Source organism: Kitasatospora sp. NPDC089509, assembly GCF_044749365.1.
In the GTDB taxonomy this organism is placed as follows: domain Bacteria; phylum Actinomycetota; class Actinomycetes; order Streptomycetales; family Streptomycetaceae; genus Kitasatospora.
Map to the genome: position 1 here is coordinate 658,092 of NZ_JBIVHS010000003.1, position 55,974 is coordinate 714,065.

Consider the following 55,974-nt stretch of genomic DNA (forward strand, 5'->3'; position numbering starts at 1 on the left):
CAGGATGTAGTCCTCCTCCAGCTCATCGACCCAGGCGAAGCGCTTCTCGGCGTCTTCCGCAACCGTCAACCCGTCCATGCCGGCCTCCGGTCTGAGGCCCGCTCCATAGCTCGGACAGCTCGGCCCAGCTCGGCAGGTGCCAGCCGCAAGTACTCCCCGATCATGCTCATGCGCGGCAGAATACGCGGGGACCCTGACAGGTCCCCCGTCGCTTTGCAGGCCCGCTTGTCGTCCCCGGGTGGCAGAGTGCCACGTCATGGAAATGGACGAGTTCTGGCACCTCATCGAGACCGCGCGCTCGCAGGCTGAGGAGAGCGGCACTTTCGACCAGGCGCTGGTCGGCCTGCTGGCCGCCCGCTCGAAGAGGGAAATCCTGGAGTACCAGGAGCGATTCGACGAACTCCACGGCGCCCTCTACCGCTGGGACGTCTGGGCAGCGGCATACCTCATCGGCGGCGGCTGCTCGGACGACAGCTTCATCGACTTCCGCGCAGGCGTGATCGCCCAGGGACGAGACTGGTACCAGCGGGTTGCCATCAACCCCGATGACCTCGCGGAACACCCCCTCGTCGCCGCGGCTGCAGCGGAACACGACGACGTCCTCTTCTGCGAGGCGGTCAACTACTCGGCCACCTACGGGTTCAAGCAGCTCGCCCGCGATGACGAGGACTTCTACGAGGCGTGGAACGAGTACTGGAACGCCCACCCCCGTGACCGGGTGGAGGTGGACATGGGCGAGGACTTCGACTTCGACGACGCCGAGCAGATGCACCGTCGACTGCCGCGACTCTCCGCCCTCCACCTTCCAGAGCACCCCGCGTGACCCTGGGAACGATCAAGATCGGTAGGGGAATGACCTCTTGCATGGGTCACCTATCCGCTGATCAGCGAGTTTCGGCTGTGCCCTGCCCTTGCTCTGCCTTGTCCTCGGCGCGCGCCGCGAGGGCGGAGTTGCGGGCGGCACGGACCGAGATCCCGTGCGTCGCTCTGTCCGTCGCCCGCGACCGGCTCGTGCCGGCCGCGGGCGTCATCGTCGGCCGGTGGCGGCGCGGTCTCCGCGGCCACCTACGCGGGTGACGTGAGGAACGGGGCGGCGCCGGCCGGCTCGGGCACGGGAGCGCTCACGGCCTGCGCCCCGCCGTCAGCGGGTACCGCCGAGGACGTCCGCGGTCTTCTTCAGGATCGCGTCCAGTTCCTTGCGTTCGGCCTGGAGGGCCGGTGCCTGCTTGTCGAACGCGTCCTTCTGCAGGCGCACTTCGGCGTCGTACCAGATCTTCGCGACGTCGGTGCGGGTGCGGCAGGCGATGTCGGCGAGGGCGGTGTCGATCTCCGCCTTCGAGACCTCACGGCCGGTCATGCGGGGGTCGTCGTTCGCGTCGAAGGGCTCCTTGTAGGAGTAGCCGCGCTCCTTCATGCAGGAGGACCAGGCCTTGAAGGCGGCGACGACCTCGGGCTCCCGCTTGGCGCGCAGGAAGGCGTCGTTGCCCAGTTCCTGGGCGAGCGCGCCCAGGGTCCTGTCGCCTCCGCCGAACCAGTGCTTGCTCCGGGTGCCGCACTCGAACTCGGCCCGGTTGCCCTCGGGGCCGAGCTTGGACACCGCGGACTCCTGCATCGCCGCGTCGTAGGCGGCCTGCTGCTGGGCATCGACGTGGTAGCCGCGCTTGGCCGACAGGGTCTCGTCGTGGATGCCGTAGCGCCGGTCGGTCAGCGTGCTCCCTCCGATCGGGGGGACGTCGACGAGGGGCTGTGGGGTGTAGCCGGCCTTGCGCATGCACTCCGAGACGCGGGCGTGCATCGCCTTGCCGTAGCGCCGGTACTCCTCGTCCGTCGGCAGGTAGGCCTCCATCGGCAGCCGCCAGGTGGCCGGGTCCGCCGGGTCCGTGGCGGCCTGCGCCGTCGTGCCGGTGGCGGCTTCGGCCGACGTGGCCGCCGGGGCGGGGGCAGGGCTCGAAGCCCGGCCTTGTGAACACCCGGCGGCGAGGCTCGCCACGGTGGTGGCGATCACGGCGACGGATATCCGCCGGGCGATGGGAGAAATCCTCGGATCCATCATTGTCGAACTCCTGTGACGTCGTTGGTGGCGGTCGGCGGTGGACCACCGCTTCCGCTGGTCCGGCTCATGGCTTGCCGGGCGCCGGGGTGCCCGGCAGGCCAGGACGGATCACAGGGCCCAGGAGAATCTGATGATGTCGCGGGCACTCGGTGCCCCATGGCACCGGATCCCCTGCAGTAGCCGACCTCTGGTCAGCCGTGCACGAATTGACGTATCTCAATGCTTTGCTCTGATTTGGTTAAGTCTTTACTATTACAGCATTAACATATCCGGCATATCGGACATCTGATATAACGTTTACATCTCGGGGGTCCGCCCGGGCGAGCAGGCGGTTGACCCCGTGCGATCAGGTCGGGCGGCTTCGCGCAGCCGGGCCGTCACGGGGTCGTCGGTGTGTCAGCGGGTGGGCCACGTGGCGATGGTGTGATGGCCGGGTGGTATGAGTGTGCGGTGCATCCGATGATCACCCGGTTCTCCCGCCACACCCTGTCCGCCCTCGTCGCCACCGTCCTGCTGGCCGGTTGCACCAGCGCCGGGGCAGGGGACCCGACGGCCGACGGCGCCGCCTGGGCACCCGCCGGTGCCGACCCGGCACTCCGCCACTTCTACGGCCAGCGGATCGACTGGACGGCCTGTGCGGACAACCCCCGGACACCGGACGGCTACCGGTCCCCGGTGCAGTGCGCCAAGCTCAGGGTGCCGCTCGACTACGCCCGCCCCGGCGACGACGCCCTCGACGTGGCACTCGTGCGCTACGCCGCCGCCCGGCCGGAGAAGCGGATCGGCGCGCTCCTCGTCAACGCCGGAGGCCCCGGGGGCTCCGGCGCCGTCATGCTCGCGCGCAACCCCGGCGCGTTCGACGGGCCCTGCACGACCGCTTCGACATCATCGGCTTCGATCCGCGGGGTGCCGCCGGCACCACCCCCGTCAACTGCCTCGACGACCGGGCCCGCGACGACCGGCTCGCCACCGACCGGCCCGCCGCCGACCACGCCGCCGTGCTCGCCGAGGCCTGCCGGGCGGCGTACGGCAAGGTGCTGCCCCACGTCGGGACCCGCGACACCGCCCGCGACATGGACGTCCTGCGCGGCGCCCTGCGGGACGACAAGCTCAACTACCTCGGGCTCTCCTACGGCACCTACCTCGGCGGTCTCTACGCCGAGCAGTTCCCGGACCGCGTCGGCCGCCTGGTCCTCGACGGCCCGCTCCCCTCCTCCGCGACGGTGACCGAGAACAACGTCGAACTGCAGGCCGGCCTCGAAAGCGCCCTCAAGGCGTTCGCCGCCGACTGCACCAACCAGGCCTCGTGCCCGCTCGGCACCGACCGCGGACAGGCCGCGCAGAAGCTCGCCGACTTCCTCGACGGGCTCGCCGATCACCCGCTGCCCGCCAGCCGCGGACGTACCCTCACCGCGGCCCTCGCCTGGGCCGCCGTGCTGAGGGAGCTCTCGGGCGGCAGCCAGACCTGGGCGGAACTGTACGAACCGCTGAACCGGGCCATGACGCGCGGCGACGGCGACGACTTGCTCAAGCTCGCCGACGTGGCCAACGGCCGCGGCGACCAGGGCCGTTACGGCGTCTCCGCCGACGCCCCGACCGCGATCGCCTGCGCCGACAGCGCCACGAGCTCCCCGACCCCCGACCGGCTGAGCACCGCGCTCGCGGACCTCGCCGCCAAGGCCCCGCTGGTCAGCAAGCACGGGCCCGAGGCGGCCGCGCTCGATCCGGACTGCCGCGCGTGGCCGTTCCGCAGCCCCGAGCAGCCGCACGCGATCCGCGCGGCGAGCGGATCCACCCCCGTCCTGGTCGTCGGCTCCACCGCCGACCCGCTGACGCCCTACGCCGGAGCGCAGCGGTTCACGGCCGAACTCGGCAACGCCGTCCTGCTCACGCGCGACGGCGACGGCCACACCGCCTACGTGCACAGCAACTGCATCCGTGCCGCGGTCCAGGCCTACCTGACCGAAGGCCTGGTACCGGCTGCGGGAACGCACTGCTCAAGCATCTGACGGGCTCGGGCGGGGGCCGGCCAGCTCCGCACGGCTCGCCGGTCAACTCCGGCGACCGGATCCCCCGGTGCCCGGGTCGGGGCGTTCCCGCAGGCCGCGGAAGAAGGTGCGGATGTCGGCGACCAGCAGGTCCGGGTGGTGAACTGCGGGAAGGTGTTGAGAAGCCGGCGACCTGCTGCTGCCCGTCCAGGGCGACGCCGCGCCCGTCGGGGTCGATCCCTGAACCGCGCGCCGCCTGCGGCGCGATCCCGCCGGAGCGGGGGTGGGGCTAACCCCACCCCCGGTCCGCCAGCGGCCACCATGGTCCGCCGCGGCCCGCCTTCCTAACGTGGAACCCGTCGATGACCACTGACGATTCCCGAAGGAAGGCCCCTTCATGGCACGCCGGCCCGACCGCCCGACCCCCGATCCGTACGCCGCACCGCACGCCGCCCCGCGGGCCGTTCCGCAGGCCGTCGCGCAGATCGGCCCCGCGATCGAACTGTGCGGGGTGCGGCGCAGTTACGGCCGCGGCGGCGAGGCCGTGCACGCGCTGCGCGGGATCGACCTGGCGCTCGCGCGCGGCAGCTTCACCGCCGTGATGGGGCCCTCCGGATCCGGCAAGTCCACCTTCCTGCAGTGCGCGGCGGGCCTGGACCGCCCGGACGCGGGCCAGGTCCGGCTCGGCGGCGAGGAGCTCACCGGGCTGAGCGAGAACCGGCTCACCATGCTGCGCCGCAGTCGGATCGGCTTCGTCTTCCAGTCCTTCAACCTGCTGCCCTCGCTGAGCGTCGAACAGAACGTCCTGCTCCCGCAGCGCCTGGCGGGCGAGCGCCAGGACCGCGCCCGGGCCCGGGAGTTGCTGCAGCAGGTGGGCCTCGGTGAGCACGCCCGGCGGCGGCCCGGGCAGCTGTCCGGCGGACAGCAGCAGCGGGTGGCGATCGCCCGGGCACTGATCACCCGCCCGGACGTGGTGTTCGCCGACGAGCCGACCGGCGCGCTGGACACCCGTACCGCGCACGAGGTGCTCGCCCTGCTGCGCCGGGCGGTGGACGACCTGGGTGCGACCGTGGTGATGGTGACCCACGACCCGGTGGCGGCCTCCTTCGCCGACCGGGTGCTGTTCCTGGCCGGTGGTGCGATCGTGGACGACCTGCCGTACCCGACCACGCAGGCCGTGGCGGACCGGATGGTCGCGCTCACCGCCCGTCCGGTGGGGGCGGCGGCATGACGAACGGACTCGCCCGCGCCTCCGTCCGCTTCCGCCCCGCCTCCTTCGTGGGCACCATGGTCGCCCTGCTGGTGGGCGCCGCGGTGGTGGTGGCCTGCGGCACCCTGCTGCAGACCGGGCTGACCGCGAGCCTGCCGCCGGTCCGCTACGCCGCCGCTCCCGTGGTGGTCGCGGCGGAGCAGCGGGTGGCGATCAAGACCACGTTCGGCAAGGACGACACCGAGACGGTCGAGCAGGCCACCCCGGAGCGGGCAAGGATGGACGCCGCGCTGGTGAGCCGGATCGCCGCCCTGCCCGGGGTCGCGGCCGCCCGTCCGGACACCGCCTTCCCCCTGCCCGCGACGGCCGCCGCCCCCGCGACCCCCGCGACGTCCGCCACCCCCGCCCTGACTGGCCGGTCCTACGCCGCGCTCGGCATCGCCGGGCCGCAGGACGTCCTAGTCGAGGGCCGTGCCCCCGGCGTGAACGAGGTCGTGCTGGACGCCGACACGGCGCGCGCCGCCCACCTTGCGCCCGGCGCGAGCCTCACTCTGACCGCCCCCGGCGGCACCGCGGGCTACCGCGTCTCCGGCCTCGCCGCCGCCCAGGCCGCCGGCCCCACCGCCTGGTTCGCCGACGCCACCGCCGACCGCCTCTCCGGCCACCCCGGCCGGATCGACGCCGTCGCCGTCCAGCCCCGCGAGGGCGTCACCGCAGCCGCCCTGGCCTCGCAGGTCCGCCAGGCGGTCGGCGCCGACGCCGACGTCCTCACCGGCGACGAGCGCGCCACCGTGGAACAGCCCGCCCTGCGCGAGGCCCGCTCCATGCTCAGCATGCTCGGCGGCATCTTCGGCGGCTACACCACCATGACCGCGATCTTCGTGGTGATGAGCACCGTCGCCCTCGCCACCGGCCAGCGCGCCCGCGAGTTCGCCCTGCTGCGCGCCATCGGCGCCACCCCGCGTCAGATCCGCCGCACCATCGCCACCGAGGCGATGCTGGTCGCGCCCGTCGCCGGGGCGCTCGGCATCCTGCCCGGAGTCGCCCTCGCGCACTGGTGGTTCGACCAGCTGGTCGAACGCGGCGCCGTCCCCGCCGGGATCCGCCTCGACGTCGGCCCGCTGCCGATGCTGGTCGCCGTCGCGACGTGCACCCTCGCCGCGCTCACCGCCGGCTTCCTGGCCGCACGCCGCCCGTCCAAGCTGCGCCCCGGACAGGCGCTCGGCGAGGCCGCCGTCGAGCCGCCCCGCCCGGGGAAGGTGCGCACCGCCATCGGGCTGCTGTTCGCCGCGGTCGGGGTGGTGGCCGCCGTCTTCGCGTCCGCACTGGACGGCGCCGCGGCCGCCCAGACCGCGCAGGGCGTGGTGATGGCCTTCATGCTGGCCGTCGCCCTGCTCGGCCCCCACCTGGCCCGGCTCGCCGCCGCCGTGCTCGGCGCCCCGCTGCGGGTCTGTGGTGCCACCGGTTCGCTGGCCGCGGACAACTCCCGCGCCAACGCCCGCCGGATGGCCTCCGCGTTCACTCCGATCGTGCTGGTCACCGCCTTCTGCGGGACCCTGCTGGTGATCCAGAGCACCCTGAGCCACGCCACCGGCGAGAACGTCCGCACCGGCATCACCGCCGACCACGTCCTCACGGCCACCGGCCCCGGTCTGCCCACCGGCACCACCGAGCGGACGGCCAAGGTGCCCGGCGTGGACACCGCGGTCGGCGTGCTGCGTACCGCCGTCGTCCACCGGCAGAACGGGCAGCTCGGCTCCGCCCCGGCCCTCGGCGTGGACGGCGACCCGGCCCGGCTGCCCAAGGTGCTCGACCTGGGCGTGCGCAGCGGCTCGCTCGCCGACCTCGGCCGCGCCCCCGACACCGTCGCTCTGGACGCCGCCCTGGCCGACGTCCTGGACGTCAAGGTCGGCGACCGCGTCCCGCTCTGGCTCGGCGACGGCACCGCCGTGCGGCCCGTCCTGGTCGCCGTGTACGACCGCGGACTCGGCTTCGGCCGGGCCCTGCTGCCCCGGGCGGCCGTCGCCGCCCACGTCACCGCCGGATACGACAGCCAGGTGCTGGTCGCCGACGGGCCGGGCGCCGACCGTACGGCGGTGGCCGCCGCACTCGGCCGCCTGGGCGGCGTCGAGGTGGGCGACCGGGCCGGGTTCGTCGCCCGCTCCGACAAGGACATGGAACTCAACGGCTGGGCCAACACCGTGATGGCCGCCGTCCTCGGCGGGTTCGCCGCCGTCGCCGCCGTCAACACCCTGGCGATGACGGTACTGGACCGGCGCCGCGAGGTCGCGCTGCTGCGGCTGGCCGGCACCACCCGGCGACAGGTGCGCGGCATGATCCGCTGGGAGGCGCTGCTGGTCGCGGCCGCCGGGCTGGCGCTCGGCGCGGCGATCGCCTGGATCACCCTGGTCCCGGTCGCCCGGGGGATCGCCGGCACCGCCCCGTACGTCCCCGCGACCCTCGTCCTGCCACTGGCCGGCGCAGCCGTACTGCTCTGCCTCGGCGCGATGGGACTGCCCACCCGGGCACTGCTGCGGACCCGACCGGTGGCGGCGGGCGCGGCTCGGCAGTGAAGGCGCGGCTGCACGTATGACAGGCGGTTAGCCGCGCTCTCGCACGGGGCCGGGCCCGTGGGACGCGGACCGGAAGGACACCGCCGACCCGCGCCCGGCCCGTATGCCGCTACCGCTCCACGAACCGCCACGGCCGCCGCCCGCACGGCCGCGAACCCGGGGCCGCCCCCGATACCGGTCGTCGACAGCAGGTGGCTGGTCCGCCCCCGGACCGGGCCAGCCACCGCGCTGCGCCCGCACCCACCGCCCGAGCTGCTCGCCCTCGGACACGGTCCCCCTGGGCAGCGTGGCCCACTCGACCAGGCCGTCGTACCCCAGCCACCACTGCCGCGCGGTGGCACAGGTGCACTGCCAGGTGATCGGCCATCAGGGGCCCCGCCGCGGGTCGATCTCCTCCTACACGGCCCGGCGCTCCGGCGCGAGCGCCCACCGGTCGTCGTCCGGCCCGCCGTCGTGCGGGCCGGGGGCGGGGGCTACCGGATCAGCTGCGGGATGAGCGTCAGGAGCTCCTCCCGACCCCGGCCTGATGGGTAAGGGGCCGGACCGCGGCCCGCTCACGCTACGTCGGCGAGAATCAGTTCGGCCATGGCGAGCAAGCCCCTGAAAGCCCTGAGCCCCTCCCGGTACTCCGTCGAACGTGCGAGCAGTGCCACAGCCGCACGCAGCTCCGGGAGGCAGCCCCGAAGAACCCCGGCGTCATCCGGGCCGGTAACGCCATCGTTCCTGAGGTAGGCCATGACGCAGCCGGCCATGGTGAAATCCAGGTAGGCCAGATCGTGTCTGCGGTCGAACGGCACGTCGGGGAACGGCCCGGGATGGTGCGCGGCCCACAGGAGGGCCACCTCGCTGACGATCGCCCGGTGCCGGTCGGGCCCGGGAGGCGGGATGAGGGTGATCACGAAGTGATCCTCCCGCACTCATCGGGCTTCACCCGCCGCCAACTCGTCAACCGGCTCGTCGGCATCCTGCACGACTGCCTCAAGACCGGTACACCGTACGACGAGGCGACAGCCCGGTCCCAGCAAGCCCACGCACCCGCCGCGTGACGCTACAGCTGGGGCAACCGGTCACCGGGTGTGGGGGACCGCCGCTCTTCCAGCCAGTAGAGGTAGATCCGCAGGTCACTTGCCAGGCCACCGGCGATGTAGAGCTCGAAATCGCGGACGGCGGCGGCTATGCCCTGGTCTGCCCAGGCATCGCCCTCATCCCATCTGCTCCGCTGGTCGGACAGGTACTGCACGACCTGGCCGCGACTACGCCACCACTCCCGGACCGTTTCCGGCGTCCATCGGGAGTCGCCGTCACAGCCGTACCCGAGGAACGGGTCGTTGTCCGCCGCCTCGATCAGCAGGGCCGTGTCCGCAGGCGTCCTGGGCTGGCGGTAGACGTACTCGCTGAGGTACTCGCCCCCGTAGAGGACGTGGGCGGGTGCCGAGAGCCGCCCCGTCCAGCAGGTGTCGGTCTCCCCGCCGTAGAAGGGCCCGGGGACGTTGAGCCACAGTCGGTCCTCCCACCGGCCCCGAAAGGCATCGCGGTCGTGGCCGAGGACGGCCATCGGGTCGAAGTAGAGCGTCATCCGCCGAGAGTAGGGCATCCGTTCGAGCTGATCGACGGCCTGCCGATGGGCTGGTCCCCTGGCTCACACACTCGCCGTTTGACTCTCCAGCTCATGGGATGCCTGTCAACTCCGCGTGTTGACAGCGAGCACCACCTGAACCATGCCACCGCTCCGGTGCAAGTCTGCGACGGGCCCGAGTTCCAAGTCCTCACGTGCAGAGGAGGTTTGAGTCGTAGGTTGTGTTCATGATCGAGCAGGCGCCGTCCGAGCAGACAGAACGACCAAGCGCGAAACGCAGGAAGCATGCTGCGCCCAAGCGAGTTGAGGCCGGCGGGGTCCTTCGGTCGTCCGTACTGATGGCCGCCGGGACGGTCGTCTCGCGCGTCACCGGACTGATCCGGCAAGTGTTGCAAGCCGCGGCACTGGGTACCGGGCTGCTGGCCACCACCTACAACCAGGCCAATACGGTGCCCACCAGCTTGTACTTCCTGTTGATAGGCGGCGCGCTGAACTCCGTTCTGGTCCCGCAGCTGGTCCGGGCCCGGACGGAGGACCCCGACGGCGGGACGGCCTTCGAGCAGCGCCTGGTGACCCTTGTGCTGTGCGTACTCGGAGTCGGCGCCGCGCTGGCGACCTGGGCTGCTCCGGAGATCATCAGCATCTACCAGCGGGACACGCCGGCCACGCACGACGCGTTCGAGTTGACCGTGGTCTTCGCCCGCTTCCTGCTTCCCCAGATCTTCTTCTACGGCGTGTTCAGCATCTTCGGGCAGGTCCTCAACGCCCGGAACCGGTTCGGGGCGATGATGTGGACGCCGGTCCTGAACAACGTGGTCCTGATCACGATGTTCGGCCTCTACCTCGGCATGATGACCACTCCGGAGAACGTCTCGGACATCACCGGCGCCCAGGTCAGGCTGCTCGGTGTCGGAACGACCCTGGCCCTCGCCCTCCAAGCCATGGCGCTGGTTCCGTACGCCCGCGCGGCCGGATTCCGGCTGCGACCGAGCTTCCGCTGGCGGGGCGTCGGCCTGCGCAAGAGCATGAACGCGGCCCGCTGGACCCTGCTGTTCGTCCTGGCCAACCTCGTCGCGAGCACCGTGGTCACCCGCCTGGCCTCCGCCGCCGACGCCGCCCTGCCCAACGACGGCGTCGGCTACACCGCCTACAGCTACGCCCAGCAGATCTGGATGCTGCCCCAGTCGATCGTCACCGTGTCCCTGGTCACCGCTCTCCTCCCACGCATGAGCCGGGCGGCGGCCGAGCACCGTCTCGACGACCTCCGCGCCGACCTGTCCCGCGTGCTTCGGGTGAGCGGCGTCGTCATCGTCCCGGCAGCGTTCTTCTTCGTCGCCTTCGGCCCGCAGATCGCCCAACTGCTGTTCGCCCACGGTGCCGCCGACGCCGCGACAACCATTCCGCTGGGCCACATGCTTCAGGCCTTCGGTCTCGGGCTGGTCCCGTTCTCCGCCCAGTACCTCCTGCTGCGCGGCTTCTACGCGTTCGAGGACACCCGCACGCCGTTCCGCATGGCGTTGTGGATCAGTGCCATGAACATCGTTCTGGCTGTGGCCTGTCAGCTTCTGCTGCCCCCACGATGGGCGGTCACCGGGATGGCCGCCGCCTATGCCCTGTCGTACGCGGCCGGCCTCGTTCTGACGGCTCTGCGGCTGAGGAAGCGCACCGAGGGCCTGCTGGACGGCCGCCGGATCTGTCGCACCTACGCCAAGCTGACCGCATCCGCCATCGGCGCCGCATCCACCGGCTGGCTCGTCGCCCGTTTCTGCAGCCACAACCTGACATCGGTCGCCTCCCTGGCCGCGGGCGGCATCGTGATGGCGTTGCTGTTCGTTCTCCTCGCGCGACTTCTGCGAGTCGGTGAACTGCGTAGCCTGCCGCGGATGGGCTGACCCGGGAGTGAACGTTCTTCGGCTTGACGTTCAACCACAGGCATGCTGATTCAACCGGTCGCGGTGGCCGTCACCTCCGTGGAACGATCCGGGGCATGCGCCTGGCTACGGGCGGAGTCACCCCGGTCCTGCGGCTCGTGATGGTCAACGACCTTGGAGAGCACGATGGCTACGTCTGCGAGCCGACCAGCCCGCTGTTCCTTGCGCCAGGTGACCGGATCCTGTTCGACGGCATGAAGATGAACCTCACGGTGACTCGGGCAAGCGGTGAGACCTTCTCTCCGACCGGCAGGTGGGGCGTTCGCTGCAGCTACGGCCGCCCGCGACCTTGAGGCGCGGGCGTGTCACCCGGACGGGGATTTCCCGGACGGCGGAGTGGCCTTCGCGTGATCCTGAACTCGACCGAGATGGAAGGACTTGACGCGAAGGCCGCAGTGGTGGGTCAAACCGGGTTATCCGTTGCTCTCCGAAGCTGTCCAGCCACGGTCTTCGATCACTGGGAAGGCTTGCCGCGTGGCGACGATCCATGCATCGATCGCGCCATGGGAGGACCTGATCGCCTCGATCAAATCCTCGATGACGTCGAGCTTCGACCTGCCGACGTGCAGGATGAGGTCGTCCATTGACACCTCTGTGTACGACATGACCAGCTGCCACCAGAACCGCATGAGGTAGCGGCACTCCTGTGGCTCACGGTCGTCTGCCAGGCGATCATGTATGACCGCCTGGACGCGCCGCCGCTGGTCATCATCACGAAAGCCACTTCGAAGGTCGGTCAAGGTCACGACCGGACACTAGCAATCGTGTTCAGCCCAGGTAGAGCATCGAAGGCTGAGCTCGTGCGGCCAACCAGTAGTCCGGACAATCGTCGGCCATCGCCCGGGCCGCGACGTCCGGGCGCCGCAGCAGACCGGTGGTCACCTGGGCCGCGACATGGTCGTCGCGGGTCGGCTCCTCGACGACGCGGACCTTGCCCTCCGGCTCGACCTGGGCGACGACCGCAGGGCGGCGCAGGAAGTCGCCGGTCACCGTCGCGGCGACCTCCTCGTCCTTGGCGAGCGAGTGGATCGAGCTGACCTTCTCCTGCGGGGCGACCGGCTTCGCGACCTGTCGCTTGGCCTCGTCCGGCGTCCAGCGGGCCGTGCCCTCCGGCGGGCGCGTGCAGGGGGACCGCGGCGGGCAGGGTGTTGGGCAGGGTCCAGGCGCGGTCACGGCGCGCGGGCGGTCCCGGCGAAAGGAAGGGCTCGATCGTTTCGGGCCGGTGAAGCCACCACAGGGATCACCCCCCCCCGATCAGCTGACCCGAACCGATAATACGGAGGCCAAGGGTCGCCCCGTCATCGGGTGCAGGGTGGGACACCTGGTGCGGCTTGGTACGGTTGTCCGCATTTGAGTGGCCTAGAGGTGCGCTGGGCCTCAGACCTTGTGGAGGCTGGGCGGTGCAGTTCGTCTGTCGGAACTTTGGACTGTCGGATCTGCCGCGGCGCGGTCTCAGTTCACAGGAAGCCCCCTTGGAGGTGCTGCTCCTCGACATCGAGGCAGAACTCTCCATCAGGGACCAAGGGCGGGTGGTGTGGTCCGAGGAGGCGTTCCCCGTGGCCGAGCTGGCGTACCACCTGGCGCTCTGGCTTCAGAGTCCGGCTGCCGGCCAGGAGGACTTCGAGCTCGATTCGATGCAGGCAGATCCGGGGCTCATCCGCATCGCGCACGCCGATGACGGCTGGCGGATCGGCTCCATCCTCACGCCGGACTTCTGGACCTCACCCGTCGCCTGGGAAGCTCTCCTGGCAGAGATCAAGCAGTTCGACCGCTCCGTACGCGAGGGCATTGCCGCGATGGGCATCGAACCTGCCTTCATCCCAGAGCCCTGACGACTGTTCGGGCGGCGGGGTGCGGTGATCATGAAGTGCCTGGTGTGATCACGGCGTCACAGCCTTCCTGGATAGCGCCATTTGCCGGGCTGAGCCCGCGCCGTTTCCGCAGGCTCGTGGCCACGCCGCGCCGCGAGGGAGCGGACACGGTCCGGCGCGGGCGGCCATGGAGCCTGCCGCCGGAGGACCGAGTACTGCTGGTTGCGGCATATTGGCGCACCGACTTGACGCTGCGCCAGCTGGCTCCGCTCCCTCGGCGTCTCGAAGTCCGCGGCCAACCGCATCATCAACCACTTCGGCCCGTTGCTCGCGCTCCAGCCCCGCAAGCGGTTCCGCAAGGACACCGTGCTCATCGTGGACGGCACCCTGGTGCCCACCCGCGACCACACGGTGGCCGAACAGTCCAAGAACTACCGCTACTCCACCAACCACCAGGTGCTCATCGACGTTAACAGCCGCCTGGTCGTGGTGGTCGGCCGGCCCCTTCCGGGCAACCACAACGACTGCAAGGCATGGGCCGAGTCCGGGGCCAAAGCCGCAGTCGGCGACACTGTGACGACCGCCGACGGCGGCTACCCGGGAACCGGTCTGGTGATGCCTCACCGGCGCCGCAAGGGCGAGGAACTGCCCGAGTGGAAACAGGCACACAACAGGTCCCACAAACAGGTTCGCGCCCGCGTGGAGCAGGCCTTCGCCCGCATGAAGAGCTGGAAGATCCTTCGCGACTGCCGACTCAAGGGCGACGGCGTACACCACGCTATGAGTGGCATCGCCCGCCTTCACAGCCTCGCCCTCGCCGGATGGACGAGCGCGCCGCACGGCGATCGGCTTCGCTGAAACCCAACCGAAGATCAGTTACGGGACAAGTCTTGGTGGATGCTCATACTGTGGAATCCGGCCTATCGTTTCGGATCAATAGGTCGTTTCGAGGGAGAGATCATCACCGCAGCCACGAACAGGCTAGCGCTGTATGCCAGGACACCGATGAGCCAGGAAACCCACTGGGGTATATCGGTGCACCAGTCAACTGCCATTTTGACGGTCACCCCGCAGATCAGGCACGCCACCCAGGTCCTGACCGAGATGGTTGACGAGGCCGTCTTGTCTGAGCCCAGGCCCAAAAGCTCCTTGACGGACATCATCACAGCTGACTTGCCACGCACCCGGCAGCAGCACTGCCGACGTAGGTCCATGGTCCCCCAGCCAATTTGATGGCGGTCTTGCCAGCGATTTGCTTCACCGCCACGTTGGTCGTCGCCGTACCCACCCCGAGTGGCACGGTCCACTTGACAGCCCCGAGCCCGCATTCCTTGAGCTTGTCCCAGGTAACACTCCCGATCTTGTTCCAGTCCCAGGACAAGGGGTTGTACCAGGGGTCGGCGACAACGGGGTAGGCGGTGTCGGGGCGGGTGTCGATGTGCTGGACGAGGGCATTGCCGTCGAGGCGGTAGCCGGTCGGGACCGGGGCCCCGTTGGCGTCCTTGGCCCAGGGGGCGGCGAAGGCCCCCAGCGCTTCCCCGTTCTTGACCACGTTCACGCTGCCGTCCGCCTGCTGTTCGAGGATGGCGCCGTCGGGCAGGCCGAGGTCGAAGCGGTAGTCGCGGGCGGCGTCGGCGGTGCCGATGGTGACCAGGGTGCGTATGCCACCGTCGCGGGTGGGCTGGACAGCGAGGTCGGCCTTGCCGTCGGCGCCGGCGTCTGGGTACACCACCGTCCCGGCACCGGCGCGCACGCCGGTCACCGCGGAGGTCGCGGGAAGCATCAGGGTGACCCGCTCGCCGCCGGCGGCCGCCGTGACGGGCCCGGCGGAAGTCGTCGGCACGCTCAAGTCGTCGGGGGAGGCCGCGAGGTCGGTGGTCCCGGTGGCGCGTTCGACGACTGCCGCCGCCGTCGCGGCACGCTGCTTACTGCTGTCGGCCGAGGCCGCCGGAGCCGCCCCCAGGAGTAGGGAGGAAGCGGTGACCGTGACCACGGACCCGCACAACAAGCGCTGACGATGCTTCATGACGGCTCCCATCGTGAGGCTCTGACCGGCCGCCTGCCCGAGCGGCCGCCGTGTACAGAAAACTTTCATCGCAGAACGCCACAGAGGAAGAGACAGAAGGAAAATCGGGCAAATATGAGTCTTTGGTCCCGCATCGGGTGAGACGGTCAGAACTCCAGAGGCGCGGAGGGGTGGGACGGCGGGCACCGAGGTACCCGCTGTCCCGCTGGCGCACGGTCACCGGATCGGGCAGGTCACTTGCTCGTCGTGCCGTCGCCCTGTCGGGTCGAGAGTGCGACGGCGCACTTCACCGACGAGGCGGACCGCCGGCTGCGCCTGGACTCGGGTCGCACTCCTGGAGTCCTTCCCGCGTCGGCGTTGACCGGAGCGCCCGGTCGGCAGCCGCAAGCGCGGCGACGCGGCCTCGGCCGAAGGTCTCCCGATGGCTGGGGGCAATCACCACTGACGCGCAGGCGAGCCAGGGCAGCTGCGGCGAGGGCGGCTTCGAGTGGTCGGTTCCAGCCGGAGGCGGCTTCGAGCAGGGCGAGGATGCCCTTCTCCGCTCCGGGGCAGGCGGACTCGTACGGCCCCGTGCGGCGCAGAGGCTCGCGGCGGGACGGGAGCCGAGGCAGGCACGAGCGCGTCGGGAGTGAACGGGACGGTGTCAGATATACCAAGTGGCGATGGCCGTCCACTGCGACTCCAAGCGCCCCGAGCGTTGCCGAACGGCTGACCTCTTGAGGGGGCAGATCAGCTGAGCCTACCGAAGGAGACGCGGAAGAACTCCGTCGGTCGGTCCCGCGGCGGAACTACTCAAGCCTGTCGAGAGCAGGTGGGCGGAGGCCTTCGACTGCCGCGAGCGCGGCGCCCCACGGGTATGCCTCCGGTCGTCCCTGCCCGGGGGCGTTGGGGACGAAGCCGCCTTCGCCGAGCAGCACCTGGACACCGGCGTCGCGCAGGGTGGCGACGCTCCGGGGGAACTGGGGGTGCCCGGTGAGCGCGGTGTTCGTGCAGGGCATCACGGTCAGGGGGATCCCCTTGCCGATCGCCTCGGCCGCGAACCCTATGACCCAGGAGGTCGTGAGCCCGAGGGCCAGGCTGTTGATGCTGTTCATCGTGGCGGGCGCGAGCAGGACGGCGTTGGCGGGCGGCAGGACGTCAGGGTCGCCCGGTCGCCGGTAGGCGGACTTCACCGGGTAGCCGGTAAGGCGCTCCAGCTCCGGCAACTCGTCCTGGAGCCAGCTCGCCGCCGTCGGGGTGAGCCCGACGGCCACCTCCCACCCCCTGTCCTGGGCTTGGCGGACGACCTGCGCGAGGTTCAGGACCGGCGGGGCGGCGGAGCCGAAGAGGTACAGGACCCGGGTGCTGGACATAGTAGCCATCGAACCCTGTCGGCGCGGGCTGCGGCAACCCGGTCGAACCGCTGATGGGCGCGGCTACTTGGCGCTACCGTCGGATCACCGGGTTCGGACTCGCAAGGGGCACACCGTGAACGACTTCACGCCCGACACCGTGGGCAAGCGGATTCAGCAGACGCGCAAGCTCCGGCACATGACCCAGACGCAGCTCGCGCTGGACGCACAGATCTCGGTGTCGCACATGGCCCAGATCGAGCAGGGCAAGCGTCAGGCCGGCCCCGCCGTCCTCGCGTCCATCGCCCGGGCACTGTCCGTACCCGTGGCCGATCTCCAAGGGCGCCCGTACATCGAGGAGTTGCGGAAGGACCAGCTGGACGGGCTGATCCAGCCGATCCGGGAGTCGCTGGACATCTTCGACCTGGGAGCCGACCCGGAGGTCGCCCCGCGCGGGATCGAGGAACTGGTCGCGCACACGGACCGGGTGTGCGGTTTGATCCGCGCCTCGGACCTGCGGAGCGCGGCGGCCGAGCTGCCGGGCCTGATCACCGAGACGACGACCGCGGCGCACAGTACCCGCGACCGCCGCGCCTGGCAGGCCCTCGCCATGCAGTACCGCTCCAGCTACGACCTCGCGAGCAAGCTCGGCTTCCTGGACCTCGCGTCGATCTCCCTCGACCGCATGGGGTGGGCAGCGGAGCAGGCATCGGACGCCGTGACCGGCGCGATCAGGCAGTACAACCGGGCCCTGGCCTACCTGCGCGCCGGCCAGTACCACACCGGCATACGGATCGCCGAGTTGGCGCGGCAGACGGCCGAACAGGCCGACCCGGGTGTCGAGCGGGACGCCGTGACCGGACAGGTTCACCTCGGCATCGCGGTGCTCGCCGCGCGGAACAAGGACACGGAGGCGGCCGACGGCAACCTCGCGGCGGCCGAACGGATTGCCGGGCGCACGGGGGAGGTGCCGAGTCTCCTGTGGCTGTCCTTCGGGCCGACCAACGTCGCCGTTCACCGGGCGAGTTGCCTGATCGACCAAGCGCTCTACCACGACGCCCTGGCGGTCGCGCGTCGCGTGGAGATTCCCGCGGACTGGCCGGCCAGCCGCGCCGCGCACCACCATGCCGAGATCGCCCGCGCGTACCTGTGGACCGGCAGAAGCGAAGCGTCCTTCAACCGTCTCCTCCAGGCGCGCCGACTCGCCCCGCAGCAGTCCCGGCACAGCCCGACCGTCCGGGAGACGGTGGCCGGCCTGCTGCGCGCGCAGCGCCGACTTCCGGAGTCGATGACGAACTACGCCTCGTGGATCGGAATGTGACGGTCGACCAACACAGGGTTGTGATAGTTCCGGACGTGCAGAGGTCCGACCTTGTTCATGACGGATTCACCGACATGACAGGAGTCGCTGCATGCCCCGCTCGTTCGGCACCGCCAGTCCATGGCCTCCGCCCGGGGAGACGGTCGTCGCCGTCGAGGGCGGCACTATCTGGGACGCGGTGGCCACCGGTCAGAAGCTCGGTCTGGAGGCGCTCTCGATCCTCGAAGGAGAGACCGCCCGTCGGCCGGGTCCGGTGATCTGGGACGCCCGCCGGAAGCCGCGGATCTACTTCCTGGTGCCCCCTGGGAGCACCATCGCGGTCGAACCGTTCGGATGTCGACTCCTGAGCCTCGGCGACTACGTCGCCGTTCCCGGCGCCCTGGCCATCCAGCCGCTGGGCCCGCACTGGCTCGTGCCGCCGGACCCCGCCGATCCGGAGCGACTTGTCGACCCGCTGCTGCTCGCCTCCGCGATCGAGCGAGCCGCCAACGCCCGCTGGGCCACCGTCTTCTACGCGGGCAGCCATCACCTCCAGGTACTCGCCGGCGCTAAGCAGCTCGACGGCAGGGCTTGTCTGCGCTGTAACACCACCGAGCCGCCTCTCCACCCGGTCGGCAGCGGTGCCGCCCAGGACGACGCGGGAGTCGCGCGCCCCTTCGACCCGGTGTTCTGCACATCCCACCTGGAACCCGAGCTGATGCCGAAGGAGGCCTCGGAGTGACTCTTCCCGTCACTACCACGGCCGAGCGGCAGCGCGCCGCCGCGCACTGGCTCGCCTCCGCGGCCTCGGCGCCCGCCCTCGCCCACACCGACTGGCAGAAGAAGGGACTCGCCCTGGTGCCCGCCGGCACGGCGCGGGCCTGGAACCTCGCGGACGTGCCGTGCCTGGGCAGCGGTCGGACCGTCACCGTGCCGAAACCGGGCCTGACCCGGGACGACGGCGCCCCCGCCTTCTGGATTCTGCCGATGGACTCGCTCGGCGTGCTCTGCTCGCCCAGCCTCGTCGCCCACCTCATCCTCGCGGGCCGACGCCGGGGAGCGACCCGTGGCTAGGACCCCGATCGACGTCGACGCGGCCGCGGTCTTGCGCACGGTGGACCAGGCGGACGCCCTCGCGGCCCGGGCCCTCGCCGGCGAGGAACTCGCCGCCGCGGACCTGGACGCCCTCTACACGCTGTACGAGGAACTGACCGGTCACCTCATGCTCCTGCTCGCCGGGACCGAGGACAGGTACCGACACCTGCCGCCCGGCACGCGGATGCGGAACTTCGTGGCCGACGCCCTGCGCGTCGGCGGCAACCTGGTCGCCCGGCCGCTGCGCCTCGGTGTCATCGACATCGTCGTCATGGCGCCGATCTGCCGGCTGCTCCTGGTGCTGCACCAGGGAAAGGACACGTTCGCCCGCTACGTGGGCAACCGGCCGTTGGTCTGGGCGGACCAGGACGCCCAGGACGACCGGGTGAACTGAGCCGCTGGGGGGTGCCGCAGAGGCCCCAACTGCCGCTACGGCAGCGGTCCGTAGCGTGCTGACGACGAGCACCGGAGGGAACGGTGACCGAGGGCATCACGTTCGGCAGGTTCGTCTCGCTGCGCCGCACGGAGATGGGCTGGACGCAGCTGCGCCTGGCGGTGGAGCTCGACCACGGGGAGGACTGGATGTCGCAGGTCGAGCGCGACGTCCAGCAGGTCCAGGACGTACAGCTGCTACGGCGGATGGCCACGGCCCTGGGCGCCGAGTTCGACATGCTGACGGCGTTGCCGCAGCCCGCGTCGAAGAAGCCGAGATCACCGCGACGGCAGGGTAGCTCGGCTACGCTGACCACGACTTCCGGTGCCGAGGAGGACGATGTGCGACGCCGCCAGGTGATGTCTGCGGCGGCCGCCGCGCTCTTCGTCCCGCTTCTGAACGCGTCGCCGGCCGGGGCCGTGACTGATCCGCTCGCCGGCCTGGAGGACCTGTTGCTGTACGGGCCGGAGCGGATCCCGGCTCCCCGGCGCGAGCCGACCCTGACGACCGTCGCTGCCTCGCTGGTGGCCTCACGTCAGGAGTTCAAAGCGGCTCGGTACGACGTCCTCGCCGAGGCACTGCCCGGTCGGATCGCGGCGGCCGAGGTGGTCGGTACGGCGGAGGAACGCGCCCGGCACACCGCCCAGCTGTACAACATCGCCGCCCGGTTGTGCATCAAGATCGGCGACAACAACCTGGTGGCAGTGACCTCGGACCGTGCACTGACAGCGGCACGACTTGGCGGTGACCCGCTGATCACCGCTGAGGCCCGGCGGATGGTCTCCAGCTCCTGGCGTCGGCAGGGCAGCTTGGCCCGGGCGACCGACATCGTGGTGGTCGCTGCCGAAGACCTTGTTGCCGACACCTCCGTGTCCGAGGCGGCGCGCCTGGCCACGCGCGGGGACCTGTACGCCACCGCCGCGTACACCGCGGCCAAGTCCGGCGACCGGACCTACGCAGACGCCCTCATCAAGGAGGCCTCCGAGAGCGCTGCTGTCGCGAGTCGGGCCTCCGGGCTGGTGGACGGCGTCCAGAGCGTCAGGCTCCACGAGGTGAGCGTGCACTTCGAACTCGGCGACGCCGGACAGGCGATCGAGAAGGCCCGCACGATCGACCCGTCCGCGCTGCCGACCGCCGAGCGGCAGGCCCGCTTCTTCACCGACGTGGCCAGGGCGTTCGACCAGTGGGGCAAGCCGGACCAGACCTACCGCGCACTGCTGGCGGCCGAGGCGGCGGCCCCGCAGGAGGTCCGCCGGGGTGCCGTCCGAGACCTCGCGGTCGGCCTGCTGCGGTACGACCGCCAGCTTCCGGGCGTTCGGGACTTCGCCGCCCGCGCCGGCGCGCAGCTCGTCTGACCCGTAGCCGGACTACGGCCCGTAGCCCGACTACGGATCGCGTCAATCGGCCGACGGTTCACTGGGACAGGACAACCCGTCCCCCGCTGGAGATGCTCCTCGCGAAGCCGACGTTCAGCGTCTCCTTCTCTCCGGCAGCCCCAACGCGCCAACCCCATACCCGGCCCGAAACAAGGGCGGCCACCACCCCGGACCTGCCCCCGCAAGGGCCGGGCTCCTCGGCTCCATCTTCCTTCTTCCACTCGCTCGTCCGAGAGGAGAACCAGCCATGCGCCGAATGCCCGAAATCCCCACCATGAGCGCTGAGTTGGCACGCATCGACTACCGGACCACCCCCGACTACTACATCGACACCGAGCAGGTCACCGACCCGGTCATGTTGTACCTGCTGAGCTGCTGCCCGACCGTGTTCGGTCTCAAGAAGGCCGTCGTCGACCTGCTGGCCGGACGCTGCGACATCACCTTGCCGGCGTCCGCCGGGGTCATCGAGCCCGGCGCCACCGTCCGGGGCCCGGTGATCGCCGCGGCCGGGGCCGTCATCGCCGAGGGAGCGTTCGTCACCGGCCCGGTGCTGGTCTGCCCCGGCGCGGTGATCGAGGCCGGCGCCCGGGTCCGCGACAACACCGTCATCGGCCCTGACTGCCGGATCGGCTTCGGCGCCGAGGTCACTCGCTCCCTGCTGACCGGCGGGGTCTTCATGAAGCACGCCAGCTTCGTCGGCGACTCCTTGCTCGGCCTCGGCGTCAACATCGGCGCGTTCGTGTCCACCACCGGCCTGCGGGTCACCTCGGGGCCGGTCGCCGAACCGGCCACCGAACAGGTCTGTGCCCACCTCGACGGCCACCGAGTCGCCACCGGCCAGACCAAGTTCGGCGCGGTCATCGGCGACGGCGTGATCGTCCCCGCCGGCACCGTGCTCCAGCCCGCCACGCTGATCGGCGCGCACACGATGCTCTACCCGAGGACCCAGGTCGGGGGCTTCTTCCCCGCCGGAAGCCAAGGAAGGTAGCCATGACCGACACCGCGACCACCAGCCGGCTCGTCCTGCGGATCACCGGCGGCCACCCGCTGCACGGCAGCACGACGGTCCAGGGCAGCAAGAACATCGCCCTGCACCTGTACGCCGCCGCGATCCTCGCCGACCAGCCGCTCACCCTCACCGGCGCCCCGGCGATCCTCGACACCGGGGTCTGCGCCGAGATCCTGCACCGCACCGGCACCCGGGCCACCGTGACCGACGGAGAATTCGAGACCCGGCCGGCCGACTCCTACTTCCCGGTGATCCCGGACGACCTCGGGCGGCGCATCCGCACCACCGCCGTCATGGGCGGCGCCCTGCTGGCCCGCTCCGGCAAGGTCACCTTCCCGACGCCGGGAGGTGACGCCTTCTGCGCGCGCCACATCGATCGGCACCTCGCCGCGATGGAGGCCGCGGGCGCCGCCGTCGAAGTCAGCCGAGGCCGCGTCCGCGCCCGCCTGACCAGTTCGAAGCGCCTGCCGTTCATCACCACCGCCACCACCAACTGGGGGCCGAGCCTGGGAGCGACGGTCACCGCCATGCTGCTGGCCGCCCGTACCCCCGGTACCTCGTCGATCCTCGGGCCGAGCATCGAGCCCGAAGTGACCGTGACGGCCGCCCTGTTGGCCCGGTCCGGTGTCGGAATCGAGTGGCAGGGAACGGAGGCCCTGCACGTCACCGGTACCGACCGGATCGCGGGCGGTACCTTCCCGGTCCCCTCGGACCGGCTGGAAGCCGCCACCCTGGCGCTCGCCGCCGCGATCACCGGTGGCACCGTCCGCCTCGACCGGTTCCTGCCCGGCGACTTCCCGGCGGGCTTGGTGGCGGTCTTCGCCGACGCCGGGATCCTGCTTACCGCCGAGCACGGAGGCACGACCGTCACCGTTCCGGTGGGGCCTCGGGCGGTGGAGATGGCCACCGGCCCGCACCCGGGCTACCCGACGGACGTCCAGCCCCAGTTGACGGCGTTCCTGACCCAAGCGGCCGGAACGTCCCGGATCGACGAGCGGATCTACAGCCAGCGCGACAGCCACCTCGCCGCGCTCCGGCGGTTCGGCGCGGTCGTCAACGCGGAGGCATCGGTGATCACCGTCGAGGGTGCCTCCCGGCTCGCCGCCGCTGACGTCGAAGGCGAGGACATCCGGGCCGCGACCGCGCTCGTCCTGGCTGCTCTGGCGGCCGACGGCACCTCTACCATCCGGGGCATGTACCACCTCCGGCGCGGCTACGGCGACCTGCTGCCCAAACTCACCGCGCTCGGAGCCAACCTGACGATCACCCAGGAGACACCGTGAGCAGCACCCAGCAGTGGAACCCCGATACTGTCGCCGAACTGCGCCAGTGCTTCGACCTGCTGGTCGACGACGGATCCCTGCCCGGCGGCGTCATCGCCTTCGGAACGCGCGACGGTCGGCCCGCGTTCGTGGCCTCCGGCGTCGTCGCTCCCGAGTGCGGCGACGCCCGGCCCGGTCCGGACACGCTCTACGACGCCGCGTCGCTGACGAAGGTGCTCGCCACCTGGCCGCTGATCGGCCTCACCGACGCCATCGGCCTGGACACCCCGGTACGGGACCTGCTCGCCGACGTACCGAAGCAGGCGCCCGGGGGAGGGGTGACGGTCGGGCAGATCCTCGCGCACACCTCCGGCCTGCGCGCCGAGACCCGCCTCGACCAGTACCGGAACCGCACCGAGAGCCTCGCGGCGCTGATCTGCAGCGAGCCCCTGATCGCCGAGCCCGGAGCCGCCCACCGGTACATCAACCGCGGCTTCATCCTCCTCGGCCTCGCGCTCACCCACGTCCACGGCCGCCGCCTGGACGAGCTCGCCACCGACCTCTGGCAGTCCCTCGGGATGAGCTGCACCACGTACGGGCCCGTCGGCCGCTCCGCCCAGGTCGCACCGACCGAACAGCGACTTCCCGGTGGCCCGCGCCTGTGGGGCATCCCGCACGACGACAACGCGACGCTGCTCGGCGGCGCCGCCGGGCACGCCGGGGTGTTCACCACCCCGGCCGACCTGGCGACCTTCGGGGTCCGCCTCCTCACTGAGTACGTGGGCAGGCGGGACCTGGGGAACTGGCTCCGCACCAGCATGGAACCGAAGGCCGAGATCGAACCCGGTCTGCACCGCGGGCTGGCCTGGATCCTCGCCGACGGCGGCCGCGTCGCCTACCACCACGGCTTCACCGGCACCAGCCTCTACCTCGCTCCGGGCACCGGCCGCTACCTGGCCATCTGCACCAACGCCGTCTACCACCACCAGGACAACCGCACCCGCCTCGCCCCGCTCCGCACCCTCGCACTCAAGGCCATCACCGCCGCCTGAGAGGACCCCTGCCGTGCCCCAGGACACGCTCGCGTCGCTGACCACCCTCCGGCTCGGCGGCCCCGCCGGGACCGTCCTGAACATCTCCGACCCCGCCGACTGGCAGGACACCGTCCGTGCGATCGGCACCCAGGAGCACGGCCCCGTCATCCTGGGGCACGGCAGCAACGCGATTGGAGCGGACGCCGGCCACCCCGGTGCCGTTCTGGTCATGAACACCCGCGGCATCGCCGTGAAGACGCTGGATGACATGACGGTGGCCGTCACCGTCCAGGCCGGCCACCCGCTCGCCGATCTCGTCCAGTGGGCCGCCGACGGGCGCCTGGCCGGGATCGAATGCCTGGCCGGAATACCGGGCACCGTGGGTGCTACCCCGGTGCAGAACGCCGGGGCGTACGGCCAGCAGATCGCCGATACGCTCGACAGCGTCACGGTCTGGGACTGGGACATGGGCCGCCCGAGGACCTTCCCGGCGCCGGCGTGCCGCCTGCGGTACCGCAGCAGCCGGTTCAAGGAGGCCCCCGGCCGCTGGACCATCCTCACCATCACACTCCGCCTGACTCGCTCTCAGGCCGCCCCGATCTCCTACCGGCCGCTCGCGAAAGAACTCGACGTTCCCGTCGGCGCGCGTCCGTCCGTCCAGGAGGTCACCGAGGCCGTGCTCGCCAATCGCCGCCGTCGCGGCCTCCTCCTCGACCCGGACGGCCCGGATGCCCGCCAGGCCGGATCCGTCTTCCTTAACCCGCTAGTCACCGCTGCCCAGGCCGCGCGCTGGTCTGCAGAAGCCTGCCCGGTCCACCGGGACAGCGACGGCGAACTGCGAGCCAGCGCCGGGTGGCTCCTGGAGTTGGTCGGCTGCCGGCCGGGAGAGGCGATCGCGGACGGTGTGCGGTGCTCTGAACACCGGACCCTCTCGGTGGTCGCGTACGGCGAGGCGACGGCCGTCGGCTTCGGCCAGGCCCTTACCGACCTGGCTGCCCGGGTCAGGACCACGACGGGGATCACCCTCCAGCCCGAGCCGGTACGCGTCGGCCAGTGGGCTGTCGAGACGGTCCGGTACTGAGGCTTCCGTCTGGCGGTGACCGTGCGTAACGCGGAGTCGTGTCGGGGAGTAGTGGGGCCAAGGGGCCGGCGGACCTTGTGTGGGGTCGTCGGGGAAGGGGTGCCCTCGGGGGTGCCTTGTTGCGTGGTGGCGCTTGGGGGACGTGCCTAGGATGGGAGTGGTGACGGATCCGAGTGTCCTCGTCACGTTCCGATGGTTCCGAGGCAGTGCCGTGTCCAACCCGTTGATGATGCTGCGTGCGGGGATGGGCCTTTCGCAGCCCGAGTACGCCCGCCTGGTGGCGGAGCGGCACGTCGAGCTCGGCTTCGGGCAGATGGCTGCCCGCCGGGAGAAGGTGTCGCGGTGGGAGTCCGGGCGGATCGCGCCGGAGCACACCGCTCAGCTGGCCATGGCACACATCCACGGCGTCGCGGACGGCGATGTCGTCCGGCTCGGCTGGCCGCACTGGCTGTACATGGCTGTCGGTGACGGGCTGCTGAGCGGTGAGCGGCACGACTTCGAGAGCGCGGTCGCTGCGCTGCGTGGATCCGTGCAGCTGGCCGGGGCTCCCGGTCCGCCGGGCCTCGTCGTGCGGGGAGCCGCGCTCGCCCGGCAGCTGAGAGCCGTGGGCGCGCGGGTCGCCGCGCCGGAGCACGGCCGTGGCCGGGAGGGCCCGCCGGCGGCACGAGACCTGGTGGAGTGGCTGGACGGTCGTATCTCGGCGCTGGAGCGCCAGCACAACCGCTCGTCCCTGGCGCCGACGGCCCTGTACACCGCGGCCCTGGCCGAACACCGGATCGCGGTGCGGCTGCTCACCACGGCGGGTTACGACGCGCGGACGGGTGGGCGGTTGATCGCGCTCGCGGCCCGGACCGGGCTGCGGTGCGGCTGGTTCAGCCACATGCTCGGTGAGTACGCACGGGCCGAGCGGCAGGCCCTGGCCGCGATGCGGGCCGCCGCCGCGGCGGGGGAGCCTGCTCTGGTGTCCGAGGCCATGATGCTCTTGGCCATCCGGCACCTGGAAGCCGGGGCCCCGGCCGATGCCCGCCTGCTGGTGCGGGCCGCACGCACCATCGATCCGCGTCTGCCGCCCGACTCCCAGGTCGTGCTGCACGCCGAGGACGCGATGGCCCGCGCTCGTGGAGGCGAAGAGAGCGGTGCTGTGCGGGAGTTGGACAAGGCGCTGGAGAAGACGACCGGTCTTGGTGGTGATCCGGAGGTTGAAGCGGGGCTCGATGTCATGGCTCAGCGCTTCGCCCTCTCCCTCGTGCAGGCCCGGGTCGCGCTCGGCTTCGGGTACCTGCACGAGGCCGGCCGGTACATCGACGCGGCCGTACCGTACTTGATCACACCGCAGGCCGGTCCGAGGTGCCCGCACACCGGGGTCTTCCTGCTCCAGGCGCTCGACGCCCGGATCGCCCTCGGCGAGCTGGACCGAGCGGTGACCGTCGTCCACCAGGCCCTCGCGGCCGTCGGGGCGTTGCCGCCCGCGCTCACGGTCCGGTACCGGAAGCGGCTCGTGCCCTTCCAGGGCGAGCCGCTCGTCCGCCATGCGTTGGACGAGCTGACCGAAGCGGGTTCAGCCTGACGCTCGGGGGACCCGGTTCAGAGTGCTGAGGCTCTCGGCCGCCTTGCGGGTGTGGTAGATCAGCGGCCGCAAGTCGGTCGGCATGTCGGCGGCGGGCTTGAGAAGCGCGAGCCCTCCAGGATCCTGTTGGTCGAGGCTGCGCCGGGGGAGTGGGCCATGGCCTGGACACCGGCGCGGGCGGTGCCGGTGCCGAGTCCGTAGCGGCCCCGGCCGACCTGTTCGAAGACGCCGTCGTCGACGCCGGTCTGCAGGATCCGGTGGGTGGTGGCGTCGTCGAGGCCGGCGGTCTTGGCGATGACGCGCAGCGCGTGCACGTCGCCGGGGAGGCGGGTGAAGGCCTGTTGGACGGCGAACGCGCGGGCCGCGAGCGAGGAGGGCGGTTTGCGGGGTGCGTCGTCGCGGCGCTGCCCTGACGCGGCGCCGGTTGTGGGTGTGGTGGTGATCTTCAATGAGGGTTCCGGTGGATGGTGCGGTGCACCGTTCTGCGGTGCGGTGAGGGTTTGCGGAGGCTGCCCGTCGGGCGGCTGGAGGCCGACGAATAGGAGGAGCCGTCCGTTGGAGGCTGAGGTCGAGGACGGCCTTGCCGCTGGTGAGGCGGGCGGCGAGGTCGTGATGGGCCAGGCGGGCCCGGCCGAGCTTGTACGCCCGGCCGTTGAGGGGCTTGAGCCAGCCTTCGGCGACCGCGGTGAACAGGGCGGACATCGAGTCGTTGAGGTGTGTGCGGGAGGGGGTTCGGGAGCCATATGCCGCTGACGGACTTGGACCCGGCCAGCAGGCTGGTGAGCGGCAGGACGCCGTCGGCCCCGGTGACGGCGCCGAAGACGGCGAGGCGCCCGCGGGGGGGGTGAGGGCGGCGAGGCGAGCGTCGCCCGCGGTTGCTGATGGTCCGTCACTAGCCCTCGACCAACTTGAGGGTCCTATGGTCAGCGGCCATGGCATCACTTGGCACGACGGAACCCGTTGTCTCCCGTCCCTCGCGAACGGTTCTTCCCCGGTCGTATCTGTTCTGGCTCGCGGGGACCCGGGCCTCGCTGGTCGGTGACGCGGCCCTCTACTTCGCTCTCGGCTGGGCGGCCAGTGCCCACGGCGGTCAGATGGCCGCGCTGGTGTTGACCGCGATCACGCTGCCGCGGACCGTGCTCCTGTTGCTGGGCGGGGCGGTAGGTGACCGCTTCGGCGCCCGTCGCGTGATGATCGCCGGTGATGTGGTGATGCTCGCGGCTGTACTCGCCCTGGCCGTCGCGGCCCGGACCTGGGGGACGCCGCCATGGATGCTGCTGGGGTTCGCCGCTGTGGTCGGGACCGTCGATGCGTTCTATCTCCCGGCGACGGGATCCATGCCGCGCCGTCTGGTGAGCAAGGAACAACTGCCCCGGGCGATGGCCCTGCGGCAGGCCGGTGGCCAGGTGGCCTCCCTGCTCGGGGCCCCGCTGGGGGCGGCGCTGGTGGCGATGGCAGGCCTGAGCGGGACGGCCCTGGTCGACGCGGGCAGCTTCGCCGCCGTCCTGGCCGTCATGGTGTGGGTGCGCCCGGCGGCCGAGGCGGAGCGGCCCCCGCGCGCGGAGAGCCTGCTCGCCGGGATCGCCGGCGGGGTGAAGCTCGCGGCGACGGATCCTGTCCTTCGCCCCGCACTGCTGCTGACGGCAGCGGCTGCGGCGGGGCTGCTGCCGGCGGTTGCCCTGCTCAGCCCGTTGCTGGCCCGTTCCGGCGGCTGGGGCCCGGGAGCGGCGGGTTCGGTCGCCGCAGGGCAGGGTGCCGGAATTCTCCTGGCCGCGCTGCTGGCTGCCCGTCTGGGTCCTATGCGCCGGATCGGCATGGGCACGAGCCTGGGCCTGGTGCTAGCCGCGGTGGGACTCGTCGGACTCGCGGCGGCTCCAGCCCCTGCCGCGGCCATCGCCGCGGCAGGGGTCGTCGGCGCGGGATCGGGCATGTTCGCGTGCCACATAGGCCCGCTGGTCCTGGCCGGCGCGCCGGACACGCACCTGTCGCGGGTCCAGTCGCTGCTGACGCTCGTGCAGAGCTTGGCGCTGGTGGTGGCGAACAACGTACTGGGCTGGCTCGCGAACGCGGCCGGTGCCAGGAGGGCGATCGTGCTGTGCGCTGTCCTCGGCTGTGCGGCCGGAGCCACCGGTTTGGCCTCGACGTCACTGCGTCGCCTGCGTCAGGCCGGGGCATAGATCGGGCGTCGAGGACGACCCGGCCGGCGATTCCCTCCCCAGTGCCTGGGAGGGGAACGCGGGGACTCGCCGTTGGTGGCACCGAGGTTGTCGGCGGGAGTGCGGTGATCAGCGGAACGTGGTCGGGTGCGGGGTCCGGGCTGCGTGATCTGGGCTTCGAGGTCGGACCCGGCCGGTGGCCGGGCCGTGCCGGGTCGGCGACGCGGCGGTCCTGGAAGCGCAGGTTGGAGCGGGCGGTCTTGAGGCGTTCGTCGAGGGTGCGGTTGTCGGTGGTGAGTTGGCGGACGCGTTGCTTGAGGGTGGTGTTCTCGGCGGTGATCCGCTGGATGGCTTCCCGGGTCCATTCGGCTTCCAAGTCGCGGATCTGGCCGATGATTTCGCTGATGCGAGGGCGCTGGGTGAGGGTCTCGGTGTAGCCGGCATTGAGGGCCTCCTCGGCATTGAGGGCTCGGTCTCGTGGCCACCGGCGGGTTCGGCCGGGCTATGTGAGTACGGGTACTCAGGACAGCGCGCCGATGCTCTGGAACGCTGGCCCGATGATTGCCGGGGGAGCGACAGACGTACAGCTGGAAGGCGCCCGCTACGCGGCCTCCCGGGCGGCGCGTGCCGCGGTGGTGGGGGCGGGGTTCGGCGGCCTGTTGGCCTGGACGCTGCTGGGCACCACGCGGTGCGAGGCGGCCCAGCGGGCACATGGTGTCGACAGCTTTGCCTGCCTGGGCGGGGCCCTGGTGGGCACCTACGTGCTGCCCGTACTCGCGATCCCGGTGGGCTGGTTGCTCCTGCGCCTGTTGGGGGTGCGTCCGGCGTGGGGTGTGGCTCTGCTCGGTGTGCCGTTCTTCCGCGCGGCCTCCTTCCTGGCGTGGTCGCTGACCGGGAATCGGGGCACCCTCCCGCTCGCCGGGGCCGCGGCCGTGATCGTGGGTATGGCCGGCGGCTACGCGGCGAGCGCCCTGCTGGTGGCTCCGCTCCTGCGCGTCCGCTATCACGTCGCGGCGGGGGCGGTGGTCCTGGGCACCGCCGCCCTGGCCTTCTCCACATTTGGATAGGAGCTGTCCGGCCGGTCGTCCATAGGGCGTGACCGGAGTTTCGACAGTCGCGTCCTGACCCTCCTGCGTCAGGCAAGCGCCCGAATCGGGATCCTGGCAGGGCGACCGGGGGTCCGACCGGGACGGACGGGCGGCGGGCTGGAGTTCCATGGGGTGAGCGGCGCGCGACCTCCGGCGGAGGCACGGGAATTCGGTTGCCGCGGGCCGCCGTCTCGATCATGATCACCCGCATGGACTTTTGATCGGGTAACTCTTCGCCGCAAACCTCGGCCTTCGGGCCGGGGTAAGGCGATCCTTTGCGCGGAGCCGCGAAGCGGCGCAGGTCGCTGCGGTGATGCTCCTATGGGCTGTCAAGCGGCGGTGAGCCATTCGCGGTAGGCGTTGGCGAGGTCGTCGTCTCGGCGGATTCCGCGTTCGAGGGTGGAGATGGTGGCGGGCCAGACCTCGAAGTGCCCGGCCACGGCGGTGAGGGTGATGTTCTTGGCCTGTCGCAGAGGCCGTAGGTCGGCGATGCCCGGGACGGCGACGGTCGTGGTCAGGCAGCGGAAGACGTCCCGGGCGATGGCCCGTTTCAGGAGCCGGATGATCTCCTTCTTCGTCCGCCCGGCCTCGGTCTGGCGGACGATGTAGTCGCGGGTGCGTCGGTCGCTGGACATCCGGCAGAGGGCTATCCGGTAGAGGGCGGCGTTGGCCGCGCGGTCGCCGCCTCGTGAGAGGCGGTGCCGGTTGGTCCTGCCGCTGGAGGCGGGGACCGGTGCGGCTCCGCAGAGCGCGGCGAAGGCGGCCTCGGTGCGCATGCGTTCGGGGTTGCCTCCGGCGGTGACCAGCAGCTGGGCGGCGGTGTCGGGGCCGACGCCGTAGGCGGCCCGCAGGCCGGGGTTGTGGGCGGTGGCCTCGGTGTCGAGGGTTTTCGTGAGGGCCTCGTGCTCGGTGGTGAGTTCCTTGACGCGCCGGGCGAGGCTCTTGAGTGCGGTCAGGACCGCGGTGTGGACGGCGTCCCCGGCCGGCCGCACCCGGGCCAGGGCGTCGGTTCGCTCTTTTGCTGTGAGCTGCCCGTACTTGGCGCGGATCGTCTCGGGTGCGGTGATCAGGATCTGCGCGATCTGGTTGAGGGCGGCGGTGCGGGCCTTGACGGCGGAGCGGGCGGCGTTGTGTAGGGCGCGTATGCCGGCGACGGTGTCGTCCTTGGGGGCGCTGGAGGCGCGTCCGGATAGGGCGGCGGCGTAGGCGTCGATGGGGTCGGACTTGCCGATGCGGCGGTGCTCCGCCCGGTCGGGGCGGTTGACCTCGACGACCCGGTGCCCGTGTGCGCGGGCTTCCCGGGTGAAGCCGGTCCCGTAGGAGGTGGTGCCCTCCACGCCGATGGCGAGCACGTGGCCGTGGGCGTTCAGGAAGGCCAGGGCTGCGGCGTATCCGGCCGCGGTGGTGGGGAACTCGGCGTCCGCGAGGTGGCCGCCGTTGTCGCTGACGGCCGCGACGTGGATGGTGTCGGCGTGGGAGTCGACCCCGGCGAACACGTCCCGGCCCGCTGTGTCTTCGGTGGCCGCTGATGTCATGCTGATGATGCCTTCCCTAGCCGGAGGTTGGCGCCGGCCGGGTGGCGCAGACAGGACATTGAGGGGGCTTCTGGACCAAGCTCCTATCAGGTCATGTTCCGCCCGGCCGGAGCCATGAGAACAGGTCCCGGCAGCCGGACAGAACAACCCGAAGACAGCCCAGCAGGGCGTCAGTCAGTGGCAGAGCCACGACCACCGGAACCTGAGTATCAGCATCAATGTCAGTGGCGTGTACTAGGTTGATCACAGCAACCGAAGGGGGGTGTTCCACGTGCTGTCCGGCCGCAGGTACCGGCTTGAACTGACGGACGTTCAGGCCGAGTTGTGCGAGACGTTCGGCGACATCTGCCGTTCGGTGTGGAACACCGCTTTGGAGCAGCGTCGGGCGTATCGGCGGCGCGGGGCGTGGATGAACTACGTGCCGCAGGCCGCCGAGTTGGCCGACGCGAAGCGGGAGTTCCCGTGGCTGGCCGATGCACCGTCGCATGTGTTGCAGCAGACGTTGCGGGACCTGGACCGGGCGTGTCGCGAGCACGGGACGTTCCGGGTGCGGTGGCGGTCGAAGGCCCGCTGGTCGCCGTCGTTCCGGTTCCCGGCGGGGAACCTGATCACGGTCGAGCGGATCGGCCGCACGTGGGGCCGGGCAAAGTTGCCGAAGCTCGGATGGGTCCGGTTCCGCTGGTCGCGGCCCCTCGGTGGCGAGGTCCGGTCGGCGACGCTCACCCGGCAGGGCCGGCACTGGTTCGTCTCCTTCCTGGTGGAGGACGGACGGCAGACGCCGCAACGGCACGCGCTGCCGAACACGGCCGTGGGTGTGGACCGGGGCGTCAAGGTCGCCGCGACGACCAGCGACGGCGTGTTCCACGACCGGCCCTACGTGACGGCCGGTGAGACGGCGCGGCTGCGCCGCCTGCAACAGCGGCTCGCCCGGTGCGAGCGCGGAAGCAACCGACGCCGCTCGGTGCTGGCGAAGATCAACGCCGTCACCGGCCGCGTCCGCGACCGGCGCGCGGACTTCTGCGCGCAGACCGCCGACACGCTGGCCACCCGCAACGCGGTGGTGGCGCTGGAAGACCTCCGCACCAGGAACATGACCGCCTCCGCGTCGGGGACGGTCGAGCAGCCGGGCCGCAACGTCCGCGCCAAGACCGGCCTGAACCGGGCCATTCTGGACAAGGGATGGCACATGCTCGAACTCGCGCTCCGCAACGCGGCGCGCACCACCGGGACCAGTGTGGTCCTGGTGAATCCCGCGTACACGTCGCAGACCTGCCACGCCTGCAAGCACGTGGACCCGAAGAACCGCGAGAGCCAAGCGGACTTCGAGTGCACCGCCTGCGGGCACCGGGACCATGCCGATGTGAACGCCGCGAAGAACATCCTCAACGCCGCAGGGCATGCGGCGTCAGGGCGTGGAGACCTCGGCGATGGCCGGTCCGTGAAGCGCCAACCACCGGCGACGCGCACACGCACGGGGCGAAGCCCCCGCGCGGCACGCACGACCGGAATCCCCGTGCATTAGCGCGGGGAGGAAGTCAAGACTGCCACGTAGTACGTACCTGTCGCGCGATCGACCTCGGAGCCTGAAGACCCGGCCCCGGGGTGATGGGTCGCGCCTCTCGTGAGCATCCGTCGGAGAGCGGGAGCTGCCGAGTGAGTTCGGCATGCCCTCCTGCTGAGTCCTGAAAGCATCCACCACACATGAATACCGACCGCACGGCCCTGTGGGCCGTGCGTCAGTCCGCCCTGCCCGCCGTCGTCCGGTCCTGCCCGGACTGCCCCGGTATGCGGCACCGCGCCTCGGGGAAGATCCGCGCCAACGCGAACGGCAAGCTGCTCGACGTCTGGCTGCTGCTGAGCTGCGCGACGTGCGACCGGACCTCGAAGGTGCCCGTCCACGAGCGCGTCCACGTCTCGACGCTGGAGCCGGCCCGGCTGGTGGCGTACGAGATCAACGACCCGGAAGCGGTACGGGAGTTGGTGATGAGCGCGTCGCTCGCGGCGAGGAACAGGTACCGGCTCGACTGGACCGGGACGTGGGAGCTGGAGACCCGCACGCCGCTGTACGCGCTCGACGACCCGAACCCGCTCTCGGTGCGGGTGTGCTTCGAGCTGCCCGCGCCGGTCCGGGTGGAACGGCTGCTCCAGCTCGGCCTCGGCCTGAGCCGGGCCGAGGTGCGCAGTCTGGTCGCGGACGGGCGGATCCGTCTGCCGTTCGCGCCGGACGTCAAGGCGCACCAGGACTTCGAACTCGCCATCCACGGAGCAGGTTTCGTCGATGCGGCCAAGCACGCGAAGTCCCTCGACGCACCCGACGTACCCGACACACCCGACGCCGAACACCCCGGCCTGGCTCGGATCGGGTTGCCGCCCGCACCCGTCCGGGAGCTCGCACGCCGGGCCACCGCGCACGCCTAATGCTGTGACCGCGAAGGTTCACTCACCGGGTTGACGTCACAGGGCCCTGGGCCGGTTGAATGTCGCGGGACGTTCAACTACTCCGCTGTGACCCCCGCCAACTGGCACTGGGTCAACTCGGTGACCCGGCGGACTGGCTCGGAAATCCTCACGAGGAGGTCCTGTAGTTCGGCAGACTCGTCCCGCCAGCAACCCTGATGCTGGCGGGACGTTCCCGTTTCCGCAGGCATCAGCTGGGAATTTTATCCGGGGTCACAGTCTCACTGCTCACTGCTCTACTACTGGACTTGCCGCACCGATGGCTCGCATGACCTGGTTGAAATCCTCAGAGTCGCCTCAGGACGACCTCACAGGGTCCTGGCCGGCGGCGTGCACCTGGAGCACCACGGACTCGTCGGCCTTCAGGTTCTCCGGCTGGGCCCGGTCCAGCTCGAAGAGCACGACGATCCCTGCCATCGTCCGATAGTGCAGGACTGCACGGGCAGCCGCATTTTGATCTTTACTTGGTTCCGCCGTTGTCTGGTCCGGTCATGTACACACTGCGTACGCTCGTACTTGACTGCTAGCCATCACTAGGGCCGCGGGGGAGACGATGGCTCAAGAGGCAAGCCCTGGCCAGCTCATCGGGGGGAAGTACCGGCTGGTCTCCAGCCTGGGGTCAGGTGGTTTCGGACGGGTCTGGAAGGCCCACGACGAGCACCTTGACGTAGACATAGCGATCAAGGAGATCTGGCTCCCACCTGCGCAGTTCGAGGAGGACTACAACGAGCGCCTGAAGCGGGCCGCACGTGAGGCCCGAAACGCCGCCAAGCTCCGCGATCACCCCAACATCGTGACCGTTCACGAAGTCGTCGTGGACGCTGGCCGCCCGTGGATCGTGATGCAACTGGTCAACGGCTGCTCGTTGAACGAATACGTCAGGAAGCGTGGCCCGTTGCCCCGCGACCTGGCGCTCAAGGTTGCCAGGGCACTCCTGGAAGCCCTCGACGCCGCTCACCAGGCCGGTATCCTCCACCGCGACGTCAAGCCGGCCAACGTCATGATGGCTTCCGACGGAAGGATCCTGCTCACCGACTTCGGGATCGCCCGTCACGAGGACGACACGGTGTTGACTGCGTCGGGGACAGTCATCGGATCCCCGGAGTACATGGCGCCCGAGCGAATCCGGGGACGAGCCGACATGCCGGTCAGTGACCTCTTCTCCCTCGGAGCCACGCTCTTCCAAGCCATTGAAGGAGTCTCCCCGTTCAGGAGGGAGACGTCGATGGCATCCATGTCCGCGGTGTTGATGGATGAGCCTCCACCGCTCGTGAAGGCCCGCGACCCGCTTAAAACGGTCGTCCGTCTGCTGCTTGAGAAGAAGCCCGAACACCGGCTCGGCATTTCGACAGCTTCGGTCTTCCTTACTGAACCGCCTCGCCCGCAGAACCTCGGTGGACCGCAGACCGAGCACAAGGTCTTGCCGCCAACGAAGGATCACCAAGCTCTCTTGAGAGCGGCCATAGAACTTGAGCGGCAACGACAGGTTGAGAGCTTGCTGCTCAATAGACCATCACCTGTCACGCCGATGCCCGCTGTCAGCCCGCGGAGAACACTGGAACAGGAGCAGAGCAAATCCGAAGGCCAAGCTGGTGCAAGCAATGCAACCAGGAGATCGGGCGGTCTTCCAGCAAAGGAGGTCTGGAAGATAGTGGCCGTAGCGATACCAATGATAGTTCTGTTTGGAGGGTTCTCGTGGGGCCTTTCAAAAGTGACGAATAATTCAGCCTGCGGTTGGATGAAGAGCGCACTTACCAAGTATGAGCCGAATGGCTATACTACATATCAAAATCGACAGCAGGTCATCAATCAGACGAGAGATGCCCTAGATCTCCCGGGACTTGACCATGACATAAACGCCAGCCTTGAGGTTTATCTGGACAGCCTGTTGAGGAATTGGTCTGCCCAAGACGCCAGGGATAGTCAGGCGAGTCGAGCAAGGGCGGAGGTTTTGCGCGCATGCGGAGATGATGGGGACTAGCGCCCCAAGAAGACCTCCTGCAGGGGGTATATGCCCCCCATAAAAAAGATGCATGTGTCGCGAGGCCTAACGCCGTCGACCAGCGAATTTGTCTGGCCGAGTAGTTCCTCACATCGCCCCTCCGGCTCGTTCGCCCTCGCTGTGGCCGGGGTGCTCCACCGGACCGGTGGCGTCGCCGACGGCAACGGCGCGCAACCGTCGGTCGGCGGGCCGTCAGGGGGCGGGTGGTGGTGTGTCGTCCAGGTGTGTGAGGCGGGCGATGACGTCGTCGGCCAGCTGCGCGAGGAGGCGGCCCAGTTCGGCGCGGTCGTGGTCGGGCCAGTGCGCTATGGCGTCGGTGAACCAGCCGATCATGGAGGCCTTGTAGGCGTTCGCCGCCCGCCGGCCTTCCGCGGTCGGTTCGATGAGGCTGGCACGGCGGTCCAGCGGGTCGCCGACGCGGCGGACGAGGCCGCGCCGCTCCAGCGCCTGGACCTGCCGGGTGACGTGCGGGCCGACGACCTGCATCCGCTCGGCGATCTCCCCGATCCGCAGCGGCCGGTCGGCCGCGTCCACGCTCAGGAGCACGCCGAGTGCGGGGCGGTCCAGGGCGAGTCCGGCCGCCTCGGCGGCCCGCTCGGCCAGGCGGCCGCGGGTCATGGCGTTGCTCAGCTGTGCCAGCCGGGGCAGGGCCGCCCAGACGGCCGCGGCCTGTTCGTCCGTACCGGGGTTCTGCGGCGGGTCCACGGTCATCGGACCACCTCCTCCACTTGCATACCTACTTTAGGTATCTATATTCTGGAGCCGCACCCGCTCTCCAGTGGGGTGCGGCACGCCGTCCATAAAGATACCTAAGGTACGCATCTTCGGGGGCGCCAGAAGGACGCCCGAAAGGGAGGAGAGCACCTCATGAACCACTCCGTGAACCAGTCCATGAACCGCTCCGCGAACCGCAGCATCCTCATCTCCGGTGCGAGCATCGCCGGCCCGGCCCTCGCCTACTGGCTCGACCACTACGGCTTCGACGTCACCGTCGTCGAGCGGGCCCCGCAGATCCGCGGCGGCGGGTACGCCATCGACATCCGCGGCACCGCCCGCGAGGTCGTCGACCGCATGGGCCTGCTCCCGCAACTGCGCAGGGCCCACGTCAACACGCGCACGCTCTCCTTCCTCGACGCCGACGGCGCGCTCATCGGCTCCGTCACCCCCGAAGCCCTCGCCGGCGGCTCCGCCGGCCTGGACCTCGAAGTACGCCGCGGCGACCTCGCCGACGCCCTCCACGCCCCGATCCGCGACCGGGTCGAGTTTCTCTTCGAGGACTCCATCGCCGCCCTGGACGACCGGGGCGGACACGTCGACGTCACCTTCGACAGCGGCGCCCACCGCACCTTCGACCTGGTCATCGGCGCGGATGGCCTGCACTCCAATACCCGCAGGCTCGCCTTCGGCCCCGAGGACGCCTACCACCGCTACCTCGGCCACGTCTTCGCCGGCTTCACCGTCGCCGACGACCTCGGCCTCTCCCACGAAGCTGTCATCTGGAACACCCCCGGCCGCGCTGCCGTCCTCTACGCCCACGAACCCGGCGAGCGCGTCCACGGCTTCCTCGTCCTCAAGCGCGAGGACGCCCCCTACGACGCCTTCCGCAACCCGCAGGCGCAACGCGACCTCGTCGCCGCCGCCTTCCCCGAGCGGACCTGGCACATCCCGCGCCTGGTGGACGCGATGTGCGGCGCCGACGACCTGTTCTTCGACGTCGTCAGCCAGATCCACATGCCCACCTGGTCCCGTGGACGCGTCGCCCTCGCCGGCGACGCCGCCCACGCGACCTCGTTCCTGTCCGGCCAGGGCTCCAGCGTCGCCCTCGTCGGTGCCTACATCCTGGCCGGCGAACTCGCCCGCCACACCGACCACACGGCCGCCTTCACCGCCTACGAACGCACCGCCCGCCCCTTCGCCGAACGCAACCAGGCCCTGGCCACCACCGGCGGCACGGGCCTCATCCCCAGCACCCAGGCCAAACTCGACGCCCGCAACACGGCCCTGCGCGCCCCCACCTACCCGACGAACACCGAGGCCAGTGCCGCCCACAACGGCCTCACCCTGCCGAACTACGACCGCACCCCCTGAACCACGGCACCCGCCGTGCCGAGCACACCCACCGCGTGACCGAAGTCGCGAGGTGGTCAGAGTGGATTCCCCGGGTACCTGGCGTTCCAGGAGCCGATGATCGCTGCTCGCTGGTCGTCGAGATTCATGATGTCCTCGGGGGGTGCCGGGGCGAAGATGTCGACCGTCTCAGGGGCCGCCTCACTCGAAGGTTCCGAGGAGCGAACGTACGCCTGTCGTCCGTTGGTGAACTGTCGTAGCTGGCCGGAAGGGTGGACATTGGGCCGAGCCCCCTGGCAGCACAGCAGGCGGCCGTCACGTTCCAGCTGTCGCCGGACCTGAGTGAGGCAGTCGAGATAGTCGGCCCCGCTGAACTCCGTACGTGAGCCGGCATCGAGAAGTGCGATGAGAGCTGTGGAAGGATCACCGAGGTAGATGCTGACGTGACGAACCAGGCCTGCCGTGTCGACGGTCTGCAGGCCTATCTCCTCGGTCCACTTCGGCTGAGGAGAGCTGCTGGTGTCGGTCATGTCCTGCCCGGGCCGGCTATTCATGTCAACCATGATCCCTACCGTTCGCAGGTCGGGGAAGCACTCACCCCGCCAACGTGCCTGCTCGCTGACCGACGAGGACTGCGCGGCTGGCCGGTCGACCACCGTGATCGCCGAGCGGCCGGTCGAGCACGTGCGCGCCGTCCGCCACGCCCGGGCCCGCTTCGACGCCCGCGCCGAGCAGCCGCGCGTCCCGCAGCCGCTCGCGTGAGGGCCGCAGTGCCCGTACCAGTTGTCGCCGGGGCGGCAGCAGTCTGCCGAGCGAGGCCGCGGCCATCACGAGCGTGCTCGCCGCGACCACGGTGGCCAGCGCCTGGAAACCCGAACCGGGGCGCGTCAGACCCTTCAGTGAGAGCACCGACGCCCCGCCCGCACCCAGCGCCCCGGCCGGCGGTAGTCCTCCGTACACGCGATCCGTTCCCTTCCGGCGTCAGGTGGCGCGCCACTGCTGCTCGCCGCGGCGCAGGGTGTCCCACAGCGCGCGCAGGTAGACGGCGTGCTGGAACGCGTCGTAGGCCAGCTCGATGCCGAGGGTGGCGGCCAGCAGTTGGGACCGCCAGCCGGCGCGGCGCGCGGTGACGACCTTCTCCAGTACGAAGAGCAGGCCGACGGCCAGCCAGAACCGGGAGAACCGGGGCCTGCCGCGGGCCAGCATCCAGCCGGTGAAGACCAGGTAGAGCGCCAGGAAGAGCACCGACAGGCCCATGAACGCCTGCCGGCGCAGGTAGGGCGCGGTCACCGGTGTCCAGCCGTAGTCGCGCAGGTTCTCCAGGGCGCCGCGCTGCCAGCGCAACCGCTGGTGCCACAGCGCGGGCAGATCGGTCATCACCTCGGTCACCACGCCGCAGCCGGGCGGGGAGAGCGTGCGGTAGCCCAGGGTGCGCACCGCCTTGGTGATCTCGTCGTCCTCGGTGAGCGAGGCGAGCGAGTAGTAGGAGCTGCCGCCGCCGATCAGTCCGTCCAGCCGGGCCTGGCGGACTTCCCGCAGGGTGGCCGCCCGGAACAGCGTGGCGGTGCCGGTCAGCACGTCGGCGCGGTGGTTTCGGCGGGCGATCTCGCGGGCGTAGCGGTGGAACTCGATCCGCTGCAGCGCGCCGAGCAGGCCGCCGCCCGGCTCGCCGTAGAAGATGCCGCCGACGGCGCCGATCGGGCCGTCCACCGGGCCTTCCAGCGGGCCGTCCATCGTGCCGTCCATCGTGCCGTCCATCGCGGCGACGGCGCTGGCCAGGAAGCCCGGCCACAGGGTGGTGTCGGCGTCCTGGACCAGGACCAGGTCCTCCGCGTCCAGCCCGGCCAGCAGCGGATCGAGCGCCTGGTTGAGGGCGCCGGCCTTGCGGTGCCGGTTGTCCCGGGACTCCAGCACGGTGGCGCCGGCCGCCCGGGCGGCCTCGGCGGTCCCGTCGGTGCAGTTGTCGGCCACCACCACGATCCGCTCCGGCGGCCGCAGTTGGCCCCGCAGCGCGGCGATCGCGGCGGCGATCCGGTCGGCCTCGTCATGGGCGGGGATCAGCGCCACCACCCGGGCGGCCGGGTTGCCGGTGCGTTGTCGCGGGCGGGGGACGGCACGGGGCCGGCGCATGCGGGGGGCTCCTCGGGGCTGAGCGCGGTGAGCGGGTGCCGGGCGGCACCCGCTCGTGGGTCCGGACCCGGGTAAGGTCCGGGCCTGGAAAAGGGCCCGGGTAAGGGCCCGGGTAAGGGGCCGGGTCAGGCGTGGGGCTGGATCGCGATGACGTCCCGCGCGGCGGCGAAGGCCGGCTCGCCCAGCTGGATGCCGACCGGCGCCGGTCCGGCCGGGGCCGTCGCCTCGATCGCCAGGGCGGGGTAGAGCGACACCCACGCGTCGGGGGCGGGCAGCAGGTCCAACCGTACGGCGGGGCAGGTCAGGGTGCGCCGGTCGGCCGACCGTACGCCGGCGGCGGTCCGTTCGTGCTGCTCGTCGGCCCAGCGGGTGAAGGCCACCCGGTCCTCGGTGAAGACCAGTCCCGTGGGCGCGGTGAGGACCACCTCGATCGTGCCGATGGTGAGCGTCCCGGTGTTGCGGATGACGAACGGCGGGTAGATCCAGGCTTCCTGGCCCGCGACGGCGGGCCCCGACAGGGGTTTCGGGTCGATCGTGGCCCGCAGCGTGCCGTCGGCGACCCGGCCGCAGAGCTGGACCGGCGTGTGGTGGCCGATGCTCGCCGATCCGTCGCAGTACCGGCCCGGCCGGGCGTCCGCGCCGGCGCGCACCGGGATCGTGTAGACCAGCGAGCCGGTGTCGCTGCTGGTGGTGTTGAGGTGCGGGTCGGAGCTGATCAGCAGGGTGCGGCCGGCGTCCACGATGGTGTGGTCGAGCTCGCCGCCGAGCACGCCGTGGATGGTGTCGTAGTAGGCGTAGCCGGGCTGTCCGCTGAAGAGGAAGCCGTCGGGGGCGGTGAAGCGCTGGGAGATCACCCCGGGGTTCACCGGCTGGCCGGTGGCGGAGGTGAACTTGACGGTGAGGACGCTCGGTTGGCCCGGTGCGGCGAGCGGCACGGTGTCCTGGATGACGGTGAGCGCCGTCTCGTCCCCGACCGGCGCCGGGACGACCACCGTCACCGGGAGCTTGACCACGGCGTCTTTCTGGTCGATCTCGCCGCTGTACTGGATCTCCAGGGTGGACTCGTAGAGCCCGGCCGGCGTGTCACCGGCCGTGGTGACCCGGAAGACACCGTCCAACGACCCCTGGTCGGGCAGCAGTTGCTGGCCGGCGAAGGTGCGGCTCAGTCGCCGGCCGGTGCTGCCGGGCCCGCCCTCCAGTCCCTCGTGCAGGGTCAGCACGACGGTGACGTACTGCCCGTCCACCGGGTTGGGCCCGCGGTTCTTGATCCGGGCGCCGAGGTCGAACTGCTGTCCGCGCTGGACCGCGTGCGGGTGGACGGCCTCGCCGTACAGGTCGGCGGCGGGCTGCGCGGGCGGGGTCATGTCGGCCACCGCGCTCACCCCGCGGACCCGGTTGTTGTAGGCGTCGCCGATGTAGAGGTTGCCCGTCGCGTCCACTGCGACCCCGGACGGGTTGTAGAGCTGGGTGGCGGTGGCGGGTCCGCCGTCGGAGCCGTAGCCCGCGATGCCGTTGCCGGCCACCGTCGTGATGTTGCCCTTGGCGTCGACCTTGCGGATCCGCTGGTTGTTGTAGTCGGCGATGTACAGGTTCCCGGCCGTGTCCAGCGCCACGTCCGCGGGGTTGTAGAGCTGGGTGGCGGTGGCGGGTCCGCCGTCGGAGCCGTAGCCCGCGATGCCGTTGCCCGCGACCGTGGTGATGATGCCCTTGGCGTCGACCCTGCGGATCCGCTGGTTGCCGTAGTCGGCGATGTACAGGTTCCCGGCCGCGTCCAGCGCGATCCCGGACGGGTAGGAAAGAGTGGTGGCGGTGGCGGGCCCGCCGTCGGAGCGGTAGCCGGCGGTGCCGTTGCCCGCGATCGTGGTGATGATCCCTCGGGGATCCACCTTGCGGACCCGTTGGCCGTACCACTCGCTGAAGTAGAGACTGCCGTCGGCCGCGACCAGCACACTGTGCGGGTAGTAGATCGGAGTGGCGGTGGCGGGTCCGCCGTCCGAGACGTACCCGGCGGTGCCGTTGCCCGCCACGGTGGTGATGATGCCCTTGGTGTCGACCTTGCGGATCCGCTGGTTGTTGTAGTCGGCGATGTAGACGTTGCCCGCCCCGTCGACGGCCACACCGTTGGGACCGTAGAGCTGGGTGGCGGTGGCCGGTCCACCGTCGGAGCCGTAGCCCGCGACGCCGTTGCCGGCGACCGTGGTGATGATCCCGCCGGGGGTCACCTTGCGGATCCGCTGGTTGTTGTAGTCGGCGATGTAGAGGTTGCCCACGCCGTCGACGGCCACGCCGTAGGGGGTGTAGAGCTGGGTGGCGGTGGCGGGTCCGCCGTCGGAGCCGTAGCCCGCGACGCCGGTGCCCGCCACCGTGGCGATGGCGCCCTGCTGCAGGCCGTCGGGCTGCGGTCCGCGTCCGGAACTCGAATCGTCTGCCATCTGTGCTTCTCCCGTCGTCGGGCACGGCACACCGCGCGCGGACGGGCCGCACGGGTGGAATGGGGCGGGTCCAGAGCCCCCCGAGCCTAACCAGCGCACTCCCAGGGCCTTCCAGCCCAGTACCGGACAGGAGGACGAGTGTCCGGATCGCCGCCCCGGACCGCGACAGCAGGCACGCACGGGGACTGCGACCACCAGTGGTACGACCGACACCCCGTCCTCCGGACGGAACCCGCCAGCGGCGTCCACCAGGTGGGACGGCCCCGGCGCACCGGCTGGCCGGAACCCGGCACCGCCGTCCCGGCAGTCGAACACGCGGGCCCACCAGTCCAGTTGACTTGCCGCATGGCCGGAAGTGGCCGTGCCCGCGGAGCCGGACGGACCGCTATCATCCGGTGGAGTGAGCACGCCACACGCGATCACGCCCCCGGCGCCGCAGATCCGCGAGGTCCCCGACGCGCACCTCAACCGCGCCCTCGACCTCGCCTCCGTGGTCTTCCACGAGACCTACGACAAGGAGGAGCGCGAGCGGTACCGAAAGGCACTGAGACGCTGCGACCGGCTCGGCGCCTACACGCAGGACCAGCTGGTGGGCCTGCTCGCCGCCCACCGCCTGCACCTCTCCGTCCCCGGCGGCCAACTGCCCTGCGCGGGACTGACCTTCGTCTGCGTGGCGCCCACCCATCGACGCCGCGGCGTCCTCTCCACGCTGATGGCGCAGCTGTGGCGCGACTGCGCCACCCAGGGTCGCCCGCTCGCCGCACTGTGGGCCTCCGAGGCCGCCATCTACGGCCGCTACGGCTTCGGCGCGGCCACGCACCTGTCCACCGTGGAGATCGACTCCACCCGGCCACTGGCCCTGCGCATCACGCCCGACCCCGGGCCGCTGCGCCTGCTGGACGCCGCGCAGGCACCCGCACTGCTCGGCCCCCGCTACGAGGCGAGCCGCTCCCGGCGGGCCGGGCGCCCGGCCCGCGACCGTCTCTGGTGGCGCGAAGTGGTCCTGGCGGAGGAGGACGAGGACGACGACGAGCTCAGCCCCCCGCGCATCGTGGTGTCGGGGTCGGGAGGGGATCCGTGCGCCGGCTACGCGATGTACCGCACCCGCGGCGGCGACGACGACGGCACCCCCGGGCTCGTCCAGGTCTACGAACTGGAGGCCGACACCGCCCCCGTGACGGCGGCCCTGTGGAGCTACCTCGCCTCCATCGACCTCACCGGCAGGGTACGGGCCTGGGGCCGACCGGCCGACGACCCGCTGCCGCTCATCGCCGCCGACCCCGACCAGGTCCGGGTCACCCGGCAGTTCCCGGCACTGTGGCTGCGCCTGGTCGACCTGCGGGCGGCCCTGACCGCCCGGGCCTGGGCCCGACCCGTCGACCTCGTCCTGGAGGTGCGCGACGGGATGATCCCCGCCAACCACGGCCGGTTCCGGCTGACCGCCGACCCGGCCGGCCCACCGAACGGCAGCCGGTGCGAACCGACCACCGACCCGGCGGACCTCGCACTCGACATCCGCGACCTGGCCGCCTGCTACCTCGGCGGCACCCGGCTGCGGCACCTCGCCCACGCCGGACTCGTCACCGAGCACACGCCAGGGGCACTCCGGCAGCTCGACGCCGCGCTGCGCACCGAGTTCCTGCCGTTCACCCACGACGAGTTCTGACCGGGGCGCCGCCTCGCCGCCCCGTACAGCCGGTCGTCGTGCTGGCTGATCATCTCGGAGTCGGCCTCGGCCGACCCGACCTGCGGCGTCGGGCGCTCGATCACGATCCACCAGCCCTACGACAACATGCAGGCGTGCCAAGCCTCCAAGGTCCCCACCGGCTGGGTCCTCACCTCGGTGTCGCCCTCGGTCGACCCCTTCTGCGGCACCTGGCACGACATCTCGATCCACCGGCCGTACAACGGGATGACCGCCTGCATCCAGACCCCGATGCCCCAGGGCTACTTCCCCACCGCGATCACCACCACCACGTCCTACCCGTGCTCCGGCCAGCAGTCGGTGACCCTCAACACGGCCTACCAGGGCATGTACGCGTGCAGCAACTCCGTGCTGTGGAGCCCGTGGGTGATCACCGCGGAGGCGGCCGGCACGAACTGCGCGGGATGGGGCGTCATCCAGCTGAGCACCCCGTACGACGGCATCACAATCTGCACCAACCAGCCGGTCCCGCCGGGCTACGTCGCCGGGGCGCACTTCTCGACCTCCATGTGCCAGGGCTGGGACGCGGAGGTGCTCCACAAGGCCTGACCCCCGTCGACCCGCGCCCGCGCCCGCGCCCCGCCGGGCGCCGGGCAGGGCGCGGGCCGCCTGGCGTCGTCGTCGGTCAAGAGGCGTGTCAGTGCCGGATGGCAGGATCCCGCCATGACCGCCCCCTTCGCCTGGATGCCGTACGACCCCGAATACGACACCGACCCGTCCGCTCGCCCCGGCATGCCGATGCCGTACGGGCTGTACGCGGCGCTGTGGGACCGGGTGGGACCCGAGCACACCGCCCGGATCGCCGAACTGCTGCGCCCCTCCCTGGAGCTGCGCCCGGACGTCGCCGACGGCGAGCCCGGGTGGACGCCGGTGGGGCGGACCGGCGGGGCCGCCGCCGCGCTGCCCCCGGGCGTCGACTGGCCCCAGGGCGACGGGCACCCGATGGAGCTGCTCGCCCAACTCGACTGCGCCGGCCTGGCGGAGGCCTTCCGCGCGGGGCTCGTCGGCCGGCCCTGGCCGCTGCCCGCCGACGGGGTGCTGCTGTTCTTCCACGACTCCTTCCCCGCCGACTCCCGCGACGTGAGCTGCCTGGTGCTGCACACGGCATCCGAACTCCCGGAGCGTCCGGCCCCGTTGGACCCGGACGGCGTCGAGCCGCTGCCCGCGCGGCCGGTCCGGGCGCGCTGGGCGCTGTCGGCACCGTCGTACCTGGACGACGAACTGGTGGACGTCCTCGCGGGCGACCACCTGGCCGCCATGGCCGTCTCGGACATCTGCCACGAGCACCTGGGCGGCGCCGGCATCCGCCTCCTGGGGTGGTGCGACAGCCACAACACCACACGGCCCGACGGGCACCGGCCGCTGCTGCAGGTCGAGGCCTCGGCGGTGGACGCGAGCTGGGGCGAACTCGTCAACGTCTCGGTCTGGATCACCGGGGAGGACCTGACCGCAGGGCGTCCCGGCCGGACGCGCTACGGATGCGAGGTCGCCTGAGCGGCCGACCGATGGGACTCTCCTGGCTGCGACGATGCGAGCGGTTCGGTCGGTCCTTCCCCGCTGGGCGGTTGCGAGCGACGACGACCAGGTCAGGTCGTCACCGCCCGGGCCGATGTCGGTTGCGCGATCGGCCAGCGTGGCCCGTCCGGGCCGGCGTGCCACGCCCACTGGGCTTCGGGGGTGACCGTGATGCCGTAGTCGTGGACGGTGGGCCGGCCGAGTCCCTCCCACTGCGCCCAGGCGGCCAGCACCTCGTCGCCGATCCGCCGCGGCCCGCCCTGCAGCAGCACCGGCCGGCTGACCCCGCCCGGCCCCGGACGGGCCTCGGCCCAGGACTGCGCGCCGTCGTGGACCAGGACGACGGGGCCGTCCGGGCCGTCCTCGGTGACCAGCACGGCGTCGGGCACGGCCACCCGCAGCGCGAACCGTACACCCCAGTCGTCCACACCCGCCGGGTCCCGGTCCAGCACCCGCCGGACCTCGGCGTCGTTGTCCGCGCGCACCAGCGCGAAGGCGGCGGGCCCTGTGCTCGGTTGCGCGGGGCCGCAGCGATCGCCCATGAATCGCGCGAGGCCGTGCACCCACCCGTGCGCGCCGGCACCGTCCTCGGCGACGGTCAGGGCGGCGTACCCGAGCCTGCCCCACGGGTAGACGATCCTCCCGCCCGGGCGGACCGCCCGCACCCAGGACCACGGCACCGACTCCACCGCGTAGGTGGCATGCAGGCGGTCGACGGGCCCGTCGGCGGGCAGCCCGTCGCGGGTGCCGTCGCCGGTCACCACCTCGACGTCCAGCCCGGCCGAGGCCAGGCGGCCGCGCGCGAGATCGGCCAGGCCCCCGTCCACCTCCGTGGAGACCACCCGGCCCGCACCGGTGCGCCAGGCGGCCAGCGCCGCCGTCCAGCCCTGCCCGGTGCCGATGTCCCACACCCGGTGCCCGGGCTCCAGCCGCAGACTGTCCAGCATGTCCGCCACAACCCCGGGCGCGGACAGCGACGACGACGGAAGGCCGCCGGTGACCTGGGTGATCGCGGGCGAGGTCACGTCGCCGTACACCTCGCCGGCCCAGCCGTCCCGGTCGAGTGCGCGGTCCACGGGCACGTACGCCCAGCCGTCCCAGCGCCACAGCCGGTCCGGCGCGAACCGGTCACGGGGCAACGCGGCGACGGCCTCGCGCACCCACGGCGCATCGGCCGGCCACTGCCCGCGCCGCTCCATCTCCGCGTCCAGGGCCGCGCGTTGGACAGCCAGAGCACCGTCGATCCCGCCGCCCATCACTACTTCCTGCGCGTGCCGCTGGGCGGCGGCGGAGTCTCCACCTTGCCGTCGGCGTTGTCCGGGGGCGGATTCCCCTGACCCGGATCCGGCGCTGGCTTCGAGTGGTCACCCATGAGCGGCCCCTTCGGTCGTATGCAAGCACGGACCACCCATTCTTCCGGCCCCGGCACCGGCCGGTAGAGGGCGCACGGGAGCCTCCAGGGAGCACGCGCAGCACCGGACACACCCCTGGTCACGCACGTGCCCGCCCCAGGCCGCGCACCCGGCGGGACGGGTTCCTCGGTGGGCGTGGGCCATTGTTGTCGGTGGTGGCTGGCACTGTGGCTCGGGTGATCAACGATCTTGAAAGTGTCGACTGGTCGTCGATGCGTCATGCGTACGGGCCGGCCGACGAGGTTCCGGTGTGGCTGCGGGCGATGGCATCACCCGACGCAGGGGCCCGGAAGAAGGCGTTCGACGACTACTACGGCGCGGCCCACCACCAGGGGGACGTGTACCCGTGCACCGCGGCGAGCCTGCCCTTCCTGTTCGCCCTGGCCGACGACGAGGCGACCCCCGACCGCGGCGCGGTCGTCCGACTGCTGCTCAGCATCGGGCGTGAGGCCGTCGACTGCGGCGAGCACGTCTACCTCGCACCGGAGGGCGGTGAGTCGACGGCGGCCGCCGACAGCGTGGCCATGATGCGCGAGCGCTCCCACACCTTCCTCGCCTACGCACAGGACCCGGACCCGGTGGTGCGCCGGGCGGGCATCGAGGGCCTGGGCCTGTTCATCGACGACGCCGACCGGGCATTCGGGGCGCTGCGCGAGCGGCTTCCCGAAGAGGGCGGGAGCGTGGAACGGCTGCTCGTCGTCAGCACGGTGGCCACCCTGGCCCTGCGGCTCCCCGCGGCGCACACCGCCGCGACGGCCTGGCTCGCCGACCTGGCCGACGACCCCAGGACGGAGCCCGACATCCGGCTCGCCGCGCTCGTCCACCACGCCCGCTGCGGGACGGAGCACGACGACGCCGTGCCGGCCGCGATCGCCCTGCTGCGCCGGCTCGCTCCCGCACCGGAGCACGGCAGCGGGCCGACCGAAGGCCGGGCGGGGACCGGTTCCGGAGCCTGCGCATGCGGTGGCGGGAACGGGCAGGAGACCGAGGGCGATGGCGAGACCGAGACCGAAGGCGAGGACGACGCGGAGGGGGCCACCCGGAACGGCGTTCCGCCACAGGTCACCGCCGCGTTCGAGGACCTCGACCGGCACGGCCGACTGCACGCCCCCACCACGTCCCTGCTACGCACCTTCCACACCGTCCTGGGCGCCCGGGTGCCCGAGCGCACGGCCCTGCTCACCGAACAACTGCGCAGCCGGGACCGGGGCATCCGCTACGACGCGATCCGCATGGCCCAGGACCTCATCACGTCCTGGCGGGGCGAGCACACCGGCCTCGTCCTGCTCCTGGCCGACTGCCTGCTGCCCCAGGACCCGTACACCGCCGCCGCGGCCGCCGAGAGCCTGAGCGTCCTCGGACCGGTCGGCGAGCCCGCCCGCGAGGCGCTCGCCGCCCACGTCGCCGCGTACCGCGCCACCCACGGGCCGAACGCCTGGGCCGCCCCGAAGGCACTGCCGCGACGTGCGCACCAGGAGGCCGTCATGGCCCTGGCCGCCCTCGGCGACCCCCGCGCCCTGCCCTGCCTGCTGACAGCATTGGACGGCGCCGTCGACGCCTGGCGCGCGGTGCAGGTCGCCGGCCGGCTGCGCCCGGGAGCCGGTGAGCTGGTGCCGCGGCTGTCCCGGCACCTGGCGGTCGCCGACATGTCGAATCCGTGGGTCGGCATGGGCGCCGCCGGCGCCCTGATGTACGCCTTGGCCGAGCTGGGGGACGCGGCCGCCGTTCCCGCGCTCACCGACGCCCTCACCACGGCCGTCCGCCACGAGCGGCCGGCCATCGCGGCCTCCGCGCTGAAGGCCCTCACGACGTTCGGCACCGAGGCCGTGTCCGCCCTGGAGGTGATCCGACCGCTGGCCGAAGCCGCGGACGTGAACCTGCGCGCGGCTGCCCTGGCAGCGCTCCGGGCGCTCGAACACGACCCGGCCGACCTCGTACCCCGGCTGTGCGACCTGCTCGACACCCACGCGCACCACGACGCGGCCGACATCCTCGGCCTGATCGGCCCGCCCGCCGCGGCCGCACTGCCGCGTCTGCGCACGATGCTGACCGCCGGTTACGAGTGGACCCGCGTCCATGCCGCAACCGCCCTGTGGGACATCGCCGGCGAGGCCGAGGCCGACACCGTGCTCGCAACGCTGCTGGCGGCCTGGGAGAAGAACGGAGCGACCTCCAACAACGTGCTGGCCTGCCTGGAGCGGATGGGCCCGGCCGCCGCACCCGCCTTGCCCCGCCTCCGGACGGAACTGGCACAGGCCCGCCGCAGCGGGCGCTTCGGGAGCGTCACCAACGACGAGGAACTGCAGCACACCTGCCGCACCGTCCTGACCCGCCTGTCCTGACCGAACCGAGGACACGTTGGTCCAGGACCTCATCCCTCGTCACGTCCTGGCGGGGCGAGCACACCGGCCCCCGTCGGGAGGTCGTCGTCCTCACGCTTCAGGACGCTCCGCGTCCCGGTCGAGGTGGCGGGCGGTGTCCTGGACGAGGGTGCGGAGCCAGCGGTGGCCGGCGTCGTGGGTGTGGACGGGGTGCCACCAGAGGGCTTCGTTGATGGGGCCGGCGTCGAAGGGGCAGGGGATCACGCGCAGGCTCGGGGGCAGGGGCATGGCCTCGGTCAGGCGGCGTTGGATGACGGCGATGCGGTCGGTTCCGGTGATGTAGAGGGGGAGGGCGAGGAAGCTGTCGGTGACTGCGTGGGGGCGTAGGTGTCGGCCGGTCTCGGTGAGGCGCTGGAGCATGAACGGGACCTTGTGCGGGTCGAATTGGCCCAGGACCCAGGTGAGGTCGGCGAGGTCCTCGGTTCTCGGCGGGTTGTCGGCGGCGGGGTTGCCGCGGTCGACGAGTGCGACCCATTCGTCGGTGAACAGGGGCAGGTTGGGCATCCCGTGGAAGAGGCTGCCGTGGGGTGCGATCAGCCCGTCGACGGTCGGTTCGGCGTCCTCGCCGGGGTGGGTCTCGGGCATGCCGAGGCGTCGGAAACGCAGGGTGGCGCGGGGAGCCTGCCTCTCGAAGGCGTCGAGCAGTCTCGGCCCGAGGACGGCGGCCGTGTAGTCGGCGACGGACAGGGTGAACTCCCGTTCCGAGGTGGCGGGTTCGAACTGCGACTTGGTGGCGAACAGCCGGTCGGAGAGTTCCAGGACGGAGCCCGCCTGCTCCTGGAGCTGGGCGCCGAGCGGGGTGAGCTGGTAGCGGTTGCCGACCCGCTCCAGCAGCTCGTCGTCGAAGTGGCGGCGCAGGCGGCCGAGCATCGCGCTCGCGGCCGGCTGGGTGACGCCGATCCGTTCGGCGGCGCGGCTGACGTGCCGCTCTTCGAGCAGGGCGTGCAGGGCGACGAGGAGGTTGAGATCAGGGCGGGCGACCATGCCCCCAAGGTATCGGTCGTGTTTATGAAGCGATATCCATCATTGATTTCCCGTATAGGTGTCGGGCGGCAAGACTCGAATCCATGAACCAGAACTCCCGGCCGCTGGCCCTCACCAACGCCCTGCTGGTCGACGGCACCGGCGCCCCGGCCGTCCACGGCGCCACCGTCCTCATCACCGGGCACGAGATCACCGCCGCAGGTGCCGCCGTCGCCGTACCGGAGGGCGCGGCCGTCGTCGACCTGCGGGGCAAGGCCGTCCTGCCGGGGCTGATCGACGCCCACGTCCACCTGGGCGGCCTCGGCTTCGACAGCACTCCGGCCTTCGGCGGCCGGGAGGCCACCGACCACTACGCCCGGCCCCGCACCGACGCCCTGCGCCATGGCGTCACCACCCAGCGCAGCCTGGGCGACTTCCTGCACGACAGCATCGCCGTGCGCGACGCCATCGAGGCCGGCGCCCTGCCCGGTGCGCGCCTGGTGGTCAGTGGGCCGAGCTTCCAGGTCGAGCACGGCCACCCCAACGGCACCGTCTGGGGCGGCGACGACGCGTGCCTGCGCGAGGCCGCCCGGATGCCGAAGTCCGCCGCCGAGGCAGCGGCGGCGGTCGAGGGCCTCGCCGCCGTCGGCGTCGACCTCGTCAAGATCATCATCTCCAACAACGCGATCTTCGGCCCGCCCCGACCGGAACTGAAGATGCCCTGGCACCTCGTCGAGGCCGTCGTCGACGCCGCCCACGCGCACGGGCTGAAGGTCGCCGCCCACACCGAGACGGTCGAGGACTCCCGCCGCGCCGTGGAGATCGGCGTCGACGACATCGAGCACCTGCTGCTGCGCGCCGAGGACCCGCACGACGAGGCCGCCCTCGACGACCTGTTCGCCCTCATGGCCGCCCGCGGCACCTACCTCGTCCCCACCATGGTGGCCCACCAGTTCCACGCCACCGCCGACACCGACGCCCGCACCCTGCGCTACGGCAACCGGGCGGTACGCCGCGCCTACGAGAGCGGCGTGCGCCTGGGCGTCGGCTCCGACGCCTACGCCCTCGGCCTGCACGGCTGGAAGCTCCACAGCGAGCTGATCATGATGGTCCACGACCAGGGCATCCCGGCCCACGCCGCCCTCACCGCCGCGACCCGCACCAACGCCGAACTCCTCGGCATAGCCGACCGGTTGGGCACCGTCGAGCCCGGCAAGACCGCCGACCTGCTCGTCCTCTCCGGCAACCCGCTGGAGGACATCACCACGATCACCCGCGTGCACCAGGTGATCCAGAACGGCACCGTCGTGACCGACAACGGCGCCTGACCTCCTCCTCCTCTCCAGCCGGGCCCCGCGCGCCCGCCCGCCCCGCCCGCGAGCCGCCGCCCGGCTGCAGCGGCCCGCCGTCCTCGTTCAGCTCGGCGTGGTCGGGCGTAGGCGCCTGCGGATGTGGCGGGGGGTCAGCAGGTCCTGGTCCGCCAGGACGTCCAGGAAGGCGGCCGCGACGGGGTCGGGGGTGGTGCGGGTGTAGGCGGTCAGTTGGCGGCTGACCGGGGGGTGGGGGCGCAGCACGGCGCCGTGGAAGTGCGGCGGGATGGTGTTGGCGGGTACCAGGGTGGGGCCGAGGCCGGTGGCCGCGTAGTTGGCCGCGGCGGGGGCCTGTTCGGTGCGGACGGCCACGCGGGGGCGGAATCCGGCTGCCGCGCAGGCCTGGTCGAGGACGTCGGCCAGGCCGCTGTCGGGGGTGAAGTGCACCCATTCCCGCTCGGCGAGGTCGGCCAGCTGGACGCCGGGCGCGTGGTCGGAGCGGGCCGCCGGGTCGTCGGTGTGGGTGACGACGAGGAAGTCCTCGGTGCCCAGATGGCGCACCGTTCCCTCCCAGCCGGCTGGTGGCGGTCCGACGGCGACGTCGGCCTGACCGGCGGTCATGGCCGCGGCCAGTGCTTCGGCGTGCCGGTGCTCGAACAGGCGGACCCGTACGCCCGGGTGGCGCCGGCGCCAGGCTCCCAGGGCGGCGGGTAGCAGGCCGTAGCTGATGGAGTAGAGGGTGGCGAGGTGGAGTTCGCCGGTGGCGAGGCCGGCGGCCCGGCGGGCCGCGGTGGTGGCGCGGTCGGCCTCGGCGAGGGCGGCGCGGGCGTGGGGGAGCATGGCCCGTCCGGCGGGGGTGGGGCGCACGGTGCGGGGCAGGCGTTCCAGCAGCGGGCCGCCGATCTCCCGTTCGAGAGCCTGGAACTGGTGGGAGAGGCCGGGCTGGGTGATGTGCAGGCGCTCGGCGGCCCGGGTGAAGGAGCCCTCGTCGACGATCGTCACCAGGTATTCGAGCTGTCGCAAGGTCGGCATGTGTTCAGCTTATGGGATTCATAGGAAACAGTCCTTGGACGCATGGCAGGCCCGGCGCGCAGGATGGGGTCATGCCCGGCGAGGCGGTACCGAGTTCTCGCCGATTCCCCATCAAGGAGCCATCCCATGTCGAACGAATCCGGCGCCGGCGTTCTCGCGGTCTTCAAGGCGGCGTCGCACGCCACCGAGGAGGACTTCGCACAGGTCATCGAGGCCGAGCTGGCGCGGGCCAAGGAGCTGGTCGACCAGGGTGTGATCGTGCACGGCTACCACCGTGCGGACCTCGTCGGTGCGGCGCTGGTCCTGGACGCCGCGACGGTCGAGGCCGCGCGCGAGATCATCGCGACCTTCCCCGCGGTCGCGGCCGGCCTGATCGAGACCGAGTCGGTCATCCCGCTGGTTCCGCTGCAGCTGCCGCAGGACTGACGGGCCACAGGGCTGACAGACCGCTGGACCGCTGGACCGACGAACCGCTGGACCGACGAACCGCTGGACGGTCGGGCACCGCCTCTCCGTGGTGCCCGGCCGGAGCGGAGCTTGGGGGAACCTTTCATGCCACATCCGTCCGAGCCACCGGCACCGGTACCGCCACCGGTCCTGGACCCGGCCGCCCGTGCGCTCGCCGATCACGCGGCGGCCGGGCCCGACCCGCGCCGGCTGCCGCTGGCACAGATCCGGGCCCGGCTGGACCTGGCCCAGTCCGGCCCGGTCGAGCGCCCCGACGCCCACATCGAGGACCTGTCCGTACCCGGTCCCGACGGAGCGGTCCGGGTCCGGCTGGTGCGGCCGGCCGTACCGGGCCCGGTACCGCAGCCGGTGATCCTCTACCTGCACGGCGGAGGGTGGATCGCCGGCAGCCCGGTCAGCCACGACCGGCTGGTCCGGGAGCTGGCGGCGGGGGTGAGTGCGGCCGTGGTCTTCGTCGACTACGACCTTGCCCCCGAGGCGCCCTACCCCACCGCTCTCCGGCAGGCCCGCGCCGCGGCCCGCTGGGTGGCCGACCACGGCCGGACGCACGGGCTGGACGCCGACCGGATGGCCGTGGCCGGCGACAGCGCCGGCGGCAACCTGGCCGCGGCCCTGACCCTGCTGGCCAAGGAGCACGGTGAGTTCTCCTTCCGCCACCAGGTGCTCCTCCATCCGCCCATGTCGGCGGAGTGCGACACCGCGTCCTACCGCCGGTTCGCCCGGGGATACTTCCAGAGCGCCGACTACCTGCGCTGGCTGTGGCAGCAGTACGTGCCCGACCCGGTCCGGCGGACCGAGCCGACCGCGGCCCCGCTGAACGCCGAAACCCACCAACTGGCCGGCCTGCCACCGGCGCTGGTGATCACCGCCGAGGCCGACGTGCTCCGCGACGAGGCCGAGGCGTACGCCGCGAAGCTCCGCACGGCCGGCGTGCCCGTCACCTGCGTGCGCTACCAGGGCACGATCCACGCCTTCGTCGTCCTCGACGCCCTGCGCGAGACCGGCGCCGCCCGCGCCGCACTCGCGCAGACCGTCGCAACCCTGCGCGAGGCCCTCCACCCACCACAGGAGACTCCATGAACACCCCGCCCTCCGGCCCCGCCATCCCGCCCTCCGGGCCTGCCACCCCGCCCTCCGGGCCCGCGATCACCGTCGGCAACATCGCCCTGTCCTTCCACCGCGCCACCGCCGCCGTCACCCGCCGCGTGCTGGAAGCCCACGGCCACCGGGTCGAGAGCATCGAGGCCCCGCACGAGCAGCTCTTCCAGCTCCAGGCCGACGGCCGGGTCGACGTCTTGGTCTCGGCGTGGCTGCCCGCCAGCCACGACACCTACCTGTCGGCCTACCGGGACCAGGCACACCTGCTCGCCCCGCACTACCACCCCTACTGCGTGTGGGCGGTGCCGCCGTACGTGCCCGCCGACGCGGTGCGCGAGGTCGCCGACCTCGCCCGGCCCGACGTGTCCGCCCGCATGACCCGCGCCATCGACGGCATCAACCCCGGTGCCGGAATCAGCCGCTTCTCCGCCCGGATGGTCACCGCCTACGGACTCGACCAGGCCGGCTACACCTTCACCCCCGGCACCGAGGCCGGGTTCATCGCCCGCGTCGAACAGGGGATCGCCGACCGGGAGTGGTTCGTCATCCCGCTGTGGCGGCCGCAGTACCTCAACCGCCGCCACGGTCTGCGCGCGCTGACCGAGCCGAAGGGTCTGCTGGGCACCGTCGACGCCGCCGGCCCCGTCATCCGCCGGGCGAGTCTCGATCTCATCCACCCCTCGGCACTGGCCCGCCTTGACGGCCTGCACCTGGGCAACGACGACGTCGAGGAGCTCGACACCTGGATCAACGCCGACGGCCTCGCCCCCCTGCAGGCCGCCGACCGCTACCTCGCCGCCCACCCCCAGCTGCTCCGATAGCCCACCCGTTCTCGACCCGTACCCGATCCGTATCCGAACCGCCCACACTCACGGAGACTCCCCATGTCCCGACACCCCGCCACCATGCCGGCCGTCGCCTACCGCACCAGCCTGCCGATCGACGACCCGGCCAGCCTGGAGGACCTCGAACTGCCCGTCCCCGAACCCGGCCCCCGTGACCTGCTCGTCCGGGTGGAAGCCGTGGCCGTCAACCCCGTGGACTACAAGGTCCGCCAGGGCGCCGACCCGGGTGGCGCACCCCGCGTGCTCGGCTGGGACGCCGCCGGCACCGTGGTCGCCGTCGGCGACCAGGTGACCCTGTTCCAGGCCGGCGACCACGTCTACTACGCCGGCGCTCTCGACCGTCCCGGCGCCAACTCCCGCTTCCACACGGTCGACGAGCGACTGGTGGGTCCCAAGCCGGCCACCCTCTCCTTCGCCGAGGCGGCCGCCCTGCCGCTCACCGCGCTCACCGCCTGGGAGGGCCTGTTCGAGCGTCTGGGCCTGCGCCACGGCACCCTGGAGCAGACCGGCACCCTGCTCGTCACCGCCGCCGCGGGCGGCGTCGGCGCCATCACCACCCAGCTCGCCCGCACCCTCACCGGCCTGACCGTGATCGGCACCGCCTCCCGACCCGAGACCGTGGAGTTCGCCCGCCGGATGGGCGCCCACCACGTGATCGACCACCGCCGGCCGCTGACGCCGCAGCTGGCCGCCGTCGCACCCGGTGGCGTCGACCACGTCTT

Annotated in this window: 51 protein-coding genes and 1 pseudogene (2 of these 52 running past the window's edge); 35 read left to right on the top strand and 17 right to left on the bottom strand. The window is 71.6% G+C overall.

All coding sequences use genetic code 11. The annotated features are described in order from the left end of the window. Positions 1-78: the 5' portion of a DUF6461 domain-containing protein gene (locus tag ACIP4P_RS09330; RefSeq protein WP_400916279.1), read on the bottom strand. The gene continues 558 nt to the left of window position 1, outside the view; the window shows 78 of its 636 coding nt (coding positions 1-78); its start codon is at positions 76-78; the stop codon falls past the left edge of the window. A gap of 178 nt (positions 79-256) precedes the next feature. Between ACIP4P_RS09330 and ACIP4P_RS09335 the strand changes: the two genes are divergently transcribed. Beyond that, a complete protein-coding gene (locus ACIP4P_RS09335; RefSeq protein ID WP_400916281.1) occupies positions 257-823 on the top strand; it encodes a DUF4240 domain-containing protein in 567 nt (188 codons plus the stop codon). A gap of 318 nt (positions 824-1,141) precedes the next feature. Here ACIP4P_RS09335 and ACIP4P_RS09340 read toward each other — a convergent pair whose 3' ends face one another. Then, positions 1,142-2,053, bottom strand: a complete 912-nt coding sequence (locus tag ACIP4P_RS09340) for a hypothetical protein (RefSeq protein ID WP_400916283.1) — start codon at positions 2,051-2,053, stop codon at positions 1,142-1,144. Positions 2,054-2,733: 680 nt separating this feature from the next. Between ACIP4P_RS09340 and ACIP4P_RS09345 the strand changes: the two genes are divergently transcribed. The 3 genes from ACIP4P_RS09345 to ACIP4P_RS09355 all read left to right on the top strand — a co-directional run bounded on the left by ACIP4P_RS09345 (position 2,734) and on the right by ACIP4P_RS09355 (position 7,824). Further along, the gene (locus ACIP4P_RS09345; RefSeq protein ID WP_400916284.1) at positions 2,734-4,062 is read left to right on the top strand and encodes an alpha/beta hydrolase; all 1,329 of its coding nucleotides are present in this window, start codon (positions 2,734-2,736) and stop codon (positions 4,060-4,062) included. Between the two features lie 376 nt (positions 4,063-4,438). Beyond that, positions 4,439-5,272 (top strand): ABC transporter ATP-binding protein, encoded by an 834-nt coding sequence (locus ACIP4P_RS09350; protein WP_400916286.1) that lies wholly within the window; start codon positions 4,439-4,441, stop codon positions 5,270-5,272. Continuing rightward, complete coding sequence (locus tag ACIP4P_RS09355; protein WP_400916288.1) at positions 5,269-7,824, top strand: ABC transporter permease; 2,556 nt, start codon at positions 5,269-5,271, stop codon at positions 7,822-7,824. The genes ACIP4P_RS09350 and ACIP4P_RS09355 overlap by 4 nt, the downstream gene beginning before the upstream one ends. A gap of 554 nt (positions 7,825-8,378) precedes the next feature. Here the strand turns inward: ACIP4P_RS09355 and ACIP4P_RS09360 are convergent. Further along, positions 8,379-8,723 carry a hypothetical protein gene (locus ACIP4P_RS09360; RefSeq protein ID WP_400916290.1) on the bottom strand — a complete coding sequence of 115 codons (345 nt, stop codon included), beginning with the start codon at positions 8,721-8,723 and terminating at the stop codon, positions 8,379-8,381. 3 nt (positions 8,724-8,726) lie between these two features. On the opposite strand from ACIP4P_RS09360, the gene ACIP4P_RS09365 reads away from it, so the two are divergent. Further along, positions 8,727-8,870 carry a hypothetical protein gene (locus tag ACIP4P_RS09365; protein WP_400916292.1) on the top strand — a complete coding sequence of 48 codons (144 nt, stop codon included), beginning with the start codon at positions 8,727-8,729 and terminating at the stop codon, positions 8,868-8,870. Positions 8,871-8,872: 2 nt separating this feature from the next. On the opposite strand, the gene ACIP4P_RS09370 is transcribed toward ACIP4P_RS09365, so the two are convergent. Further along, positions 8,873-9,400, bottom strand: a complete 528-nt coding sequence (locus ACIP4P_RS09370; RefSeq protein WP_400916294.1) for a ferredoxin — start codon at positions 9,398-9,400, stop codon at positions 8,873-8,875. A 227-nt stretch (positions 9,401-9,627) separates the two neighbouring features. Here ACIP4P_RS09370 and murJ point away from each other — a divergent pair, with 227 nt between their 5' ends. Then, complete coding sequence (gene murJ / locus ACIP4P_RS09375) at positions 9,628-11,292, top strand: murein biosynthesis integral membrane protein MurJ (RefSeq protein ID WP_400916296.1); 1,665 nt, start codon at positions 9,628-9,630, stop codon at positions 11,290-11,292. Positions 11,293-11,387: 95 nt separating this feature from the next. After that, positions 11,388-11,624 carry a hypothetical protein gene (locus ACIP4P_RS09380; RefSeq protein WP_400916298.1) on the top strand — a complete coding sequence of 79 codons (237 nt, stop codon included), beginning with the start codon at positions 11,388-11,390 and terminating at the stop codon, positions 11,622-11,624. A gap of 120 nt (positions 11,625-11,744) precedes the next feature. Here ACIP4P_RS09380 and ACIP4P_RS09385 read toward each other — a convergent pair whose 3' ends face one another. Together ACIP4P_RS09385 and ACIP4P_RS09390 are read right to left on the bottom strand one after the other, a co-directional pair. Next, positions 11,745-12,077: a hypothetical protein gene (locus ACIP4P_RS09385; protein WP_400916300.1), complete on the bottom strand. Its 333-nt coding sequence runs from the start codon at positions 12,075-12,077 to the stop codon at positions 11,745-11,747. A gap of 22 nt (positions 12,078-12,099) precedes the next feature. Beyond that, positions 12,100-12,504: a DUF6192 family protein gene (locus tag ACIP4P_RS09390; RefSeq protein ID WP_400916302.1), complete on the bottom strand. Its 405-nt coding sequence runs from the start codon at positions 12,502-12,504 to the stop codon at positions 12,100-12,102. A 305-nt stretch (positions 12,505-12,809) separates the two neighbouring features. Here ACIP4P_RS09390 and ACIP4P_RS09395 point away from each other — a divergent pair, with 305 nt between their 5' ends. Then, a complete protein-coding gene (locus ACIP4P_RS09395) occupies positions 12,810-13,163 on the top strand; it encodes a hypothetical protein (protein WP_400916432.1) in 354 nt (117 codons plus the stop codon). Positions 13,164-13,198: 35 nt separating this feature from the next. Beyond that, positions 13,199-14,000, top strand: a pseudogene (locus tag ACIP4P_RS09400) (transposase). Between the two features lie 304 nt (positions 14,001-14,304). Here the strand turns inward: ACIP4P_RS09400 and ACIP4P_RS09405 are convergent. Then, complete coding sequence (locus ACIP4P_RS09405; RefSeq protein WP_400916304.1) at positions 14,305-15,168, bottom strand: hypothetical protein; 864 nt, start codon at positions 15,166-15,168, stop codon at positions 14,305-14,307. A gap of 788 nt (positions 15,169-15,956) precedes the next feature. Next, positions 15,957-16,520, bottom strand: a complete 564-nt coding sequence (locus ACIP4P_RS09410) for a flavoprotein (RefSeq protein ID WP_400916306.1) — start codon at positions 16,518-16,520, stop codon at positions 15,957-15,959. 139 nt (positions 16,521-16,659) lie between these two features. Here ACIP4P_RS09410 and ACIP4P_RS09415 point away from each other — a divergent pair, with 139 nt between their 5' ends. The 10 genes from ACIP4P_RS09415 to ACIP4P_RS09460 all read left to right on the top strand — a co-directional run bounded on the left by ACIP4P_RS09415 (position 16,660) and on the right by ACIP4P_RS09460 (position 26,656). After that, entirely contained in the window at positions 16,660-17,820 is a 1,161-nt protein-coding gene (locus ACIP4P_RS09415; protein ID WP_400916433.1) for a helix-turn-helix domain-containing protein, read from the top strand. 91 nt (positions 17,821-17,911) lie between these two features. After that, a complete protein-coding gene (locus tag ACIP4P_RS09420; RefSeq protein ID WP_400916308.1) occupies positions 17,912-18,541 on the top strand; it encodes a hypothetical protein in 630 nt (209 codons plus the stop codon). Beyond that, positions 18,538-18,873 (top strand): hypothetical protein, encoded by a 336-nt coding sequence (locus ACIP4P_RS09425; RefSeq protein ID WP_400916310.1) that lies wholly within the window; start codon positions 18,538-18,540, stop codon positions 18,871-18,873. Before ACIP4P_RS09420 ends, ACIP4P_RS09425 begins: the two co-directional genes overlap by 4 nt. Beyond that, positions 18,866-19,288, top strand: a complete 423-nt coding sequence (locus ACIP4P_RS09430; protein ID WP_400916312.1) for a hypothetical protein — start codon at positions 18,866-18,868, stop codon at positions 19,286-19,288. Before ACIP4P_RS09425 ends, ACIP4P_RS09430 begins: the two co-directional genes overlap by 8 nt. Positions 19,289-19,371: 83 nt before the next feature. Next, entirely contained in the window at positions 19,372-20,682 is a 1,311-nt protein-coding gene (locus ACIP4P_RS09435) for an XRE family transcriptional regulator (RefSeq protein WP_400916314.1), read from the top strand. 295 nt (positions 20,683-20,977) lie between these two features. Continuing rightward, complete coding sequence (locus ACIP4P_RS09440; RefSeq protein WP_400916316.1) at positions 20,978-21,691, top strand: hypothetical protein; 714 nt, start codon at positions 20,978-20,980, stop codon at positions 21,689-21,691. Between the two features lie 2 nt (positions 21,692-21,693). Beyond that, entirely contained in the window at positions 21,694-22,995 is a 1,302-nt protein-coding gene (locus ACIP4P_RS09445; RefSeq protein ID WP_400916318.1) for a UDP-N-acetylglucosamine 1-carboxyvinyltransferase, read from the top strand. After that, positions 22,992-24,026, top strand: a complete 1,035-nt coding sequence (locus ACIP4P_RS09450) for a serine hydrolase domain-containing protein (RefSeq protein WP_400916320.1) — start codon at positions 22,992-22,994, stop codon at positions 24,024-24,026. Before ACIP4P_RS09445 ends, ACIP4P_RS09450 begins: the two co-directional genes overlap by 4 nt. A 13-nt stretch (positions 24,027-24,039) precedes the next feature. Next, on the top strand, positions 24,040-25,089 hold the full coding sequence (locus tag ACIP4P_RS09455; protein WP_400916322.1) for a UDP-N-acetylmuramate dehydrogenase: 1,050 nt from the start codon (positions 24,040-24,042) through the stop codon (positions 25,087-25,089). A 211-nt stretch (positions 25,090-25,300) separates the two neighbouring features. After that, positions 25,301-26,656 carry a hypothetical protein gene (locus ACIP4P_RS09460; RefSeq protein ID WP_400916324.1) on the top strand — a complete coding sequence of 452 codons (1,356 nt, stop codon included), beginning with the start codon at positions 25,301-25,303 and terminating at the stop codon, positions 26,654-26,656. 59 nt (positions 26,657-26,715) lie between these two features. On the opposite strand, the gene ACIP4P_RS09465 is transcribed toward ACIP4P_RS09460, so the two are convergent. Continuing rightward, positions 26,716-27,105 (bottom strand): helix-turn-helix domain-containing protein, encoded by a 390-nt coding sequence (locus tag ACIP4P_RS09465; RefSeq protein ID WP_400916326.1) that lies wholly within the window; start codon positions 27,103-27,105, stop codon positions 26,716-26,718. Between the two features lie 483 nt (positions 27,106-27,588). Between ACIP4P_RS09465 and ACIP4P_RS09470 the strand changes: the two genes are divergently transcribed. Next, the gene (locus ACIP4P_RS09470; protein ID WP_400916328.1) at positions 27,589-28,833 is read left to right on the top strand and encodes an MFS transporter; all 1,245 of its coding nucleotides are present in this window, start codon (positions 27,589-27,591) and stop codon (positions 28,831-28,833) included. A 515-nt stretch (positions 28,834-29,348) separates the two neighbouring features. After that, positions 29,349-29,879 (top strand): hypothetical protein, encoded by a 531-nt coding sequence (locus ACIP4P_RS09475; RefSeq protein ID WP_400916330.1) that lies wholly within the window; start codon positions 29,349-29,351, stop codon positions 29,877-29,879. A gap of 350 nt (positions 29,880-30,229) precedes the next feature. On the opposite strand, the gene ACIP4P_RS09480 is transcribed toward ACIP4P_RS09475, so the two are convergent. Further along, positions 30,230-31,435, bottom strand: coding sequence for an IS110 family transposase (locus ACIP4P_RS09480; RefSeq protein WP_400916332.1), 1,206 nt, complete (start codon positions 31,433-31,435; stop codon positions 30,230-30,232). 262 nt (positions 31,436-31,697) lie between these two features. Between ACIP4P_RS09480 and ACIP4P_RS09485 the strand changes: the two genes are divergently transcribed. The 3 genes from ACIP4P_RS09485 (at position 31,698) to ACIP4P_RS09495 (ending at position 35,873) form a co-directional block, all read left to right on the top strand. Next, positions 31,698-32,957 carry an RNA-guided endonuclease InsQ/TnpB family protein gene (locus tag ACIP4P_RS09485; protein WP_400916333.1) on the top strand — a complete coding sequence of 420 codons (1,260 nt, stop codon included), beginning with the start codon at positions 31,698-31,700 and terminating at the stop codon, positions 32,955-32,957. Positions 32,958-33,136: 179 nt separating this feature from the next. Beyond that, a complete protein-coding gene (locus ACIP4P_RS09490; protein WP_400916335.1) occupies positions 33,137-33,853 on the top strand; it encodes a DUF1062 domain-containing protein in 717 nt (238 codons plus the stop codon). 592 nt (positions 33,854-34,445) lie between these two features. Further along, on the top strand, positions 34,446-35,873 hold the full coding sequence (locus tag ACIP4P_RS09495) for a serine/threonine-protein kinase (RefSeq protein ID WP_400916336.1): 1,428 nt from the start codon (positions 34,446-34,448) through the stop codon (positions 35,871-35,873). Positions 35,874-36,086: 213 nt separating this feature from the next. On the opposite strand, the gene ACIP4P_RS09500 is transcribed toward ACIP4P_RS09495, so the two are convergent. Then, complete coding sequence (locus ACIP4P_RS09500; protein ID WP_400916338.1) at positions 36,087-36,605, bottom strand: MarR family winged helix-turn-helix transcriptional regulator; 519 nt, start codon at positions 36,603-36,605, stop codon at positions 36,087-36,089. Positions 36,606-36,761: 156 nt separating this feature from the next. Between ACIP4P_RS09500 and ACIP4P_RS09505 the strand changes: the two genes are divergently transcribed. Then, positions 36,762-37,982 (top strand): FAD-dependent monooxygenase, encoded by a 1,221-nt coding sequence (locus ACIP4P_RS09505; protein WP_400916340.1) that lies wholly within the window; start codon positions 36,762-36,764, stop codon positions 37,980-37,982. A 56-nt stretch (positions 37,983-38,038) separates the two neighbouring features. Here the strand turns inward: ACIP4P_RS09505 and ACIP4P_RS09510 are convergent, their stop codons facing one another. Beyond that, positions 38,039-38,524, bottom strand: a complete 486-nt coding sequence (locus ACIP4P_RS09510; protein WP_400916342.1) for a hypothetical protein — start codon at positions 38,522-38,524, stop codon at positions 38,039-38,041. Here ACIP4P_RS09510 and ACIP4P_RS09515 point away from each other — a divergent pair. Continuing rightward, positions 38,523-38,723 (top strand): hypothetical protein, encoded by a 201-nt coding sequence (locus ACIP4P_RS09515; RefSeq protein ID WP_400916344.1) that lies wholly within the window; start codon positions 38,523-38,525, stop codon positions 38,721-38,723. The two genes, ACIP4P_RS09510 and ACIP4P_RS09515, sit on opposite strands and share 2 nt — an antisense overlap. Positions 38,724-38,942: 219 nt before the next feature. On the opposite strand, the gene ACIP4P_RS09520 is transcribed toward ACIP4P_RS09515, so the two are convergent. Beyond that, positions 38,943-40,091, bottom strand: a complete 1,149-nt coding sequence (locus ACIP4P_RS09520) for a glycosyltransferase (RefSeq protein ID WP_400916345.1) — start codon at positions 40,089-40,091, stop codon at positions 38,943-38,945. A gap of 125 nt (positions 40,092-40,216) precedes the next feature. After that, the gene (locus ACIP4P_RS09525) at positions 40,217-42,523 is read right to left on the bottom strand and encodes an NHL repeat-containing protein (RefSeq protein WP_400916347.1); all 2,307 of its coding nucleotides are present in this window, start codon (positions 42,521-42,523) and stop codon (positions 40,217-40,219) included. 400 nt (positions 42,524-42,923) lie between these two features. On the opposite strand from ACIP4P_RS09525, the gene ACIP4P_RS09530 reads away from it, so the two are divergent. From ACIP4P_RS09530 to ACIP4P_RS09540, 3 genes are all read left to right on the top strand, one after another. Beyond that, positions 42,924-44,189 carry a GNAT family N-acetyltransferase gene (locus ACIP4P_RS09530; protein ID WP_400916349.1) on the top strand — a complete coding sequence of 422 codons (1,266 nt, stop codon included), beginning with the start codon at positions 42,924-42,926 and terminating at the stop codon, positions 44,187-44,189. Between the two features lie 126 nt (positions 44,190-44,315). Beyond that, positions 44,316-44,777 carry a hypothetical protein gene (locus ACIP4P_RS09535; protein WP_400916350.1) on the top strand — a complete coding sequence of 154 codons (462 nt, stop codon included), beginning with the start codon at positions 44,316-44,318 and terminating at the stop codon, positions 44,775-44,777. 114 nt (positions 44,778-44,891) lie between these two features. Then, entirely contained in the window at positions 44,892-45,722 is an 831-nt protein-coding gene (locus ACIP4P_RS09540; protein ID WP_400916352.1) for a DUF1963 domain-containing protein, read from the top strand. 92 nt (positions 45,723-45,814) lie between these two features. Here the strand turns inward: ACIP4P_RS09540 and ACIP4P_RS09545 are convergent, their stop codons facing one another. After that, the gene (locus ACIP4P_RS09545) at positions 45,815-46,999 is read right to left on the bottom strand and encodes a methyltransferase domain-containing protein (protein WP_400916353.1); all 1,185 of its coding nucleotides are present in this window, start codon (positions 46,997-46,999) and stop codon (positions 45,815-45,817) included. Positions 47,000-47,418: 419 nt separating this feature from the next. Here ACIP4P_RS09545 and ACIP4P_RS09550 point away from each other — a divergent pair, with 419 nt between their 5' ends. Continuing rightward, entirely contained in the window at positions 47,419-49,497 is a 2,079-nt protein-coding gene (locus tag ACIP4P_RS09550) for a HEAT repeat domain-containing protein (RefSeq protein WP_400916355.1), read from the top strand. A gap of 90 nt (positions 49,498-49,587) precedes the next feature. On the opposite strand, the gene ACIP4P_RS09555 is transcribed toward ACIP4P_RS09550, so the two are convergent. Then, complete coding sequence (locus ACIP4P_RS09555) at positions 49,588-50,520, bottom strand: LysR family transcriptional regulator (protein ID WP_400916357.1); 933 nt, start codon at positions 50,518-50,520, stop codon at positions 49,588-49,590. Between the two features lie 83 nt (positions 50,521-50,603). On the opposite strand from ACIP4P_RS09555, the gene ACIP4P_RS09560 reads away from it, so the two are divergent. Next, on the top strand, positions 50,604-51,827 hold the full coding sequence (locus tag ACIP4P_RS09560; protein WP_400916359.1) for an amidohydrolase family protein: 1,224 nt from the start codon (positions 50,604-50,606) through the stop codon (positions 51,825-51,827). A gap of 87 nt (positions 51,828-51,914) precedes the next feature. On the opposite strand, the gene ACIP4P_RS09565 is transcribed toward ACIP4P_RS09560, so the two are convergent. Beyond that, positions 51,915-52,841, bottom strand: a complete 927-nt coding sequence (locus ACIP4P_RS09565) for a LysR family transcriptional regulator (protein WP_400916361.1) — start codon at positions 52,839-52,841, stop codon at positions 51,915-51,917. Positions 52,842-52,967: 126 nt separating this feature from the next. Between ACIP4P_RS09565 and ACIP4P_RS09570 the strand changes: the two genes are divergently transcribed. From ACIP4P_RS09570 to ACIP4P_RS09585, 4 genes are all read left to right on the top strand, one after another. Then, a complete protein-coding gene (locus tag ACIP4P_RS09570) occupies positions 52,968-53,267 on the top strand; it encodes a YciI family protein (protein WP_400916363.1) in 300 nt (99 codons plus the stop codon). A 126-nt stretch (positions 53,268-53,393) separates the two neighbouring features. Then, complete coding sequence (locus tag ACIP4P_RS09575; RefSeq protein ID WP_400916365.1) at positions 53,394-54,389, top strand: alpha/beta hydrolase; 996 nt, start codon at positions 53,394-53,396, stop codon at positions 54,387-54,389. Then, complete coding sequence (locus ACIP4P_RS09580; protein ID WP_400916366.1) at positions 54,386-55,228, top strand: glycine betaine ABC transporter substrate-binding protein; 843 nt, start codon at positions 54,386-54,388, stop codon at positions 55,226-55,228. The genes ACIP4P_RS09575 and ACIP4P_RS09580 overlap by 4 nt, the downstream gene beginning before the upstream one ends. A gap of 63 nt (positions 55,229-55,291) precedes the next feature. After that, positions 55,292-55,974: the 5' portion of a zinc-binding alcohol dehydrogenase family protein gene (locus ACIP4P_RS09585; protein WP_400916368.1), read on the top strand. The gene runs 367 nt beyond the window's last position; the window shows 683 of its 1,050 coding nt (coding positions 1-683); its start codon is at positions 55,292-55,294; its stop codon lies off the right edge, out of view.

What these genes read in the sequence shown, in the direction of transcription:
- ACIP4P_RS09500 (WP_400916338.1), bottom strand. Translation starts at nt 36,605, where the DNA reads ATGACCGTGGACCCGCCGCAGAACCCCGGTACGGACGAACAGGCCGCG.
- ACIP4P_RS09410 (WP_400916306.1), bottom strand. Translation starts at nt 16,520, where the DNA reads ATGTCCAGCACCCGGGTCCTGTACCTCTTCGGCTCCGCCGCCCCGCCG.
- ACIP4P_RS09570 (WP_400916363.1), top strand. Translation starts at nt 52,968, where the DNA reads ATGTCGAACGAATCCGGCGCCGGCGTTCTCGCGGTCTTCAAGGCGGCG.
- ACIP4P_RS09490 (WP_400916335.1), top strand. Translation starts at nt 33,137, where the DNA reads ATGAATACCGACCGCACGGCCCTGTGGGCCGTGCGTCAGTCCGCCCTG.
- ACIP4P_RS09525 (WP_400916347.1), bottom strand. Translation starts at nt 42,523, where the DNA reads ATGGCAGACGATTCGAGTTCCGGACGCGGACCGCAGCCCGACGGCCTG.
- ACIP4P_RS09575 (WP_400916365.1), top strand. Translation starts at nt 53,394, where the DNA reads ATGCCACATCCGTCCGAGCCACCGGCACCGGTACCGCCACCGGTCCTG.
- ACIP4P_RS09565 (WP_400916361.1), bottom strand. Translation starts at nt 52,841, where the DNA reads ATGCCGACCTTGCGACAGCTCGAATACCTGGTGACGATCGTCGACGAG.
- ACIP4P_RS09350 (WP_400916286.1), top strand. Translation starts at nt 4,439, where the DNA reads ATGGCACGCCGGCCCGACCGCCCGACCCCCGATCCGTACGCCGCACCG.
- ACIP4P_RS09520 (WP_400916345.1), bottom strand. Translation starts at nt 40,091, where the DNA reads ATGCGCCGGCCCCGTGCCGTCCCCCGCCCGCGACAACGCACCGGCAAC.
- ACIP4P_RS09515 (WP_400916344.1), top strand. Translation starts at nt 38,523, where the DNA reads ATGATCCCTACCGTTCGCAGGTCGGGGAAGCACTCACCCCGCCAACGT.
- ACIP4P_RS09540 (WP_400916352.1), top strand. Translation starts at nt 44,892, where the DNA reads ATGACCGCCCCCTTCGCCTGGATGCCGTACGACCCCGAATACGACACC.
- ACIP4P_RS09505 (WP_400916340.1), top strand. Translation starts at nt 36,762, where the DNA reads ATGAACCACTCCGTGAACCAGTCCATGAACCGCTCCGCGAACCGCAGC.
- ACIP4P_RS09355 (WP_400916288.1), top strand. Translation starts at nt 5,269, where the DNA reads ATGACGAACGGACTCGCCCGCGCCTCCGTCCGCTTCCGCCCCGCCTCC.
- ACIP4P_RS09470 (WP_400916328.1), top strand. Translation starts at nt 27,589, where the DNA reads ATGGCATCACTTGGCACGACGGAACCCGTTGTCTCCCGTCCCTCGCGA.
- ACIP4P_RS09560 (WP_400916359.1), top strand. Translation starts at nt 50,604, where the DNA reads ATGAACCAGAACTCCCGGCCGCTGGCCCTCACCAACGCCCTGCTGGTC.
- ACIP4P_RS09555 (WP_400916357.1), bottom strand. Translation starts at nt 50,520, where the DNA reads ATGGTCGCCCGCCCTGATCTCAACCTCCTCGTCGCCCTGCACGCCCTG.
- murJ (WP_400916296.1), top strand. Translation starts at nt 9,628, where the DNA reads ATGATCGAGCAGGCGCCGTCCGAGCAGACAGAACGACCAAGCGCGAAA.
- ACIP4P_RS09370 (WP_400916294.1), bottom strand. Translation starts at nt 9,400, where the DNA reads ATGACGCTCTACTTCGACCCGATGGCCGTCCTCGGCCACGACCGCGAT.
- ACIP4P_RS09510 (WP_400916342.1), bottom strand. Translation starts at nt 38,524, where the DNA reads ATGGTTGACATGAATAGCCGGCCCGGGCAGGACATGACCGACACCAGC.
- ACIP4P_RS09405 (WP_400916304.1), bottom strand. Translation starts at nt 15,168, where the DNA reads ATGAAGCATCGTCAGCGCTTGTTGTGCGGGTCCGTGGTCACGGTCACC.
- ACIP4P_RS09580 (WP_400916366.1), top strand. Translation starts at nt 54,386, where the DNA reads ATGAACACCCCGCCCTCCGGCCCCGCCATCCCGCCCTCCGGGCCTGCC.
- ACIP4P_RS09420 (WP_400916308.1), top strand. Translation starts at nt 17,912, where the DNA reads ATGCCCCGCTCGTTCGGCACCGCCAGTCCATGGCCTCCGCCCGGGGAG.
- ACIP4P_RS09340 (WP_400916283.1), bottom strand. Translation starts at nt 2,053, where the DNA reads ATGATGGATCCGAGGATTTCTCCCATCGCCCGGCGGATATCCGTCGCC.
- ACIP4P_RS09445 (WP_400916318.1), top strand. Translation starts at nt 21,694, where the DNA reads ATGACCGACACCGCGACCACCAGCCGGCTCGTCCTGCGGATCACCGGC.
- ACIP4P_RS09475 (WP_400916330.1), top strand. Translation starts at nt 29,349, where the DNA reads ATGCTCTGGAACGCTGGCCCGATGATTGCCGGGGGAGCGACAGACGTA.
- ACIP4P_RS09545 (WP_400916353.1), bottom strand. Translation starts at nt 46,999, where the DNA reads ATGGGCGGCGGGATCGACGGTGCTCTGGCTGTCCAACGCGCGGCCCTG.
- ACIP4P_RS09440 (WP_400916316.1), top strand. Translation starts at nt 20,978, where the DNA reads ATGAGCGCTGAGTTGGCACGCATCGACTACCGGACCACCCCCGACTAC.
- ACIP4P_RS09550 (WP_400916355.1), top strand. Translation starts at nt 47,419, where the DNA reads ATGGCATCACCCGACGCAGGGGCCCGGAAGAAGGCGTTCGACGACTAC.
- ACIP4P_RS09380 (WP_400916298.1), top strand. Translation starts at nt 11,388, where the DNA reads ATGCGCCTGGCTACGGGCGGAGTCACCCCGGTCCTGCGGCTCGTGATG.
- ACIP4P_RS09495 (WP_400916336.1), top strand. Translation starts at nt 34,446, where the DNA reads ATGGCTCAAGAGGCAAGCCCTGGCCAGCTCATCGGGGGGAAGTACCGG.
- ACIP4P_RS09335 (WP_400916281.1), top strand. Translation starts at nt 257, where the DNA reads ATGGAAATGGACGAGTTCTGGCACCTCATCGAGACCGCGCGCTCGCAG.
- ACIP4P_RS09480 (WP_400916332.1), bottom strand. Translation starts at nt 31,435, where the DNA reads ATGACATCAGCGGCCACCGAAGACACAGCGGGCCGGGACGTGTTCGCC.
- ACIP4P_RS09535 (WP_400916350.1), top strand. Translation starts at nt 44,316, where the DNA reads ATGCAGGCGTGCCAAGCCTCCAAGGTCCCCACCGGCTGGGTCCTCACC.